Below are 57,671 nucleotides of genomic sequence, written 5' to 3'. Positions count from 1 at the left end.
TTCTTAATGGTCAAGTAATTACGACTGATCTATTAATTGCAAAAGCATTTGGTAGAACGCCTAGTTCAGTGAGAAGAGCAATTAAAACTTTAAATTGTTCTGATGAGTTTAGAGCCAACAATTTTGCACAGACCGCTTATATCGACAAGCAAGGTAAAACACAGCCTAGTTATCAAATTACAAAAGATGGTTTTGTCTTATTGGTTATGGGCTTTACTGGTAAGCAAGCAACTGAATTTAAAATTAAATATATAGAAGCATTTAATGCAATGGAAAAGCATATCAATAATGCTTACCAACAATTTAATGAAGTATGTAAGCAATTTAATCAGCGAAAAGATGATGTTAGTGATTCAGCAAGAGATATGGTGTTTTGGAAACATGAAAAACCAGTTCTAGAAAAAATACTTTATGAGCTTAAAAACGAGCTACAGCTCAGATTATTTAATGATGATACTGATATAAAAGAAGAGGGGGCTAAATGATTGCATATCAAGAAACCCCAAGCTTAGAACAGCCTAGAGATATATTAGCAAATTGTACAAGACTTAATCCACAGGACGGCGCATTTATGCATCACCCTGTCATTGAATCAAACGGTAGTCCTAAACAATCTATCTATATTGATAATACTGTCGTTGATATATAGCTAAATACTAAATAAACTATCACAATGTTTTTTGAATAATTCATCAATGTCTTTTATTCGGAACTTATTTCTAATCGACTTTACTCGTGACCACATTTTTTCTATTGGATTTAAGTCCGGGCTATATTTAGGAAGCCACACAATGTAATGGCCTGCACAGCGTACCAATTCTTGAAGTCTTTTCCCTTTATGAAAGGTCGCATTATCCATAATTAAAACACTGGTTTCTTTCAGCTTCGGTAATAAATCCTGTTCAATCCAGCATTCAAATACCTCAGTATTCACTGAACAATCAAATACTCCAACTGTCAGCAATCTATTCTCAGTTAATGCACCGATCGCATTGCTACAATTTTTTAACTGCCAGTTAAATTCACCTTCAGCCCTCGTTCCTTGAGGGCTATAACTATACAATCTCGTACTTTCGCTTTGAAAACCACTTTCATCGATATACACCAGTGGTAAGTGTTGTTCTAAATATTCAATCAGGTTCTGAAATTGCCGACGTTGATTTTGATCTGCTTTAGGGTGCTTTAACGTCTTTTTTTACGCGATATTCCTGCGGCATGTAGCGCATTGAATACTGCATGGGTACTGACACCAAAACGTTCTGCCCGTTCACTAATATAATCATCAGGATATTGTTCAACATCCTTCAATATTTGCTCTTTGCTGATTTTAGCTGGACGACCTGGAATTGGTTTAATCTCGGTTGATTTTTTCCATAGCTGTATCGTACGCGTGCATACCCCAAAATGTTGAGCAGCTTTACGTACTGACAGTTGATCTCTTGCCATAATTTCTATGACTTTGTCTTTAAAATCTTTTGAATATCCCATGTCTTATAGTGTATTAAATATTTGAGAACTTAGCTATATTTACCCTGGCTGTTACAGCACGGCCTGGAAGACCCATCCTATTTAAGCCCGCATGATTTTAGAATCACGCTGTATCACGATACTATTGAAGACTTGGTTTTATATCTGCAAACACTGGGCATACAAGTCAATCTGGCCAGTATTTTAGAATCGGTTGCTGAATATTATCAAATAGATGAACATCAGCTCTGGCAAGTTTTGGCCCAGCAGTTACAACTGGCCTTAAATGAGGTGCCTTTGGAGGAGCAGGCACGAGCCGAGTTACAGCATCTTCTATTTGAAAAAGAACAGTGGCCGTATAAGCAGTTGATTCGCCCCTTGCTGGAGCAGAAAAATCGGGTGGGGAGTATGCCCAGCAGTATAGGCAAAACCTGTAATATTTTAAAAAAAGTCCCGCACTTTTGACTACATTGAATAAAACAGGTCTCTAAAACGTGCGTTCCCATATCCCTGTCGTGAATGTTGAGCCAGAACTGCAATTGGAAGCTCTAGGATTGTCCCAAGCCAAACAGATTTTGGCTGAAAAACTTAATATTCAGATCAATCTACATGGGCAAAATGCATTGAGCTTTGCAGAGTTATTAGAGCCAAAGCAATGTGCAGCCGTGCTCAGCGAATTTCAGACGCGTATTCAGGCAGTCAATTTGACCTGTTCAGGATCAATGTTTATGAAATATTGGGCAGTTCCACTGTTATTTCCGTATTTATATGCGCTACTCACTGAGCAGCTGGATTTATCTTGGGAATTGTCTGCACTTTCAGTGAAAATGGCACCGACCTGGGATTGGGACCGACATTTAAATTTTAAACCGTCATTTTTAACTGCAACTGCTCTAAGCACTCAAGATTCTGATTATGAAATATTTATTTTAAGAATTTTGCATGATCTCAATCAGGTTTTTGAGGTGATCAGTCCAGTGGCAAAAGTACAACGATTTTTGCTGTGGGAAAATACCGCACTGCGTATTTTACAGTTCTATGACCTGATGCAGCGCAAAAATCCCACCGACACCCGCAAGATTCACAAGCAACGTCAATTTTTAGTCGATTTGGCGGCCGAACATTTTGGCTTAAAACACAATCCGTTTTTAATCTTGCAACACAGCCGCCAAGCCAGTTCTGAAACTTATCGGCGTAAAAAATGCTGTTTTTATTTTCAACTGCCTGAGGCTGAAAGTGAATATTGCGACAGCTGTCCTTTAGCAAAAAAGCATCAAGAAACAGAGCAAAGTTCATGTCAGACCCATTAAATCGTTTATTAAAATCCTATTCCACGATTGCCAGTTCAACCATTGGCCATGTTTTGGATATCGGTTATTTACCCGGAATTCATGCTGTAAATCCGGTTCAGCATGTCGTCGGTACCGTCAGAACAGTGACTTTAAATTCTGTTAACGCTAAACAGATTCGCGAGGCACTTTTAGCCAGCCAGGCGGGTGATGTCTTGGTGATCGATGCACGAAAAATCGGAGATCGCGCTTGTTAGGGAGAACAACGCCATCGTGCCGCCATTTACCATCAACTGGCCGCAATTGTGGTGCTGGGTGCAGTTACCGATATTGGTGCCTTACGCGCTATGAAGGTGCCGGTTTTTGCCCACACGGTCAGTTGTTTAACCACCCGGGCCGAAGGGGAAAGTCAGGTCGATTTTGATCAGGATATTCATTATTTTGATGCCGTTATTTCCACTGGAGACCTTATGGTCGGGGATGCAGATGGCGTCTTTATTTTAAAGCCAGACATGGCAGAAAAATATGTGGCGCAATTTCAACATATGGAATTGGTCGAACAACAAAAACGTGATCAATTTTTTAAACAGCATCCTCCTGAAGATTATTATCACTTGTTAAATTACGCAGATGATTCAGAAAGAGAAAGAATCAAATGAAAACCTTATCCTCCCGTTTACCGAATCACTTTAATTATCAGGAAAAAGGGATTAGCTATGCTCTGCGTGCCCTAAGCTTTCCGAATGACTTTCCACTGCTCTATAAATGGATGCACGAGCCGCATGTCATTCCACAATGGCAACTGAATAAGCCAGAACAGGAACTGGCTGTCTATTTCGAAAAAATGCGGGTAGATGACCATCAACGGCTGTATATCATTCAGATCGCAGGGCAGGATGTTGGCTATCTTGAGATTTATGAAGCCAAGCGGGATCGGCTGTCTTTGTATTATCCTGCATCAGAAAACGATTTAGGCTGGCATATTCTGCTGGGTGAAAAAAATGTGGTGGGGAAAGGGCATTTTAAAGCCGTAATGCGCCTGATGTGCTACTTCATTTTTGAACATTCACCAGCAGAAAAAATTGTCGGAGAGCCGGATGAAAATGTGAAATCTTATGAATATGTGGCCGAAGAAATTGCATTTGAAGTACAGCAAAAAATTCAGATGCCTGAAAAAACCGCCATTTTATATCATTGTTTTAGAGAGAAATTTTATAAAAAATGTGGAGAATGCTCTCCATTCAAATAAGTAAGTCTTCATTCACGTTTTTTAATGTCCTTTTCTTGAGGACATTTTAAACATGCTTTTCTAAATCCGAATGATAGAACTCAAGCTTATTTATCTAAACAATTCATCAATCACCATAAAAATCATTAAATATTTAAACAAAAGTTTTACAATGAAAATAATAATGATTATTATTTGCACCAACATTCATGTTCGTCTAAAGGCATAAAAAATGCGACTATCTCAATTCAGTCTGTGTTTTCTTAGTGTAGCTATTTCTTCATATTTGTATGCAGATGAGTCTGTTCCTGCATCAAAGCAGCTGGAAAGTTCGGAGAAAACAATGAAGCTTTCTCCTATTGTGGTAACAGCAACCCGTACACCTAAAACAATTGCTGAAGTTGCGGGAACCGTGCAAACCATTCAGGGTGAAGAAATTGCTCAACAGGCCGGAGCGGGTCGAAAAGTCGCAGATGTTTTGGCGCAGCTGGTACCTTCATTGGCACCAAGCAGTGGAACCACCAGTAATTATGGTCAGACCATGCGTGGACGTAATGTATTGGTGCTGATTGACGGTGTGTCGCAAACGGGTTCCCGTGATGTGGCGCGTCAGCTCAACAGTATCAGTCCGAATATGATTGATCATATTGAGGTGGTTTCGGGTGCGACCAGTATTTATGGTTCTGGGGCAACAGGCGGTATTATTAATATTATTACCAAGCGTGCCGATAAATCGAAACCGGTCAGCTTTCAAACCAAGTTAGGTCTAACATCGGCGGATAATTTCCGGGGTGACAGTTTGGCTTATCAAGTGGGGCAAACGGCTTCATTTAATAATGACAAAATGGACGGTTTTTTAGGGTTAGATTATACCAGCCGAGGTTCGCAGTTTGATGGTAAAGGCGACCGTATTTCGTTAAGCCCTTGGCAGGGCAGCACCATGGATACCGATACCATCGATGTAAATGGTCGTTTAAACTTTAATTTAACTGACAAGCAAAGCTTAAGTTTTGGCGCACAATATTATAAAGATGAACAAGATACCGAATATGGCCCGGACTATTCTTATCTGCAAACCGGGACTCAGCCTTCTTATAAAGCCATTAAAGGCTGGAGCTTGGATAAACAACCCTTTACAGAACGCTATGCGTTTAATACCCAATATCAAAACCAGGATTTCCTGGGACAAATTTTGAATGTTGAAGCGTATTACCGGAATGAAAAAGCGCGTTTTGTACCTTATGGGTATTCAAAAGATGGCGTGAATGTGAAGCAAAGCCAATCCAATGTGGACTATGCAGGGATTCGCTCTACCGTTCAGTCTGATCTGCAGGTGGCAGACCGAGATTTAAAACTGACTTATGGCCTGGACTATGACTGGGAAAAAGATCATCAGTGGGCTGATTTTTATACGCCAAGTAATAATGGTCTGGTCTATACCCCTACAGGTGAAAAACAAGGTTCTGGACCGGACACAGAAATCCAGAATATTGGAACATTTTTACAAGGGGATTATGCACTGACGGATCGTTTAAATATTCAGGCCGGTGTGCGTTATCAATATGTTCAGGCAGACACTGACAGTTATTTAACCGCACGTAATCCGATTACTTTAATGGCGGCTGACTCTACCGATTCGGATAAGTTCCTATTCAATTTAGGTGCAGTCTATGATTTAACAGACGCGCAGCAAGTTTATGCCAACTTCTCACAAGGTTATAGTTATCCCGATGTGCAACGGGTGCTGCGTGATGTCGCTGCCTATACCTTAACGACTTCAGGTATTGCACCGATCACGGTCAACAGCTATGAATTGGGTTGGCGCTTAAATCAGAACCAAGGCTTAAACTTGGGTCTAACCGGTTTCTATAACACTTCTGATAAAGTGGTACAGTTCAACTCTGACCGTTCAGTAAATGTGGTCGATACCGATCAACGGGTATATGGTGCCGAGGCCAATATCAGTTATCCATTTATGCAAAACTATAAGGTTGGCGGTACCTTGGGTTATACCCGCGGGCAATATAAAGATGCCGCTGATCAATGGCATGAACTGAATGCTTTTGCAGTCTCCCCGGTGAAAGGCACTCTATTTGCTGAATGGAATAATGAACAAGGTTATGGTGTGCGTGCACAAATGCAAGCCATTAAAGGCACAGACGAAGCCTACAAAGATGACCAGGCATTAAAAGCTGCAGGTTTAACTGATGGTAATAGTGCAGCAGAGATTAAAGGCTATACCACTATGGATGTCTTGGCTCATTTCCCTGTAGCAAAAGGCCGCGTAGATTTGGGTGTCTATAATGTCTGGGACAAGCAGTACAAAAACGTATTTGCACAACAAGCAGCAGTCACCAATGGCAACGCTTTATTAGCGATTCCTGCTGAAGGCCGTACTTTTGGCCTAAGCTACACCATTAATTATTAATACTCACCTAAGAAGTATCTATAGCAGTGTAGATACTCCTTCACTTCTTGATATGTGATGAAAGATAACGCCAATGGATAAACAGAAACCAGAATGGTTATCTATTCAAGAAATTTTTTATACCTGCTTGGCAGCTTATGGCTACAGCATATGGATATCTTGGGTTTTGCCTGATTATTTACCCTTTGCAACAGCTGAAAATATCTATTTATCTGTTCTCCTAAGTTTTATTTTTCTGATTTTTTATATTGTATTGGTTCCTTGTATTCCCTCTAAATTATGGCAAAAGAGGATCAATTATCTTAATTATATTTTATTGCTAAGTTGCTGGATAATAAAAAAAATGGGAGAGCATTAAATGCAATTTCGCCAAGTACAGGCAACTTTACACAGCTGGTTGGGTATCGTTGTATTGTGGTCAGTTTTCCTTATTTTTTTTACCGGGTCTATTGCCTATTTCAGAACGGAAATCAATCTCTGGTCTAAACCTGAAATTTTTTCATATTTAAAAGCGCCTCCCACTTCTTTTGAATCGGCTCAAGTTGCCTATGATTATTTAAATACGCATGCCCCAGAAGCGAAAAGATGGCGAGTTAATCTTGCCAATTCCCGAATGCCTTTTAACGTTTTAGAATGGCAAGACCAAACAAATAAACCCCATAAACTGCAAGACCCGTATACAGGATTAATTTTAACAGAGGGTCGGGAAAGTTTGGGTGGCGACTTCTTTTTTAAATTACATTACAGTCTTTATCCCTTACCCGATGTAGTGGGTAGAACGCTCGTGGTCATCACAGGAGTTCTATTTCTCATCGCATTAATAACGGGGATATTCACCCATAAAAAAATAATTAAAGATTTTTTTGTATTCCGGAGTTTTAAAGGGCAGCGTACCTTATTAGATTTACATCATATTACCGGTGTAGTAACACTTCCTTTTTATTTAATTATGGCCTTTACCGGGATCATGATTTTCTTCTATCTGCTCATGCCCTGGGGAATCAATCAACAATATGGCGAGAATGGAATAAAAAAGTTTTACAGTGAAATACAGTATAGCGATGCGCCAAAACCGGTACCGGATTCAAGTATTAAATTAAAACAATTCGCTGTATTCTCACATCAATTACCTCAACAGGGGAGTAATGGCGCTGCTTTGGAGAAATTTGAAGTTAGAAATCCAAATACTGCGCAAGCATTAATCACTTTTGATTATGGATATAAAAAATTAATTACGTTCAATAATCCACAATTTATTTTTTCAGCAAATACTGGAAAGAATCTGAATCCCGAAAGAAATCTTCATCCTATCGCTCAAATTAGCTCGGCAACTTATGGCATTCATTTGGGATATTACGCCAATCAATGGATGAGATGGATGCTGGCCAGCTTAGGTTTTGTCGGTTGTATCATGCTGGTAGCAGGCGCTTTATTATGGCAAAAGAAGCGCATTAAACAGCAACATACATTAAGTTATAAGCTGGTCAGTTACCTTAATTATTTCACCTTCCTGGGCTTGCCATTTGCAACAGCCATGTATTTTTTGGCTAACCGTATTTTACTGGCCAATCTTGAACATCGGATTCAGTATGAGTTATTCATATTTTTTATCAGCTGGATTGGAATTCTAATCATTCCGATGCTGGTTAAAATGCAAAAAGCCATTATTTTGACATTTATATTCACCGCTTTTATTTTATTGATGACGGTATTCAGTCCTATATTTCTATTTCCACAAGCTTCCATCTTCAATACATTGCTGCATCAGCAATGGTCTGTAGCAGGAGTTGATCTTGTATTTATGTTTATAGCCCTAGGATATATTTTTGCTTGTTATTATTTCAGGAAAATAAAGATGAGTGAGGTAGCTAAATGAGTCTAGCTGCAATATCGTGGGCAATGGTTGCAATGATGCAGCTTTGTATGACCAGTCAAAGTGGAATGAAAAAACTCAATTATAATTTCCTGACCTTTCATTATACTCAATCTTTGTTAAAAATATTCTCATGTATTTTTTTGGGTATTTCTTTATACCTGAACTGTCTGGATAATGGTCTTTCTGTAGGAATTATTACCTGGATTTTCCTGATTATAACTTCAGCATTTTTTTTACAATTTTTATTGTACTATCACTTTAAACGATGGTTTTTTTTAATTTGGATATTTTTATTTTTCTTATCTGTATTATATGCATTAACTAAATATAATGGATTTTAAAGACTTAAAATAATCTTCCAAATTATTTGTATTTCAATATTATTCAATGGTACGCACTCTTTTAACAGATAATATTTGGCAGCAAATTCAAGACACAATGCGATTGCACGGTTGCTACTGTTCAAAGAATAGTAGAAATATCATGGAAGCTATCTTATGGAAACTACGTACAGGCGCGACATGGCGGGATATTCCTCAAGAATTTTGTCCTTGGCAAACTGCTTATAATCGTTTTAAACGTTGGGCAAGTAAGGGATTGTGGGATAAATTTTTTTTAGATTACGAGGCGTCTTGGATCAAGAATGGGTATTCATTGACGGAAGCTAAATACGCGTGCATCAGCATGCAAGTGGAGCTCGGGATGGTTTCGAAAGAGCAATTGGACAATCTCGTGGTGGTCGAACAACAAAAATACACCTTGCAACCGACGCGAATGGATTACCGATTGATTTTAAAATCACTGGGGGGCAACTCCACGATAGTCAAGTTGCAGAGCAATTGATAGAGAGTGTGGGAGAAGCAGATTATTTAATTGCAGATAAGGGATATGATGCTGAGGGGATCAGAATATTGATTAAAAATAAGAATATGATCCCAATTATTCCAATGAGATCAAATAGTAAAAGATTAAATAAAGAATTTGATAAATATCTATATCGATTAAGGCATTTAGTTGAGAATGCATTTGCAAGGTTGAAACATTTTCGAGCGATTGCAACTCGATTTGATAAGCTTGCACGAAATTATCAGTCTATGATTTACATTGCTTGCATGTTTATTTGGTGTAAAGCCAAATGAGGACACGTCATAACCATTTTAACAAGATCATTGCGAAATTATATTGCTGGATAAACCCTTAAGAATAGGTTTGTGCAACAAAGTCGATTGGAAGTTTATCGTTGAAATTAGTGAATAGTGACTAAATTTTATACCTATATCCTTCACTTTTGATGGGCCTTTTCATGCTCTAAATGGATGCTGTTTTTATTAAGATTAGGTCTGTATTTAAATTATAAAAAAATAATATATTCATAGGTATAGGGTTTTATTTTAGCCTTTGATGGATAAATTTTCTGTTTCATTCTTTCTTGTTTTAACAGTTATAAAGTCGCTTTAATCAACAGTGGAAAAGTGTGATATTTCATTCTTTCTATAAAAAAATACCAACTAGTTCGCATTTTTTTGTGTCTTTTTTTATTATTTATGTAAATATATACATGATTAATGTAAAGAAGAAGATTTCCATGTCTAGTAACAGCAAATCAGTTTTACTTTTTTTATCGTCTCTATCGATCATGGGAGCTGCACATTCAGCTGCAGTAAATACCCAACCTTTAGTTGCTGAGATGAAGGTATTTCAAGTTGAAGCAAAACAAAAAGTACAAAAAGAGTTAAAAGCAACTGATCAGGTCAAACCAAATTCTGTTTTGGAATATCGAGTTGATTACTCAAATGTTTCTGCAAATAGCTTAAAAAATTTGAAATTGAACTTACCGCTTCCGGCATATGTCACTTACACCGGCGAAAGCGCTCCCCAGAATACGTATGCCTCTTTAGACGGGAAAAGCTTTGCTAAAGCACCGCTCACTCGAATTGAAAATGGCAAAAAAGTCAATGTTCCACTGCGTGAATATCGTGCATTGCAATGGAATGTCAGCGAGTTGAAACCAAAACAGAAAGTTACGGTTTCAGCCCAAGTCCGTGTCAATGCTTCTAAATAAATTTTTCTAGTCGTTTAAACGTCTTTATTGTTGAGTTTTCTTATGAAACAACGTTTTCAATTAAGTAAAATCGCGACTGCCTTGGCAGTTGTCGGTGGGGTGTCATTCTTTGGTAGTTCTGCAATCGCGGCAACGACACCAGCAAATGCTGTAATTAGTAATGCTGCAAGTGCAACTTATACAGATAGTGCGGGCGTAGAGCGCTCAGTAAATTCTAATTTAGTTGTGACTACAGTTGCTCAAGTGGGTAGTTTTACGTTAACTACTGATAAGCAGATTAAGTCTACAACTAAAAATAGTAAGGTCAGTTATTCACATATCTTGACGAACACGGGTAATGGATTAGATTCATTTACTGTATCTTTAGCAAACTTAACGGCAGCAGCGGGTAGCTTTGGTTCAACACCAACGGCTGGTACCGAGTTTGATTATAATTCATACAAAGTTTTCTTGGACACCAATAAAGATGGTATACCAGATAGTGATGTTGCGTTAAAAGTAACTGATAAAATTGAGTTAAAAGCTCAAGAGTCAGTTGGGTTAGTTGTGGTTGTTACCACTCCAAATACAGCAACAACAGGTGGTTGGGATCACTTTACATTAACTGCAACATCAAGTTCTTCAGACAGTATTTATAATAATAGTATTCCAGAGAAGTCAAAATCCAATACAGATAGAACCTTAATTACAGAAGGCGCTGTTATTGAACTGACAAAGGCTGCGAGTGTGTCTGCAATTCAGGCGACAGATAGCAGTAACAATGCCAGTAAATTTACTTATACATTAACCTTTAAGAATACCGGTAATGCAGCAGCAACAGATGCTGTAATTTTCGATAAATTACCTGACGGCTTAGTATATGTTGCAGCTTCTGCAAAGTTAAATAATGTTGGTTTAAGTGATGGTGCTGCAACAGAATCAATTGTAAATGCAGACTTCCAGCAAAATGGTCAAAATGTATATTTAAAAATGCCAACTTTATCGCCTGGCCAATTGTTTACATTGACGTTTGATGTCACTGTAAAAGCTGGTGCAAAAAGTGGTGATGTTATCAAAAACACTGCTTACGCAGATCCAGATGGTAAGGATCCAAGTAATACGCCAATTACACCAGGAACTCTGCCATCAACCCCAGAAAATGATCCAACAACATTTCCATCAAACCCGAATATCGTAACGGTTGTTGGTAAATATCAAGGGTCAATCAATGATGCAGTGGCGAATCCTTTTAAAGATGGTCAGACTGTAGTCGGGTACGATGATACGATTACGGTAGCAGCTAAAGATGGTTTACCAACCCTTTTTGGTACCGGTGCTGAAAAAGACAATGGCAGTGAAGTGATCTATGTGCATAACACTGGCGATAGTACTGATACATTTAATTTGACATTTGATCGCGCTGCACTAGCAGGTACTTATGATGCATTGCCAGCTGGCTCAGTAGTAACTCTTTATAAAGCAGACGGTTCGACATTAGTTACAAGCAGTAAAGCAGATGGCATTTTAGATACAGGTCCAATACCTGCGAATGCTAATTTGGCATTTGTGGTCAAAGTGACTTTACCCACTGGACAAGTATTGTTAAATCCGGCTGGTTTAAAATTAGTCAGCACATCTGTAAATGCGGGTACATCTGACAGCATTAAATTAATTATTAATGGTAATACCTTAAATAAGGTCGATTTAACCACTATTCCAACCAAAGGTGGTTCAGAGTTAGGTACTGGTGCTAACGATGGTACGGTAAAAGATTCTAAATCTACGAACCCTGCTGTTCCTGTAGAGTTTGACGTGACAATCCGTAATAAGGGTAACATCGCAGATAACTACAATATTACAGTATCTGGTATTCCTGATGGCTGGGTTGCTGCAGTCTATAAGAAAGACCCAGTTACTGGTTTATGCACCGGTGAGCCAATTACTAACTCAGGCAGCATTCAGGCAAATAATACTGATAATAGCCAATTCTGCTTGAAAGTAACGCCTCCAGCAGGTGCGCCAGCAACGAACATTGCTCAGCAAATCAAAGTGGGTGTTTATTCACCGGCAACAAAAACGAGCGATGAAATTCTTTACGGTGTAACCGTAAATGAGCAACGTAAGTTGAGTTTTGTTCAAGATCAAGAAGGCCAAGTTGCACCGGGTGGTACGATTGTTTATGTTCATACCTTAACCAATACAGGTAACGTGACGGAAGCTTTAACCACAAAGACCTTGAAGTTAACTGTGACAGATTCTGGCAATGGTGAGAAGGTTTCTGCATATTTTGATGTCAACCGTGATGGGAAGTTAGATACAGGTGATATTTTAATTAATGACTCTGTAACAGCAACGTCACTGCAAACATTATTGTCAACAAATAGCGGTACATCTACACATATAGCAGGCCTGCAACAAGGTGAATCTGTCAAAATCTTGGTAAAAGTCGAAGCTTCTGCAACGGCAACTGACGGTACAAGCTATATCTCGAATATCAAAATTACACCGGATACTTTAGCCAATGCCCCAACGGCTGTCTTTGTCAATGATTTGACTACAGTCAACACCGGTGCAGTTACTGTAAGTAAATTACAAGCTGTTGGTGTATGTGGTTCTACACCAAGCAGTTACTCAACTGATCCAAAAACTGCAAAACCTGGTGATTGTGTATTCTATAAAGTGACTGCGACAAATGTGGGAAGTGCTGAAGCGAAGAATGTCGTTATCTCCGATGTTGTACCAAGCTACACCACATTAACACAAGGCTCGGCATTAGGTGGAGTGGGAACAGCAGCTCCAAGTAATACAGGTATTACAGTTGGTCCAGATGTTGTAACAGGCCGTGACAAAATCAAATATGTAGCCGGTAATCTAACATCCGCACAAAATGCAACTTTGCAGTTCAATGTCAAAGTCGATGATGGCAAATAATTAATTTTTAAACTTATCATCTCCCTTTTTCGAAAGGGAGGTGATACTGATTTTTTATCATTTGTTTTAATTTTTATTTGTTTCGGGGCTTGTCAATGAAAAAGGCAATCAATAAAAAAGTCGATGCATTGTCGTTGTCTGCGCTCGCGTCAGCTTTATTTTTTGCTCAACATGGACATGCAGCGACTACAAGTATGCCAAATGCTGGCACCATTATTCCCAATATTGCCTATGCAAAGTATGAAATTATAGGCGCTGATGGATTACTCCATTTAAAAGAAACACAATCAAATAAAGTTGAAGTTCAGATTTCAGAATTATATGCACTGAAGCTGTCTCCAGATGTTCAAAAAGTGGTTGAAGCTGGCACGACGGTGTATTGGTTCAATGAACTGGTGAACTTAAGTAATACTCAAGCAACATTCAAACTGAGCACAGAAAATACAAGTCATTTATCTAATGTGCGTATTTATTTAGATAACGGCAATAATCAATTTGAGACAAATTTAGATAAGCTCATCACAGACGGTATCGTGCTTAAACCTGGTGAAAAAGTATATTTATGGGTGCTTGCAGAAACCTCAAAAGATACACCCAATAATACACAGCTTAAAATTCCTGTAACGGCAAAAATTCAGGAAGGTTCACAGCCCAGCAGTACAGTTGAAGATCCTGTTACAGTGGTTGTGCCGCAATTAAATATTCATAAAGCTGTAGATAAAACCAAGATCCAGTATAAAGGCGTTCAGGAAGCCCTGACTTATACCTTAACGGTTAAAAATAACGGTAACTTACCTATTGCACCGCTTTCCGTCAATGTGGATGGACTGCAAAGTGAATGGATTATTGTGGAAGATCCACTGCCAGGCAATACCGTATATGATGATGTTTCAGTGAATACGGCTGGGGCAAGCGTACTTTATAAATTGAATGAAGGCGTCTATACCACAACACCACCAACCAATAAGAATAATATTGGTCATGCAGTTGTCGGCTATAAAAATTTTCCAGCAGGACAAGAAAGCAAAATTACCCTGAAAGTAAAAACAACTGCTAATTTAAGCTATAGCGTTTTGAAAAATCAGGCCTATTTATTTTCATGGAATAGCGTTACCAATCAATCAAGAAAAACCCCATCAGATTTAGTGCAAACGGTGGTTGAAGCCGCAGATGCAACGCTGGATGGCACGACGCCCGATTATCATAATGTTATTAAAACAGCGAAGGTCAATGAGCCAGTTTATCTGAAAGCCAATGCTGCCATTTGTAATGCTTCACATCAGCAAGACCAAGTGAAAATTTTGGTTAAATCAAAGCTGACCGGAGACTTTTTATACGTCAACGGAAAAGAATCCGAAGCGAATAGCGGGATCTTCCATTTTAAAGTCGATACCGCCGTTTGGGATGGCACAACACCCAATACCGCAGATCAGATTTTGCAAACGGTACGCCGTGACCAAGTAACGGCAACAATTATTGATTGTCTGGATGAAAATGGAAACAGTACCAATACACCGAATCCGAATATTTCGACTGATCTTTTGATTGATCCTTATGGCATTGTATTTAATGCAAAAACTGGAAAACCTGTCGCCAATGCACGGGTCATTTTAGCCGATAAAAATGGCGTACCTGTAGGCGCAAACATTGCTTTTGGTCAAGATGCTTCTGGACAAATGACTGGAACAATTCCGGCAGAGCAGCTAACCAATGCCAATGGAGAATTCATTTATCCATTTGTGATGCCAGGGGAATACATTTTCTTGGTGGATACCTCATCTCCAATCAATGGGAAGAGCTATCAATTTAGCAGTGACCAAAATCTGTACCCAATCAGTTCTTTTAATGCATTTGGCATTACTGCGGTGGATGCAGACTATTCATATGGACGTAGTTTTAAACTCGATTTAACCAGTCCGGCACTGAATATTGATATTCCTATTGATCCATTGAGTTCAGGTCAGAGCCTGATGGTGAAAAAAGTGGCTTTGGACAGCAGTGTTGAATTGGGGGATTTCACCAATTACAGCATCACCGTAAATAATCAGGGTGATGCTATTGCTCAGGATGTTAAAGTTCAAGATACCTTACCGCGCGGATTCAGTTATGTTCCGAATACCATGCGGGTTAATGGTAAGCCTGTTTCAGATCCAGAAGGCGGTAAAGGGCCTTATTTGACTTTAGGTTTGGGTGATCTGGCAGTGAATGCCACGGCTAAAATTGAATATAGAGTGCTGGTGGGTCCGAATGCCCTCAATGGTGATGGCATTAACCGTGCACGTGCAGTCAGTAAAAGTGTGACTTCAAACGAAGCGCAAGCCAAAGTAAAAGTGCGTCCGGGCGTATTCAGTTCAGATGCTTTTGTGATTGGTAAAGTGTATACCGATTGCAATCGTAACGGCATGCAAGACAAAGGTGAATTAGGTGTTCCAGGTGTGCGTCTGTACATGGAAGATGGCAGTTATGTCATTACTGACAGCGAAGGGAAGTATGACTTTTATGGCGTTTCACCCAAGACACATGTACTAAAACTGGATCGTACCACCTTGCCGGCAGGTGTAGAATTGGTGACTCAATCCAATCGAAATGCAGGTGATCCTTCAAGTCGTTTTGTTGATGTAAAACGTGGCGAACTGCATCGCGCTGATTTTGCGATGGCAGATCAAGCAGGCGCATGTTCTGCACCATTGATCAATACGATCAAACAGCGTCAGGAAAAAATTAATAGCCATAATTTAAACTTGGAAAAAGCGATCAATAAGCAACTCTCTATTGATACGCCAAGCTATATAGAAAAAAGTACCCGTTCAGACAACACCAGCGGTTGCTTAGCCAATGATCATGATCAAACGTGTATTCTAGATAAGAACCAAAAGGATATTGCTAAAGATAAACAGTTGGCAATTGATCCGGTTAAGCCGCCGGTATTGGTCGATCTTGAGGAGCATTTGAAGCGTAGTGACAACAATGCTTTAAGTATCCTCAATTTAAAAGATGGCCAAATCCTGCCTTTTGCACAGACAACGATTCAAGTTCAGGGCATGGCAGGTGCCAATCAGCGTGTATTGATTAATGGTCAAGCTGTATCTGAAAAACGGCTGGGTAAATTGTCTGTTTTGGCCGATCAACAAAAGCAAGGCAAAGAGTTTGTTGGAGTAGAGCTGAATACGGGTAAAAACGAGATCCGAGTTGAACAACTCGATTTCATGGGCAATGTCCGTGAAAGCCAGCAAATTCAAGTGGTTGTTCCCGGAGAAATGCATCAGTTACAGCTTGAGCATGGCACCGCGACTGCTACAGCGAATGGCAAAGATGTTTTAGCACTGATTCTTCGCTTACATGATAAAGATGGCGTGAAGATTGCAACACGCACCAGTATTACTTTAGAAAGTGATATCGGACTCATCAATTTACCGGATTTAAATCCAAATGAACCAGGCATCCAAACCTTTATTGAAGGTGGGGAAATGGTCATTCCTGTACTTGCACCCAATGCGCCGGGGCGTGGCAAGTTGCGTGTGAGTAGTGGTGTATTGAAACAAGAAACTGACATACAGTTCTTGGCAGATTTGCGTCCATTGATTGCTGTGGGTTTAGTTGAAGGGTCAATTAACTTCAATAACTTTGATGGCAATAAATTGCATAGCGTGACCCGCAATGATGGCTTCGAAGAACAACTGAATGAAGTTGCAGATTGGGGCAATCAGACCAGCCTGAATGGACGGGCGGCACTCTTTCTGAAAGGTAAAGTGAAAGGGGATTATCTGCTCACCTTAGCCTATGACTCAGATAAAAGCTCAAATCAACGATTATTTCGTGATATTCAACCCGATGAATATTACCCGGTTTATGGTGACGCAGCAGCAAAAGGCTTCGAAGCACAATCCACCAGTAAACTCTACGTACGGGTAGATAAAGGCCGTTCCTATGCCATGTATGGGGACTATGTGACTCGGACTGAAAAAGATGAGGGACTCTCTTTAGGCCAATATAACCGTTCATTAACCGGTCTGAAACTGGGACATGAGGGAGATAGACTTCAAGTTGCTGCATTTGGTGCTGAAACCAAATCACGTCAGGTGGTGACTGAAAATCGTGCCATCGGTATTTCTGGTCCCTATAGCCTGGGTGCAATCAGCAATGACCAGATTCTTGAAAATAGTGAAAAAGTCGAGATCTTAACACGTGACCGTAATAATCCCGGGTTGATTATTTCACGTCAAACCCTGACTCGCTTTGTTGATTATGAGGTCGATACATACAGCAACAGCATCTATTTAAAAGAGGCTGTGGCAAGTGTAGATGCAGACCTGAACCCGAACTATGTACGCATTACTGTAGAAGCAGATGACATTGGTGAAGAATACCAAGTGGGTGGGGTGAGCTTCAGTTATGCAGTAAAGAGTCATTTAAAATTTGGTGGTTCTTTTGTTCAAAGCAATGATCCTTTAAAAGAAGAACAAATCGCCAGTGTGAATAGCGTCATTAAAATTGGTCAGCATGGCAAACTGATTGCTGAAGTTGCCCAATCGAAAAATACCCATGCTGAAGATGATCAAATAACCCAAATCAACAGCGAACCCACTGGTAGTAAAGACAGCGGGACAGCAGCACGTGTTGAATTTGAATATACGCCAAGTGCTGGAAATCTTCGTGTTTATCATCAACAAGCACAAGATGGCTTTCAAAACGATGCTGCAACCATTAGTGCCGGGCGCATGGAAAGCGGTATTAAAGCTTCGATGCCGATTGCCAACGTAGGCTTGGCACGTATAGAAGCGATCCGTACAGAAGATCAAAACAATCATGGTACACGTACCGGACTCGCAGCAAGTATTGAGCGGAATTTCTTTAAAATGCTTGCTGTAGAGTTCGGTTTACGTCATTACGATGAAACTCAGGATGCTGCAACCAAAGCAACAGAAAACATGGGAACCTATAACGGTACCACTGCCAGAGTAAAATTTACCGCTAAACTTCCATGGAAAGGTGCAAGTGTTTTTGCCGAATATGAGCAAGATATTGCCAATTCAGAAAAACAAGTTGTGGCTTTAGGCGGAACGGTGAAAGTTCTGCCAAATACAGATGTGTATGCACGCCATGAAGTAATTTCTTCCATTGATGGCCTGTATTCGTTAAATACCACCGAAGAAACCAATAGTACGGTTTTGGGTATTAGCAGTAACTATATGAAAGATGGTTCTGCTTTTAGTGAATATCGTGTGGCTGATGGTATGAGTAATCGTGAAGCCGAGGCTGCTTTAGGTTTGCGTAATCGTTGGCAAATTATGCCTCAGGTCTATTTGAGCACCAGTTTTGAGCAAGTTAAAACACTTTCTAAAAATCCGGAAAATGATGGCAATGATTCAACTGCTGCTACATTCGGGCTGGAATATTTAGCTCCAAAAGACTGGAAAGCGATGACACGTTTGGAAGGTCGTCGTTCGGATCAATCAAATACCTTGATCAGCACCCTAGGTTATGCGCACAAGTTGAATGAGCGCATGACGATTTTGACGAAAAACACCTTGAACTTTGTAAACAATAAGGCGGCTGAACAAGGCGATCATTTAAGAAACCGTTTCCAGTTAGGAATGGCATGGCGTGACTTTGATCAAAATAAACTGGATGTGCTCTCTAAAGTTGAACATTACTATGAAAATAACGCGACGGACTTAGAAGCAGAGTTCAAACGGACATCTTATGTCAGTTCAACCCATGTTAACTGGCATCCTTCGCGTCCAGTGACCTTGTCCGGTCAATATGCAGCAAAATGGTCTGTCTTGGATGAATACGATGTGCGCAGTACGGCATTGACCCAGTTAGTCAGTGGTCGTGTGCTGTATGACATCAATGAACGTTGGGATGCGAGCTTGCAAACCGGTGTGCTGTGGGCAAACCGAGGCACTGGATCACGTTATTTGCTTGGCGCTGAATTCGGATATTTAGTGACAACGAATTTATGGTTATCTGCAGGTTATAACTTCTTGGGTTATCAGGATGATGAACTAGCCAATACCAGTTCTACCGGACAAGGTGCGTATTTACGTTTTAGATTCAAGTTTGATGAAGACTTATTTGGTCGTCGCTCAGCCCATACAAACTTTTCTTTAGAACCAGGGCAGGGGCAGTAAATAATGAAAATGACATTGTTATGCCTTGCTGTTTGGGCAAGCTGTATGAGTACAGTATCAGCCAAGCATGTGCAGGACGTTGCCTCGCAGCAGAGACCGAGCGCTGTGCAAATAGATGAATTGGCAACTGTTTTGGAACAACAATACCAACAGAGTGCGGGGCAAGCACGCTATCAGGCTTATAAAGGGAAAATGTGGTTGAGCTATGCACAAAATGAGCGGTCTGAAGGCAGCCTGACTTCAGCAGGGCTAGAAGCTTGGCAACACGCTAAAGCGATTTCTGAGGGCTTGCAGCAACATCAAGCCTTGTCATTAATCACACCTATTTTAAGTGTGTCGCAGGTCATGCGCCGTGATTTATGGCAACAAATTGAATACTTAAAACAGTCTGGGGCAATTGATAAAGCACCAGAAAGTCTGGCACATGCGGAAGTGATACTGGTTTGGGCTGCTGCGGAATATTGTGAACTGGGCTGGCGTCATGCCAATGAACATTTCCATGCTGCGGAGCAAGCACTGTATAGGGCTATTGAAGTATCAGAGATTAAGCCAGTACCAATGAATGGAGTGATGAAGCAGCTGCCGTCGATGGCGGATATCAATGGTCAAGGTTGCCATGGGGTCAATGCCGAATTTTGGCCGATGAATAAGGCCGTTGAGTTGAATGCAACGCATAAGGTTCAGAATGTTGTACATTTTGCTTCAAATAGTGCAGAACTCAGTTTAGCCAGCCAAGCTGTGCTGGATCGTCTGCTCAGCGTTTTGCAAAAGTATCCACAAATAGACGTGACCTTGTTGGGTTATACCGACAGCCGTGCAAGCCAAACGTATAATTTAAAGCTGGCGCAACGTCGTATACAGTCAGTACAGCAATATTTAAGCATGCATGGTATTGATTTGAAACGTATTCAGTCTGAAGCAAGAGGCGCACAAGATTTACAATTCGATTCTAAGCCACAGATTGCACATGCCAAAAGCCGCCGTGTGGTATTGCAATTGAATGATGCTGGCCAAATTCAAATAGAACCTCAATGGCAAGATTTACAAGTCGAGTCAGAGCAGCAAAAAGTGAAGGTGAACTAAAATGATGAAGCAATATGTTAGCCGTGCTTTGGCATCTTTACTTTTACTGGGTGGTACTACTGAAATTTATGCGGCAGATACGGCAGCGGATACAACCAAAGTAAAAATTCAACGTAGTTTTGTCAATTTAAGTTTTAATAGCCCAACACTGAGCAGCAGTTATCAGCAGCTTTCTGAAACAGCTGTAGATAGCTGGCTCACTACTCATAAAAATCCTAAATTAATTGAGATATGGCGTGGGAAAGGTCCAGATAATAATGCAACCAATGCGTGGGGAACGGCTAATACCAATAATCAGTACGCTGAACTTAATGCGGAAGATGCATCTGCACTTTATCAGCCTGTATGTTTGATCAAAGGTGAAGATTTTGAATGGAATTTTAGGCATGCTGCACGTTCCAGTAATACTGAAGAAGCGACTTTTTATATAGGCAAGGTAAATACGGATCGTTTAGGCTTTAATCCATTACAGACAATTGGTGCACAGAGGTCTACTCAATTATGGACATGGGTTGATGCTAACCCAACCAAAGCTAAAGCTACTGTTACAGTAAATAGTGGTATCTATGATTTTATCTTTGCTGCAACGAGATACAGCAGTCCAACACTTGGTAATTTTATTGATGATATCTCATTAAAATTAAGACCTGCAGTCGAATTTAGTGCCGGTTCCGGAATTTTTTATGAAGGTGGCGATGCAGCGGGTAGGACATATTCAGTGCCTTTTAATATTGTCGGACAAATTTTAAGCCAGAGTGATATGCCTACCCTGCAATTTAAAATTGAATATCCATCTGGCTATGCACAGACCAAGGCTGTTTATGGTACCAATTATCGTTTATATCAACGTGTAGGGGGCAATCTAGTCGAATTAACGTCAGCTTCGGATAACTTAAATATATCTAATTCTGATAGGGTAACGTTCAATTATATGCCTGTATATAACTCGACTCTGGATTATGCAAAAGGTGTTCAAGTTAATGATTTAGTGATTAAAATATTTGGTAATACTCAAACCAATAGTGATATAACTCTACCTTTTGAATTTGCCCTTGATACTAATAGTAAGTTTATTACTACCTCATTGAGTAGCTGTGGCAATGTAAGCGCAGATGTAAAATTTGACCTTAAGATTCAAGAGGATGATATTGATTTGGCGGTAGTCAAAACTTTAACACCAGAATCTATAGTCGTGAAAGATAACCTAATTTCTTATAAGCTGGATGTAACCAATAATACTGCTGTACAGGCTGATGGAGTTGTACTGAGGGATAATTTCAAAAATTTACTCAGAGTAACTACGGGAGATGTGGCAAGTCAAACCAATTTAATTTGTGAAGATTTAACTGACGGTACAAGTAAGGCGTGTCCCTCTACATGGACCGATTCTAATGCATTAACTTCCTTATTTACGACTACTGTAGGTAGTGGCTTAAGCCTGGGTAATATTCCTGCAAATGCGAAATATAGATTTACAGTAAAAAACTTAAGGGTTACAGATACAGATACTGCAAATGCTGGTTATGTAGTTAATACAGCGACCATTGAAACAACTAAGATGAATGATCTTGCCCCGGGTAATGATACATCAACTGTTAAAACATTAATGGCTGCTAAAAATGATCTGTCAAATAATAAGGCCGGTGCTCCTGTAACAGAAACAGGCGTGGGTTTATTTTATATTGCCAAGGAAGGTAGAACAGGTGTGACACCTTTATTGACTCAAAATGCAGACAGCAGTCAAAAAGCCTATTTCCCATTGAATATTCAAAACTATAGTAATTTGGCACAGGATTATCAATTATATGCATCAAGCACAGCAATTGCTCCAACCTCAAGTACAGGTGACTATTCAACCTTAGTTAAAGCAGGGATTACACCTTTTACATCGGGTGTAAAGGTTGAGTTTTATAGTGCAAATGCCACGCAATGTAAAACAGGTATAAGCGCAAAACAAATTACACAATTGAATGTTGCTGCAAATACGACTGGTCAGGTCTGTGCAGTAGTTACCACGTATCCTTCTACAACGGCAACAACCAATATTTGGTTTGCAATTGAGTCACTTCAGTCTGGGCTAGGTGATGTAATTTTAGATGCTGTGATACCGCAGCCACAAAAGCGTTTACTTGACCTGAGTAATGATCAAACAGCACAGGTGGGTGTGGGAGGAAGCTATGTGTTTTTACACCGTTTAACTAATTATGGTGTAGAGAATGAAACGAAAGTAAAAGTAGGACTAAGTTCAACAAATAACAATGGTTTCTTATATACCTTGTTCTTAGATCAAAATGCTAATAACACGCTCGATGCGAGTGACACATTACTTTCTGCGACCGAAACTGAATTAAGCAATATTATCGAACCCAACAAGTCTGTGACTTTATTTATTAAGGTAGAAGCACCTGCAACAGCAACCAATGGAATGACGAGTCAAGTCCGGTTAATTGCGAAACCAGACAATACTGGAAAAGCAGTTACCCTAGCAGATTTGAGCAATACGGATCTGATCACTGTTAGCCCGAGTCAACTGCAAATTTTGAAATCACAATTCAAAGTCGTAAGTTGCAGCATGACCAATGCACAGGCTGTTATTAACTCAACCTATACGGTGCAGAATGAAAGCTTGAAACCAAGTGAGTGTTTAATCTACCGGATTATGGTAAAAAACTCAGGTAATGAAACTTTAAACAATGTCATTATTAATGACATGTATCCGGCTTATACTAAGCAATGGGCATCTATGGGTATATTGCCAGTTGTGGGTGGTAATGGTCAGAATATTACAGACAATAGTAATAATAAAATTGAAGATGATGGGGCTGCAAAAATTAGAGCAATTTTAAAAGAGTTGTTACCACAGCAAGAAAAGTCACTTTACTTTGGAATTAAAATGAATTGATAAAAATCAAAACAGTAAAGCTTTATTGCTGCTACATCTTGATAGGCTTGCTACAGAGCATCTAAATCAAAGTTCTAGGCATAGAATGTGGCCGATATCATTAGTAATAAAGCTGGACAATTAAGAGCTAAACTCAAGCCAGCTTCAAATACGCCTTGGTGGGCTTGATGAATCTACTTTAGGTTAATCTAACAAGGCGTAACGGGATTGCCTTATTTTTTTGATTGAAAAGTGAACCGCGTACAGGCATAAAAATACGCTAAAAATAGGTTCTAAAACATTTAATTTGCTTCATGCTGTTAGATGCTCGCTCGATTGAGCCAAACCTCAGTTTTCTATGTTCGTAACTTATTGTGTCCCATTGAGTTTGTTTGTTATGAAATCTGTGTATTGCGGTACATGACGTTGATGGAACAACTCAATTTGGTTGAAAATAATCAACAAAAAATAATTATGTTTCATTCCGTTTTAGTTATAGGGCAAAGTTGAGTTATATAACTTGAGTCAGGGGTCACAAACATAACCTCCTGTTCGGAGAACAGACTATGAATTTCCCTAAAATATTGATTCTTACCGGATGGGTTGTCCTATCCGCACCAAGTATCCTTGCAGCAGAGACCAAAGCTGCTACACACGGCAGCATCGCAGCAGCTGACCAAAAGGCTATTGCTAGCGCAATGAGCGCAGCACCGAAAAAAGTGGGTGCAGCAGCAACCATTGTAGTCGTAGGCAAAGATGGCAAGATGCGTACCTTGCGTAAAGGCAGTAATGGTTTTACCTGTATGCCGGACAATCCGACCACTCCGGGGCCAGACCCGATGTGCATGGACAAGGCAGCCCTGGAATGGGCGGAAGCCTGGATGGGTCACAAACCGCCAACTGTAGGTAAAATCGGCTTTATGTACATGTTAGAGGGTGGAACCGATGCCAGCAATACGGATCCCTATGCCCAAAAACCAACTGCTGGTAATCATTGGATCAAGACCGGTCCACATGTCATGATTGTCGGTGCTGAACCCAGTTTCTATGACATGTATCCTAAAAATGCCCAGCCGGATACTGCTGTACCTTACATAATGTGGCCCGGAACTCCCTATCAACACTTGATGATCCCGGTTAAGTGAGGGAATCAGTCTGTGCTCATCACAGACAAGATTCTCTAGGTGCAGCTATCATTCTTGTAGCGGTAAATAGCCAATCCTTTATTGTAGCGGTTTGCTTTTCAGGACCACTGCAATTCAGATCCCTTAAGCTCAGGCCAGTAGCCAATTTGATGAGTACAAGAAAATAACCACCGACAGACTACACAAATTAAAAAAAGCTGATCCAGCTTAAACTTGATCAGCTTTAAAGTCGTTGTATAGCTTAGCTAGAGATTGTTCAGCTTTTTTTCAGTTAATGATTTTGAATCATTGTTTTGTAATTTTATTTTTAATGTCCTGATCGGTATTCAGCCATTTAATTTTCTTCACCTGATCGTTCACAATGGTAATGGTATAAAGCATATTTTCCACTTCATAAGTATAGTCCATGGCCAGATAATGCTTTTTACCTTCTTGGAATTCATGAGTAATCATGGAACTCGGAGATAAATGCAGCCGATTTTGCATGTCAGAAAAAGAATCTCCCAAGCTGAGGGTCTGACCTTCATGAGTACGTATGGAAGATGTTTCGGAGGCTGCATGAGTAAATGTCATCGCTGACAAAAATATAAGTGGAATTAGGCGCTTAAATAACATGTTATCCCCAAAATAAAATCACAATCAAAATAATTTATCAATATAAAGAACAAAATAGCAGCATGTCTGTAGCAGAATTATTAACAAAATTATTAATAAAATAAGCACGATGTCGGGCAGATCATTTTGTCTTAAGGCTGTTTTATCGTGTGTATCCACATGCTTTTTATATATGAGCGGGCAAAACATCGTGTGGAGGTAAAAAAATCCAGTACTGAATATTGCAAGTTATAGATTTATTTGTATTTACAATTGCATTCATCAAGCCATATAGAACAGAACTATGCTTAACCTTCGCGGCATTTAAAGCTAAACTATGCTATTCAGCTGTATGTCCGTACTTGGAGTAAACTTATGTCGTGGCTTTCTTCGCTTAAATCTGTGTTTTCACCCGCGCAAGAGGTGAAGGAGGAAGAAATCCAGAATGTGCTACAAGGCTATATCTTGCCCAATTCCACGCATGCCCTGAAAGACCGAATTACTCAGATCAATGTAGAAGGTCAGGTGCTACAAATCACCATTAATACTTATCCTGAGGAAGCCGATCATCTACAAAAAATTCATGATGATTTGGCCGATGCACTGGAAAAATGCGGCATTCAGGAACTGAATATGCATGTCATTCAGCAAAAGCACAAACAGGGTGAAAGCTGTGCTAACCATGATCATGGAAAAGATCAACATTGTGGTGACAATAAAGCCCAAACTTCAACAGCATCTTCAGCCCAAAAACTTCCGCCTGTCGTAGATGCTGCTGGACAAACGGCTCAAGCTGAAAGTAAACCTACAGAAGATCCCAATAATCCACCAATCCAGAAACCGGCACCGCAGCAAAGAGATGTGCCCAAGCATCCACGTATTCAAAATGTTATTCTGGTTTCGTCGGGTAAAGGGGGCGTGGGTAAATCTACAACTACCGTTAACCTTGCATTGGCCTTACAAAAACTGGGTTTAAAAGTCGGTGTTCTTGATGCAGATATCTACGGACCGAGTATTCCTACTATGCTAGGCAATGCCGGACGTACTCCCATGATTGAAGCAGAAAATTTTGTTCCGCTTGATGCTTATGGGATGGCCGTGCTTTCCATTGGCCATTTAACTGGGGATCACAACACGCCGGTTGCCTGGCGTGGTCCCAAAGCGACGGGTGCTTTAATGCAACTCTTTAACCAGACCTTATGGCCAGACCTCGATGTGTTGATGATTGATATGCCACCAGGAACAGGCGATATTCAATTAACCCTGGCGCAGCGCATTCCAGTCACAGGCGCAGTGATTGTCACCACACCACAAAATGTTGCCTTACTGGATGCAACCAAAGGCATCGAACTGTTTAATAAGGTTCAGATTCCAGTGATGGGTGTAGTGGAGAACATGTCGACGCATATCTGTTCGAATTGTGGTTATGAGGAACAGATTTTTGGTACAGGTGGCGGCGATAAATTGGCTGAACAATACCATATCCCTTTGCTCGGGCGTTTACCGTTAAATGTGCAAATCCGTGAAAATGCCGATGCCGGGAAACCTTCTGTGCTGGTAGGAGATGATGCTGCGGAAAGTTATATGGCCATTGCTCAGAAAATTGCCGATCAATTGCCAAAAGTAGAAAAACCACAAAATAGAATTTTCTAAATTTGCTCACTGATTAAAGTTATATCTTTGAAAAGCCCAACCTTGTTTGGGCTTTTTACATTTTGGATTTGCAATAACAGACAATGCCTTAGGTAGCACTAATAGATTAAATAGTGAGTCATAGCTAAGAATGGCATGATTACTACAGATCTCGGCGCCGTTTATGATGCAGGATAATATTCCATCGCCACAATAGTCGGGTAATCACGAATAGCGAAACAGCAAAAATGAAAGCTTCCAGTAACAACCCGGATAATAAAATTTTCGCCAAACTTAAGTCGATATGTCCATGCCCAAAGTGGGTGATAACGTGGCTGATCTGATGCAGTACACCCAGAATCATATCCTGATCAATCATATTGACCTGGAATATTTTACTGCCTAACCAGAACCCTAAATACAGGATTGGAACCAAGGTAAAAGGATTGGTTAGCCAGGCCAGACATAGACTGAGCGGGAGATTGACTTCAAATAGCAATACCGTCAATACAATCAAAATACTATGAAACGGTAAGGGCAACATGCCCCAAAACGTGCCAATAAAAACAGCTTTTGAAATTGACTTTCTGTTCACGTACCAAAGTAAAGGATTTAAGGTGCGTTGACCAAAAATCTTCATTACTTTCATCCCTGCAACTTTTTGCGGTGAGGGAAGCCATGACTGAAAGAACTGTTTTGCCATAAAAATCGGCCGTTTAAATGATGAGATATTGTGCCTGAATAGATCCTTGAGGGACAGCTCAAGTTCGGTCAATGTAAATGATCAACCTTAAAATAGTATTTATTGAAACTTTTTCTAACAAATGACTCACGAGTTAAACTCTCATAATATATTTTAATTTATTGAAATTTAAATAATTTATAAAAAATATTCTGTATTTTTTAAAGATATAAAATTTCTGATTTGCTAAGTACAATAAACTGATTTACTCTTCGCGCACTCTATAGAGAGGTCGCATATGATTTCATGGTTATTTATTGGTTTGGTTATTACCATTTTATTAACACCTGGCCCAACAAATACTTTACTGGCATCTTCTGGTATTCAGGTCGGTGTACGTAAATCATTACGATTGATTCCTGCTGAATCTTGTGGTTACTTAATTGCAATTACTCTTTGGGGGGTAATCATTGGTACAGTTTCAGCTAAATTTCCAATATTACCAATCATTTTAAAACTTCTGAGTGCCTGCTATATCATTTTTCTGGCGATTAAACTCTGGAAAACGGCAGATATTGAAGCAAGTTATAATCTTCCGACCATTCGTGCGCGTGAATTGTTTTGTGCAACTTTACTCAATCCTAAGGCTTTACTCTTTGCTTCTGCTATATTTCCAAGCACAGCCTGGTTAACACTGAATAATTATTTAGTTCATATTGTGATGTTCCTGGTTTTAATTGTCCCGATCGCCTTATTCTGGATTTTTATCGGTTCCATCCTTGCGTCCAATAAAGTACGCTGGCTCAATCAGTCAAACTTGCAAAAAACTGCTTCTATAGTCTTAATCAGTTTTTCAATTCCATTAAGTTATTCTGCTATTTTAAGTCTTTAAAATAGGGCGATGAAAATGTTCATTTTGTAAAAAATCACATCATCGCCGCATCATCGTTTTCATTGTAGCCAATTTCAGTTAAAGTACAGCGCAATAATCGAATTAACTCTTTTTTGGATTGAAATAATGGCAATTAAGTCTGATCGTTGGATTCGCGAAATGAGCGAAAAACACGGCATGATTGAACCGTATGCAGAAAACCAGGTACGTTATGACGAAACTGGTGAAAAACTCATTTCTTATGGTGTTTCTAGCTATGGTTATGATGTTCGCTGCGCCCGTGAATTTAAAGTATTTACCAATGTACATTCAGCAATTGTCGATCCAAAAAACTTTGATGATAAAAGCTTTATTGATATTGAGTCAGATGTATGTATTATTCCGCCCAATTCATTTGCCTTGGCCCGTACGGTAGAATATTTCCGTATTCCACGTAATGTTTTGACGGTATGTTTAGGTAAATCGACTTATGCGCGCTGTGGTATTATTGTTAATGTGACTCCACTTGAACCTGAGTGGGAAGGTCATGTCACTTTGGAATTTTCAAATACCACTAACTTGCCAGCACGTATTTATGCCGGTGAGGGTGTGGCTCAAATGTTGTTCTTTGAGTCCGATGAAGTATGTGAAACATCTTATAAAGACCGTGGTGGTAAATACCAAGGTCAGACAGGTGTGACATTGCCGAAGGCATAAATATTATAAATAATTGAATAAGCGGATCATTTTGGTCCGCTTATTTTTTGCTTCCTTCATTCATCGGAAACTGTGTTTATTCGACCAGTTTTTTTTGCAATTGCAATAATATTCAGCATAATAAAAAGTTGTACAGACTTGGTAAGAACATTGTCGTAATGACAAATAAATAAAAATTCGGCATACCAAGCATAGGATGAATTAAAAAATAATGATGCGGAGCATCTGATAAAAAGGAAGGTCGTGATGACTCAAAGTTGGAATAATGCAGGATTTAAAAAATCTTGTTTGGCGAGTGTAATCGCAGTTTTACTTAGCCCATCAGTTTATGCGCTTGAATCTTTGTCAGATAATAACCTTTCTGAAACTACCGGTGAAGGGATCGCATTATTGCCTGAAAACTTTAAGATGGTCTTTCAGGGTCCCAATGATGTTTCTACGGCTTCTAGCTATAACAATACCGCTATTGCTGCGGCAGACAAACCTAAATACGATACTGGTTTTATCCGTATTATTCCAACCGGTGAAAATTACGAAGTACAGTATCAACGTGCGTACGATAAAATTTATCAGTCCAATTACAATTCAGGCTATACGTATGCAAAAACTAACTTGTATCAAGCAAGTTATGATTCAACTTATAGCACGGTATATAATGGAATCTATCAAAATGGTAGTACTACTACTAGCACCTATACAACCACTTATGCCCAGGTACAAACACAAAACCAAACTGCATATCGTGATCAGGAAATTTCAGTTTATGCAAAGCAGCAAACTTATGTAGATTATTACAAAAAGCGCTACGACCAATATTATTATAATTCTGAGTTGACAATTCCTAACGATGGTACAACAGAGTATTCCGGTGGTTGGTTGAATAAAGATAAATCATCAGAAAATGCTTGGAAAAATACCGTTGAAAAAATTGAAGCTGCGTATGGTTCCACAATTACCACAGCAGTCAATAATCATTTAAAAGAAACTACTCTTGCTCAGATTAGAGCATCAGCAAATAGCACCGCTACCCAGCAAGCAACATCTACTGCAAATACAACGGTCATAAATTATGCAAAAACTACTGCCAGCAATGTGGCGAATGCAAATGCAGCGGGGGCTGTAACCAATGCCCGTACTAAGGCAGATGTTTTTATTTATGGTTTGGCTTTATCTAAAAGTAATGGCAACTTAAATCAGCGTTATAGTAATGTGGGTTTAAATTGGGGAAATGCAGCCAATCCCTGGTTGTTCCGCGCGAGTACAGCCAAAGACATTCAGCAATTTTCAGCGGCAAACAAGAGTGATATCGGCTATTTGGCTTTAGAAGCGCCGTTGGCTATGGATGGCGTCGATACGACGAGTGACCGAATCAAATTGGGGTTCTGGACAGATATTTTCTCTCGGTCTTTTGATTCAGTCCGTACAATTAATGCTGCTACAGGTGCACCAGCGAGCGGGCTGGATAAAGACTATCGCTTAAGATCACAATTTGTGGCAAATGGCCTGAGTATTAATGGATCACAGGTTCGATTATTCCAGACTCAAAATGATGATGTAAATAAACTCTACGATGAAACATTGGGGATAGCCGCACTCTTGCGTATTAACACCAATGATAATCCATCCACATTGAAGTTTAGCGATACCAATCTGGATGAAAAAGGAATTCGTATCAGTACTGCAGCTAAATCCGATACAGATGATGGCACGGCAGTTACCCCAGCAATAGATGGTTCTTTGGCTCCACTGTTCAATGATAAAGACGGTCTTTATTTATATAGTGCCAATATCAACCTGGTATTGGGAAATATGTATCAACCTTTTATTCTGGCATCCGAAGGCAACAATATCATTTTGGAAGTGACCCGAATTCCTAAAGTACCTGCTATATATTCACAAATTTATACTTGGTATTCAGATACAGATCCAAACCCTCAATTTCAAGCAGGCACAGGGTTAACCACAGCATCCTTTAAAGGCTCAACCTGTAACGTAAGTTATTGTGGTTCAAATTACTCAGACATTACTACGGGAAGCAATACCGTTAGATATCAAGGGACAAATGCCACCCATAGTAGTATAGCGATCGGTAGTGTCACCCGAGAGGTATCCACTAATCTTCTAAAAGCTAATAGAGGTGCAGATGCGACAGGTATTGTATTTAAAAGTCCAACAGGAGCGGCTGTGAATTTAGGTTCTGCTGTAATTGATGGCGTTTTAATTCAGCATCTAAAGATTAAAACTACGGGCTTATAGGAGCATAAAAATGTTAAATAAAATATCTATTTCTGTAGTTTTATTTATGGCTTGTGCAGCACATGCTGAATTGGTGGGTTTGGACAACGGTGCAATGCTAGACGTCACAGGGCAAGGGGGCGCCGATTTAAGCTGGACCTTGTCATTAAACCATCGCTATGCGAATGATTTAAGTATTAAAAATATTTCCGATCAGCAAGGCGTGTATTATAGCTATGACTGTTTGTCCGATGTGCAATGTCGTTTTGCATTTTCACCCAATAATCATGCGGATGCAGCTGGTAATCAAAGATGGTTGGTGTTTAAGCAAATTCAAGGCACCATTCAGATAGATAAATTTTCTTTAGCGGGAAGTACCATCATCAATAAGGATATGATGCCTCAAACGGCAATGAAACTCTCCTTTTTTGATGATAAACCATTAAAAATAAGGAACCTAGGTTTTAGTAGTTTGTCGGTGGAAACAGATGATGCAACTACGAAAGGTTATTTAAAAGATATAAAATATAATCAATATTCTGCTTATACATTAGATGCCCAAGGTACGAAAGTTTATAGCAATGTAGATGTGCCTACTTTTGATAAAGGTGCTGAAAAGGGATTTATGGGCTTGAACGTACATGGGAATTTACATATGTCGGGAGATCTAAAAATTTTTAGCTATAACTGCTCAGGTGCAGCAACCAGCCGTTGTTAATTAAATAAAAATTTTTAAGAATAGGGATGTTGTAATGAAAAAAATAATAAAATTGAATCTGCTCACCGCTTGTGTATTGTTGGCACAACAATCTTTTGCGCTTCAGCAGTTAACAGATAAATCTTTAAGCAGCGTAACAGGGCAAGATGGTATCTCTATTACTCATGAAGTCTCAAAAATAAATGTAGACCAAGTCAACTGGGTTGATTATACCGATACAGGTAGCATGAAGTTAGGTATGCACAATGTTGAAGTCAAAGGTTTAAATAACAGTGCAATTAAGAGTACGCTTGATTTTGACGTAGGTACAACAAATAAAGGTACTGGCATAAAAATTCAAGCCAGCATTTCTCCATTTCAGGCAACTGTAGAAAAGCTTCAGCTATTATGTGGAGCTACAACTTGTACAACAGCTGAACAAAATTTGGGTTCTTTGAGTCTTGCAACGACTTCACCCTTAAAAATTTATCTGGAAACCACAAATGGTTTATTTAACCGTGATGACACTGCACATTTAGATTTTCAGCTACAAAATGCAAGTATTGGTTATGGTTTAAATGGCAAAAATTTAACTTTAAAAGATTTTAACTTTAATTTTTCTGCCGATGGTTATATGTATCTAGACCCGAATGAAGGGATAGTGATGGCCACTAAAAGCCGTGATGGAAATACAGATCATATTGTTAATTTAGCCCGGGTTGCCGATTCAAGCGATGTTGATTCCAGTCGAGTAAATGCCAAAAATCCTGGGGTAAATATTGACTTACGCTATGGTGCAGATCCCAATAACCAGAAAAATGTAATTCGTATGGGGGCATCAGGTGCTGTTACTAATGGTAAAATATTTTTAAATGCAAATCAGGCAGGCCTTAAAGATTTTAATACGGTTAATCGTTCTGGAACAGATTTAACAGAAACCATCAAGTCTGCTGCCGGTTATGAGTTTGCAGGTGCTGGTGGTTTGCATTTCGGTGTTTCTGCTGAGTTTACACGTGAAGGAAATCCGCTATTAGGTCAAAATATTGCTCCGACGACTTTGGAAATAGGTCATACCGGACATGGTAGTTATGCCATAGAGTTTTCAAATTTATCTCCTTTAGCGATTCGTAGTTCAAACAATGCTACGAATTTAAATACCAAAAATGCATATATTGATTTTGGTGATATTTACATCAATACCGCGCAAGTTAAAAGTTTAAATTTTATTATCAATGAAAATGTAAAAAAGATAATCGGTGCTGCAAGTACTGAATTGACATATAACATGGTGCCGGTTGATAAAGGGCAAAATGTAGCATTGATTGCAATCCGCGGTATGGATTTCCAGGCGATAGCACGTAAAGCACGCTTTATTTCAGATAACTCCATTGCTGAAATAACCAGTCCATCTGGAGAATGGGGTTTAGGCATACCTATCTTTAATTTAAATGCCAATCTGGCCTTATTTTCTAAAAATTATACGTATAAAGGTGTGACAAGCTCAGGTTTGGGCTATAACTTGGCAATGTCCACAGAAGGTTATGGTATTGATAAAAAAACTGGAACACCAAGTACAACTTCTATCATTGTTGTGGATGGTGCAAAAGGAGTATATAACGAAGAAGTCAATTATTATGCCGGTCTTCGAAATATCGATTCATATTTAAAAGCAGATGGTGTAATTGGTTTTGAAGATGAAGGAATTTATATCAAGGCAGATAATTTATTATTTGCAGCAAAAGCTGAAATTGCAATTGGGCAATTGCCAGGCTCTTTATATAATTGTACAGCCGCAATTGGTGGCGCAAATTGTGATAAAAAAGTTGTACCTATTGATAATTTTGCCAAAAAAGATGATGTGCTATCTTCTATTGCCTTTAAGCTGGATGGTCAAGGCGAATTACTGATTGTTCCGGGACTGAATGCATCAGATGCAACACCGGATACCAACTACTTGTCTTTAAAAGGGAACTTTAAGTTTAAAGATCTCACAGGACCTACAGATAGAGGTAGTTTTTTCAGTATCATTAACGAAGATGTTAAGACTACTGGACCAACTGAATCTAGTATCAATTTGAATAAGCTTCAAGGGCATATAGGCTTTGAATCAAGAATTCAGATGAAACAGGATACTGTTGTACTAGATAGTCAGGTCAAGTTTAACCATTTAGCTACTGCTACTTCTCAAGGTAAGGCCTTTACCGCAGAAATGGCAATGTCTCCGGCAGGTAATATGCAAAAAATTGCCGATCTTGCTATTACAGGAGGGACAATGCGTAGCACTTTAGGTATTACTCCGCGATAAAAAAATAAATTATAGGGACTTAAAATGAAAAAATTACTATTGCCTACATTAATCTATTGCATTTGTTCGGGAGTAAATGCCACAGGATTTAAAACTTTATCGGATTCCGAATTGGCTACAGTAGATGGTCAAGCTTTGCTGAATTTTTCCAAAGATGCTTATAGTTATACCACTGCAAGTAGCGAGAAGGTTAACTTTTTTAAACTTGGACTTGAAGCTGAAATGGAATTAAATACTAATATCAAATCCTTACAGTTAGGGTGTGGGGGTGTGAATGGTCCAAATGGTTGTGATATTGATATTTCGAATTTAGCTTTAAGTGGATTACCTACGAGTTATGATAGTGATGGAAATCCTGTATTTGCCAATGACCGTGCCTCGACAAGCGCAAAAATAACTAACCCTTTTGTTGAATTCGCAATAAAAAATAGTGATAAAGCATCAACCCGGGAAATAGTTGGATTCCGATTGGGTGCACAAGAAATTTTGGGTTTATTAACTACAGGTATTTCTAATACAGTAGCTCCTACGGATGGTATTCAGTCTTTCAGTGGTTATATGAAAATCGCGGATACCTCCGGTTCTACCAATACTGCAGCAGCAAAGTTTGGTAAGGGTAATAATGCAACGGATCTAAGTCAGCAAATTTCAGGGGTCTTGGATATTGCGATATTTGGTGAACATGGTTTCACCAGTAAGCCAAACGCTGCTGAAACGACTGGTATTACTGTACCTCAGTTAAATAATGTGAAATTTAATGTTCCAGGGTTTACCGTGTCTGGAAACCGTCAAACCAAGGCAAGTGCAACCAATATTATGGTGACTATTCCAGTAATTCCTTTGGCAAAAGGTACAGCTGCGGATAATGCAAATTATGAGGTTTATAATGGCTTGAATACTACGCAGTTTGATAATGACCAGCTATTGGTAGATATCATTCCCTGTGTGGGTATAGGATCACTTTGTTTGGTGGAAACCTCAAAATTCAAAATGGGGGAAGGCTCTAAACTGACTAACCTGAATATGAATGTGACTTTCGATCAATTGTTAAGCATGGTGCATAATGTGCCATTAACCGGTTCAGGTGGCTATTTGGCTTTGCAACAGCTTGCTCTACATTGGCCGGGAGCGGATGCAGCAGATGTTGCGCAAAGAGGTTGGTGGATGTCATTTGCTGATCCTGTGCAATTGGGGAAATTAAATGTAGCAGGGGCTGTGGATATTTCGGCGGTACTTCCTCAAGTTGCTACAAATATTACAACTAGCCTGATGCAGGAAGATATGAAAATTCCAATTGATTTGGGTGATTCTATCAAGGCGCTATCGAAAACTCCTATTGTTAAAACACTAGAGATTAATGTGGGACCGTGGACTCAAGCTAACCCATCTAGATTAACGCTAAGCAACCAGGTTTTAAAAAACCAGAATGTTCCCTCTAACTGTTATGGTGGCTTGAAATTCTGTTAAATGAATAATAAAAAAACCCGCTACTTAAGCGGGATTTTTTTATTTTAAAGGCAAATCACTTTGCAATTTTAGCAAGTAGTTCTTCTTTTGAAATATTCACCGATTCAGCATCACGGCGACTTTTATATTCAAAAGTTCCAGCATCCAAACCTTTTTCACCAATCACAATACGATGCGGAATACCGGTAATTTCAAGGTCAGAGAATTTAACCCCTGGGCGCTCGTCACGGTCATCTAAAATCACATCATAACCCGCAGCTTGCAGTTCTGCATAAAGTGCTTCGGCAGCTTCCAAAGTACGTGGTGATTTGTGTGCATTCATCGGTACAATCGCAACTTCAAACGGTGCGATTGCTGCTGGCCAGATAATCCCTTTATCATCAAAGTTTTGTTCAATGGCAGAAGCGACTACACGTGTTACCCCAATACCATAACAACCCATCGTTACAACCAGCGGCTTACCGTCTTTACCAAGCACTTTACAGCCCAAAGCTTCAGAGTATTTTTTACCCAACTGGAAAATATGACCGACTTCAATACCGCGTTTAATTTGCAGTGTACCTTTACCATCAGGAGATGGATCGCCTTCAACCACATTACGCAAGTCATAAACTTCAGTAAATGTTGCATCACGTTCCCAGTTTACGCCAGTCGCATGTTTGTCGGCTTCGTTTGCACCAGCGACAAAGTCAGAAAGTACAGATGCTGCACGATCAGCAATAACCGTAATGCCTTTTTCTACTAAACCTTGTGGCCCAATAAAGCCAGTGTTTAAACCTAGTGCCTGCATTTGCGCTTCAGTTGCAAAGGTTAAAGGTGCAGCGATTAAAGGATGCTTTTCAGCTTTAATTTCATTCAGTTCATGATCGCCACGAAGGAATAAAGCAACAACTGGTGCTTCTTTACCTTTTTCAGTAGCAACCCCTTGAACAAGCAATGCTTTTACAGATTGTGCAGCATCAGTACCCAAGAAGTTAGATACATCTGCAATGGTTTTTTGAGCTGGTGTATCCACTAGTTTCAATTCTTGGGTTGCAGCTGCACGTTCACCCACCAGAACAGCTTCAGCCATTTCTACGTTCGCTGCATAATCAGATTCGGTAGAGAAGGCGATATCATCTTCACCACTTGAAGCTAAAACGTGGAACTCATGTGAACCTGAACCACCAATTGAGCCAGTATCTGCCTGTACTGGGCGGAAGTCTAAGCCCAAGCGACTAAAGATACGGCAGTAAGTGTCGTACATCACGTCATAAGTTTCTTGTAGTGAAGCTTGATCGACATGGAAAGAATATGCATCTTTCATGATAAATTCACGTGAACGCATCACACCAAAACGTGGACGTACTTCATCACGGAATTTGGTTTGCACCTGATAGAAATTGATTGGCAGCTGTTTGTAGCTTTTCAATTCGTTACGTGCAAGATCGGTGATGACTTCTTCATGCGTTGGGCCAAGCACAAAATCATTGTTATGACGGTCTTTGAAACGTAAAAGTTCTGGACCATATTGCACAAAACGGCCTGACTCTTCCCAAAGGCTGGAAGGCTGGGTTACGGGCATGAATACTTCAAGCGATCCGGCACGGTTCATTTCTTCACGTACAATCGCTTCAACTTTATTTAGCACACGTACACCCATCGGCAACCAAGTGTATAAACCCGAAGCCAATTTACGAATCATCCCCGCACGTAGCATGAGCTGATGTGAGATCACCTCAGCATCATTTGGGGTTTCTCTTAACGTAGCAAATAAAAAGCGACTCGCGCGCATGGAAACTGTCCTGATAATTAAGCGTTAAAGCATAAGATTATACGATAAAAAAATGAGGTGAACATTTCAGAATGTCACCTCATGGTAATGGATTTATTATGACATGATTTTGCGGATTTGGCGCGTCATAAAATTCTTAAAGTCATCCAGGTAAGTAAAGATGACCGGTACAACGACCAGCGTTAATAATGTCGAGGTGATTACGCCACCAATCACGGCATGCGCCATCGGTGCACTTTGTTCGCCACCTTCACCAAGGCCTAATGCCAGAGGAATCATCCCCATCACCATGGCGCTGGTGGTCATTAAAATAGGGCGTAAACGGGTTTTACCCGCTTCAATAATCGCCTCATAACGATCCTCTCCGCGATCCATAGCCTTTTTGATGAAGTCAATCAACAGGATAGCATTCTTTGTCACCAATCCCATCAGCATGATAATCCCAATAATGGAAAACAGGTTCATGGTGGAATTAAACAGGAATAAAGCCAGGAATACCCCAATCAGCGAGAGGGGAAGGGAAGCCATAATCGCCGCAGGATGGATGAAGCTGTTAAATTGTGAACCCAATACAATATAGATAAACACAATGGAAAGGGTAATGGCGGTTAAGGCATAACCTGCCGATTCTGCCATGTCTTTATTTGCACCTTGCGTAGCAAAACTATAACCCGGTGGTAAATCAAAGTTATCTTCAATTTTTTTGATATCTACCCCAATATCACCAGCAGGTCGGCCTGCTGTATTGGCTTCTACCAGTACTTCACGAGCCAGATCACGGCGGGTAATTTGTGAGGCTCCCAGCGTTTCATTGAAAGACGCTACACTTGCCAGCGGTATTAAAATAGGCTGGCCTGAAGCATCAGTTTTTTGCGAATTCAAATAAAGATTCTGTATATCGCTCGGCAGGGTACGTCTGTTTTCGGTCAGACGAAGATTGACATCATAAATTTCGCCTTTTTCATCTTGCCAGGTGGTAACGTCATCACCTGCAATTAAGGGGCGGATGACATTGGCAATTTGATTGACAGACAGGCCTAAATCACTGGCCAGAACCCGATTGATATGAACCGCCAAGGTTGGTTTTGGTTCTTTAAGCGAGCTTTCAAGATCGACGATACCTTCTACTTTAGAAATTTCTGCAAGAAAGCGATCGGAGATTTTTTGCAGTTCGTTTAGATCGGGCCCTTTAATGGAAATAAGAACCGGCTTTTGTCCCCCAGAAACAGTTTCATCTGCAGAAGCCACTGAAGTAATAGTAATCCCCGCGACACTTTGTAAGCGCTGGCGAAACTCGTTATTGAGTTGGGTCAGTGTTTTAGCACGTTCCAGGCGAGGGGTAACACTGACGCGTATGCTGACATGGTTTTTGCCGCGATCTGTTACTCCATTAATAATACTGTAGGTATTACGCACATCTGGATGCTTGCGCAGAATATTTTCAACTTGCAATAGCTTGGCCTGTGAATATTCGAGTGATGCATCCACTGGTGTTTCAAATTTAATCCGAATTTCATTTTTATCTGGAACGGGAACAAATTCGGTACCAATCAATTTGGATAAACCCAAGGCGCCAAAAAGTGAAGCTACGGCAACCATTAGAGTTAAAATACGGAAGCGTAGCGCCAGTTTTAATAGCTTTTCATAATAATGGCTTAAATTATCGAGCTTGTTTGATATCCAGTTAAAGAAGCGTTTGATTCTGCCCGGTTTTTTGTTTGGATCGTGTTTTTCAGCCCAGTGCGCAGAAAGCATGGGATCGAGGGTAAAGCTGACAAACATCGAAATCAGCACTGCAGCACTGACGGTTACGCCAAATTGATAGAAGAATTTACCAATAATTCCGCCCATAAATGCAACCGGTAAAAATACCGCGACAATGGTGAGCGTGGTAGCTAAAACTGCCAGCCCAATTTCTTTGGTTCCATCCAGTGCCGCTGTAACCGCGTCTTTACTCATGTCGGCATGGCGGACAATATTTTCCCGTACTACAATGGCATCATCAATCAACAGACCAATACTGAGGGATAATGCCAGCAAGGTCATCATATTGATGGTAAAGCCAAAAGCCCAAATAAAAGTCAGGGTGCCCAGCAGGGAAATCGGTAAGGTCAGTCCGGTAATGGCTGTGGAACGAAACGAACCTAAAAACAGTAAAACAATCAGAACGGCGAGCACTGCGCCTTCAATAATGGTCCGTGCAACATCTTTAATACTGCCACGAATACCTCGGGAACTATCGACTGCAACTTTAGCCACTGTACCCTTGGGGAGCTGTTTCTCGATTTTCGCCAGGGCTTTATAGCTGGCATTGACAACATCAATCACATTGGAATCGGAACTTCGCAAAATATCAATTGCGACCGCAGCTTTACCATTTAAATAAGCGCTTGATTCAAAATCAGCTTGACCATCTTCAATGCTTGCTACCTGTTTTAAGTAAATAGGAGCACCATTTTTATTGGCAATAATCAAGTCGCCAAAAGCTTGCGGATGAATCACTTTAGACTTGATTTCCACCACCAGTTCGGAGGTCGGCTGTTTTAAAGTTCCTCCCGGAACTTCAATATTTTCACCTTTCAAGGTATTGATGACCTTGTCTACACCAATGCCAAAGCTTTGCAGTTTTTGCGGATCAACCTCAATACGAATCTGGCGTTGTGCATCACCCAGCAAATTTACTGTACCAACGCCCGGTACAGTTCTAAGTTGCGGGACAATTCGCTGACTTAAATAGGAGCTCAAGTCGCGTAAAGGCATGTTGTCTGATTCAAAGACAATCGACATCACCGCATTGGCAGTCGGATCGTAACGCTCAACAACAGGATCTTGAATTTCATCACGAAACTGGGCAGTAACCGGAGCAATTTTATCGCGAATATCCTGTGCTGCAACGGCAGAAGACACATCTAAATTAAATTCGACAATAATGGTCGAAAGCCCTTCACTAGATTGAGAAATAATCTGTTTTAAACCTGAAATGGTATTAATCTTATCTTCCATTTTCTTGGAAATTTCAGATTCAATGGTTTCAGGTGATGCACCTGGATATGAGGTATAGACCACCACAAATGGAAAATCGACATCAGGAAATTCTTCTACCCCCATACGTTGCCAAGATGCCAGCCCCAGTACCAGTAAACACAACATCATCATGATGGTGAAAACAGGATATTTAACACTAATTCGGGTAAACCACATAAGAACAATCCTGTACTTATTTTTTTATTATTTATTGATGATGACCGCTTGATGAATGTCTTGGTCATTAAATTTAATACGGCTAATTTGGTCAGCGTTTTGCAGTCCTTGAACGACAGCCAAATTGTCCCGATAACGTTGTTCTAAGATCACCAGATTTACTTTTTCAATTTTGTTCTGGCGAATCACCCATACATAGGGCTTATCTTTGAGATTCTGGATCACATCAAGTGGAATGAGCTGACCTGAAACTTGGGTTGAAGCAAGAATATTGCCTTCTACAAACGAACCGATACTGAGTGAATTGATCGTTTCGTTCGGTCTGGCAAAAAATTCAATTTGGCGACTGGCAGGATCAGCAATAGGGGAGACTCGAGTTAAAACCGCAGTTAGTTGCGCTGGATTACCTTGAATGGTGTATTCAATTCGTTGTCCAATTTTCAACGCAGCCTGCATGTCACTTGGCAATTTGGCCTGAATTTCCAATTGATTCGGATCTACGATTTCAAACAGGGTCTGGCCAGCAGCAACCGTTTGCCCTGCATCGACCTGGCGCTGGGTAATCACCCCGGAAATTGGACTATAAATGGTACCTTCACGCTCGGCTTTTTGTGCAATATTCACATTTGCCTGCTGTGCGTGTACATTTTCCAGTTGCGCCTGATAGTCTACATTGGCCTGTTCATATTCAACTTTGGAAATAAAGCCTTGATCCAATAAGCGCTTTTTGCGCTGCATCATATTCTTTGCCAGATTGGCCTGGGCTTGAGTCGCTGTAAGATTGGCCTGTGCTTGCGCTAAACGTGCCGCATTATCTTGATTATTCAGGCGAACCAGTATTTGACCCTTAACCACAGATTGCCCCACCTGTACATTAACCTGGGTTGCAGTGGCCGTAACCTGAGCCTGTATGCTACTTTGATTGACGGCACGAAGCGTACCGGTAAAAGCACTTTTTGCAACAGAGGTACCATCTTTTACTGAAACTAAATCTTTTTGAATTAATTCAATTTTTGTTGTTGTTTCTACGGGTTTTTCGATTTCATTTTTTTGGCAAGCCGTCAGGAATAGGCTCAAACAGAGGGCACCGCCTGTTAGATATAGCTTGTGGTCGCTTAATTTAATTTTTTTTGTATGCTGTCCAGATAGCATGTAACTTCATCCTTTTTATTTATTGTGGCTTAAACTAAGCTTTTGAGGGAACAAATGCAATTTATTCAATAGCTTTTAAGCGAGCGATAATATTGTCGTATTCTGCTTGTGTATTTCGATAGTGAATTTGTAACGATTGAATCATTTCTTTTTTTGCTTCAATATTCTTTTGATTGTTTTCTAAATTATTTTTTAAGCTACTTGGCAGGGCTTCAGCTTTACGTAAGTGTTCAATCTGCTGGCGTTTAAAGTAGATTCGGTCAGTCTGTAATTGTTTTAACTGGTCTTGCTGGAAGGCAATCTGCTTTTTGATACTGACTAATAAGTCATTACGTTTTGTAATTGCAACTTGACTGCTTCCATACGCTTTTTTAAGTTTCAAGTCAGCTGCTTGTTTTTGGGCATGCGCTGCACGTAAGGGAGCCTGTTTGATATCCAGTTCGCTGTTGAAGGCACGATTACGTTTGATTACCCGCATGTTCTGATCTAAAGCTTCATAGCCGTGGCGAATATGGTTGGGGGTAACGTTAGTGCTAATATTGGCCACACCTTTGCTGTCATAATAACGATACCAGGTGGCTTTAGGTGGCGGATTTTCAGCAAATGCCGATGCTGCGTGGAAAATAATAAAAGAAAGAAAAATGAATCTTATGGTCATTTTTTTTTGTGCAATGAAAGCAAGTTTGTATTTAAACTGACTTTGCATTGTAACCCCCGAATAAAAGTTGACTAAATTACTTATTTTAAAAGTAATAAATAGGCTATATTAGACTCAAAACGAGTAATAAAAAACCTTTCTCTGTCAAAAAAAAATCATTGATCGGTATAAAGTGTGAAGCTGTTATTAAAAATACAAGAAAGTGAGTCTTTGTGAGGAAAATGTTCATTGAAAACGCAAGTAAAGATATGTTAAAAATGTTTTTAACTTGTAATAAAATTTTCGACTAAAATTGTTTGTACATTCAAAAAATGGGAAGGGTCATTAAATGGACGATAAATTCCAAAATCTAAAAGTGATGGTGATTGATGATTCAAAAACCATTCGTCGTACAGCAGAAACATTACTACAACGTGAAGGTTGTGAAGTCGTGACCGCAGTAGATGGTTTTGAAGCCTTGGCAAAAATTGCTGAAGCCAATCCGGATATTGTTTTTGTAGATATCATGATGCCACGTTTGGACGGTTATCAAACTTGTGCACTCATCAAGAATTCACAAAATTATCAAAATATTCCAGTCATTATGTTGTCAAGTAAAGATGGTTTATTTGATCAGGCAAAAGGTCGTGTTGTTGGTTCGGACGAGTATTTAACTAAACCCTTTAGTAAAGATGAATTGTTAAACGCTATCCGCAATCACGTAACAGCATAAGTTTATTTTTATTGGGGAAAAGCATGTCACGTATCCTTATCGTTGATGATTCACCTACAGAAACATTTCGTTTTAAAGAAATTTTAACCAAGCATGGCTTTGAGGTGATTGAAGCGGCAAATGGTGCTGATGGTGTCACAATGGCACAAGCAGAACTACCAGATCTGGTGCTAATGGATGTGGTAATGCCAGGGGTAAATGGTTTCCAAGCGACACGTCAAATTGCACGTGGTTCTAGCACCAAACACATTCCGATTGTGATTGTGAGTACCAAGGATCAGGCAACTGACCGCGTTTGGGGTAAACGTCAAGGGGCAAGTGATTATTTGACCAAGCCTGTAGACGAAAAACAATTAATTGATGTGATTAAACACCACCTCAATGCAGGATAAGCTCTATGGCAGCTAATGGATTTATCGAATTACTTCGGATTGCTAAGCGTGGCAATAAAAACTACGTTACAACTGAAAATGAAGTAAACCGATGGTCAGGCATTGCTTTTGAGATGATGGGGCAATATTTTGTTGCCCCTTTGGGTGAAGTGGCTGAAGTGATTTATCCGCCTAAATATACGCCGGTTCCAAATACCCGATCCTGGGTGATGGGACTGGCCAATATTCGGGGACGTTTACTTTCAGTGGCTGATTTGGCGCATTATATTTCGGGGCATCGAAGTCAGTTTTCACCGACTCAAAAAGTATTGTGTATTAGTCATAATGACCATTATGTCGGTTTGGTGGTAGATCAGGTTTTGGGGATTCAACACTTTAACAAGAAAAGTTTCTTTTCTAAACACGGTGAATTAGACAGCAATTTACAAGAATATTGTCAGGGATATTTTTATCAACATAATCAACACTGGCATGTTTTCTTATTTAGTCGTTTATTGCAAAATCCAAAATATATGAATGCCTCTATAAAATTTATAAATTAATAGTCGCACGCTAAAGAATGATAGCGCAACTCGGGGAGAAGCTGGATGGGCTTTAAACTTAAAAAGAAGAATACAAGTGAAGGCACCAGCCGTAAGGGTGGGAATGCTTTATTAGCAAAGATTCAATCACAAACAGAGCAATTATCACGTGTATTTGGTGACAGTGAAAAGTCCAAACCCTTAATTTTGGGCGCAGCATTTTCTCTGGTCGTAGCACTATTCCTACTATTGTACTTATTCTATAGTGTGCCGCGTAATAACGAATTGACACGTAGTGTCGGTGACTTGCGTTTGTTATCTCAGACCATTTCACGTCAGGCTACTGATGCAACAGCTTCGGGAACCAAAGAGTCGATTGATAAATTAGTTCAATCGCAAAAAGACTTTGCTGAAAACCTTGAAATCGTTAATGATATTCATCCACATACGGCTGCATTGGTTGAAGTGGAAAAGCAGTGGAAAACGGTATCGGAAGGGATTGATTTAATTTCATCTCAACAAAAAATGATTAACCAGCTTTATGATACCAACATTGCGATTGGTGAATCGATTCCGGGGATTCAGGCAGAATATAACTTGATGGTTGACCAAATGGCACGTCAAAACATGCCAAGTAACCAGGTGGTGATTGCGAAAAACCAGGTATTCATTGCAGAACGTATTCTTCGTTCGATCAGTTCTGTATTGGCGGGTAGTGATAACTCGCGTGAATCTGCAGATGACTTCAGTGCCGATACCGAAACTTTTGGTTCTTACCTGAATGCACAGCTTAATGGTAGTGCAGAACTTGGTGTAGAGCGTATTTCTGATCCGGCATTACGTGAATCGCTGAGTGGTATTAAAAGTGAATATGATGATGTACTGAAATCAGCATCTGCAACGATTCTTAAAAACTCGACTCAAATTGTAAAAGTACGTCAAGCTTCTTCTTCAATTTTTGCCCAGTCAGATGAATTGTTAACCAACCTGAATAAGTTGTCGGGTGGTTCAAGCTTGGCGATTGCACTTCCTGCATTGCTATTAATCATGTGTTTGGTTGCTTTCTTGTTTGCTGTATTCAAATTACTTGCATTACGTGGCCAGTCAGATAAACAGCGTGTAGCAAGCCTGCAAGAAGAATATGACCGTAACCAAAACGCGATTTTACGTTTACTGGATGAAATTGCCGATTTGGCAGATGGTGACTTGCGTTCATACGCAACGGTATCTGAAGATTTTACCGGTGCAATTGCCGACTCCATTAACTTCGCGATTGACCAGTTACGTGACTTGGTATCGCGTATTACCGATACATCGCAAGAAGTTGCGCAATATACCGCCAATACGCAGGGTATTACCAACCAGTTAGCCGAAGCATCTGAACACCAGGCACAAGAAATTGCCGGTGCATCTGCCGCAATTAATGAAATGGCAATGTCTATTGACCAGGTATCTGCCAATGCTGAAGAATCGGCAGTCGTTGCGGAACGTTCGGTAAAAATTGCTGCCAATGGTGCGGATGTTGTAAACCGTTCTATTGAAGGTATGGATACCATTCGTGAGCAGATCCAGGAAACTTCAAAGCGTATTAAACGTTTGGGTGAGTCTTCTCAGGAGATTGGTAACATCGTTGCCTTGATTAACGATATTGCCGACCAAACCAACATCTTGGCATTGAACGCTGCAATTCAGGCATCGATGGCAGGGGAAGCCGGTCGTGGTTTCGCCGTGGTAGCCGATGAGGTACAGCGTCTTGCGGAACGTTCAGCATCTGCAACCAAACAGATCGAAGGCTTGGTAAAAACCATTCAAACGGATACCAACGAAGCGGTAATTTCGATGGAACAAACCACTTCAGAGGTTGTACGTGGTGCGAACTTGTCTAAAGATGCTGGTGTGGCACTGGATGAAATTCAAAACGTATCCAGCAACCTGGCGAAATTGATTGCCAACATTTCTGATGCTGCAAAACTTCAGTCTGCTTCTGCAGGTCATATTGCAACCACGATGAATGTTGTACAAGAAATTACTTCGCAAACCACCACAGCAACATTCGATACAGCACGTTCGGTGTCTGAATTGGCAAATATGGCCGAATCATTACGTGAATCTGTAACTGACTTTAAATTACCTGACTAAGGTAAGACCGAGGCCTTGTGATGATATACCTTGCTTGCGGGCAAGGTATATTCGACAAACACAGATAATGCATCGACAAGATGAACTTAACTTCAAAGTTAGGTCTCGCGTGATGGTGACAATTAAGTTTGAGTGCCCTTCTTGGTGGCAAATCAACGTAAGAAGCCTAAGCTATGAAAGAAATATTAAAAAATTTAGTTGAAACGACAACGCTTCCTGAAGATAGTTATCTTGATCAAGATGCAGAAATTTTAGAAATTTTTGTTGAAGAAATAGAAGAGATCTTCGTTGAATTAAGTACTTTATTAGTTCAATGGTTTGAAAATCCACAAGATCAGGAAACCTTGACTACGATTCGTCGCCATTTCCATACCCTTAAAGGATCTGGACGCATGGTGGGGGCAAAGTCGGCTGGCGAATTGGCGTGGTCGGTTGAAGATACCTTGAATCGTGTCATTTCCGGCACAGTGGTTTTGGATACCACAGTTCAACGATTTGCTCAAACTGTGTTTAATATTTATCAATATAAGTTATACCCAATTTTTAAAACGGTTCAAAATGCTGATATTGACTTAAGACCTCTCGTATTATTGGGGCAGCAAATACAGCAGCAGGTCAGTTTAGAACCCGCATTAGAAGAACTGCTTGAACTGTCTCATACGCTGACAAGTGTAGATTGCCTCACTGGTTTAGAATTACAAGATCAGCAAGTGAGTGATGCAGAAGCTGAAACAACGGTTACAGAAGAGCCAGTTGCAGCAGCAGACAATAATGATATTGAAGAAACAGTTGCAATCTTTATTGAGGAAGCGGAAGAACATCTATTTACGATTGATCAGTTCCTGAAAAATGAACAGGAAAAACATCAGGATTATAATGGTCTGATCCGTGCCTTGCATACCTTGCGTGGCAGCTCTTCCATGGCTCAAATTGAGCAAATTTTTGAAGCCAGTACCAAGGTTGAAAACTTATTTAAAACGTTATTACAAGAAGAAATTGTTTCAACATCTAGCCAGACTGCCTTACTTGTTCAATATGCTGAATTTGTCCGTGATTATCTACATACTTTAAAACAGGGCCATATCCAGAAGCTGGATGCGATTTATGCTACCTTTAACACGGCATGGGACAGTTATGGTTTCACTTCTATAGAAGTAGACGAAGATGTGAATCCGCAAGGTCTGGTATCGAAGCTGGTCGAACTGAATATCGACTTGTTGTTGGATGCAGAGTTCGAATTTGATAAACGCGCCAAAGTTGAATATCCGGAATATATTCAGGCTTTAAGTGAACAGGCACAACAATTATTGGATCATACCGATAACCGTGCTGCGATGGGTATCCATCAATTTACCAATGAATTGAAGTCTAGCTATGAGGCACTGGTATTAAAACCAGAACTGCTTAATATTGATTATGCCTATGAATTGTTTGGACAGGCACATCAAGAATTCATTCATCTGTTCGATACCTTGGCTGCAGGTCAGCGCGTTATTTTAACGGAAGATGTCCAAAAAATATTGAGTGACCTAGCGGCCTTTGTTCAGCAAGACCTTGAACATTTTGAGGCTGAAGAACCGAGCACTGAAATTCAAGCCGAGGCAGTCTCAGCTGTTGCTTCAGGCAGTGTAGATCTGGCGCAAATTTCACAAAAAATACGCTCAGATCGTGCGCAAATGCATGCTGCTGATGCCAATCGTGATTTTGATGAAGATTTGCTGGAGATCTTCCTGGAAGAAGCAGAAGAATTGTTGGGCGGGATTGATCAGGATTTGAATACCTGGTCGAAAGATCCATCCAATACCGCAGCACTGAACAATTTAATGCGTTATTTGCATACCCTCAAAGGTGGTGCAAATATGATTCAGGCGACTCATATTGGTTTAATCTCGCATGAATTAGAAAGCATCTATGAGCGGGTGATTCGTCAGCAAATTGCAGTCAATCCGCAGCTCATTAGTATTATTCGTTTAGTACAAGATGATGTATCGGATCGTATTCAAGTCATTCGTGATGATCAGATTGACTATGCCGGTACTGAATCGATTGAAATTTTACGAAATATTCAAGCGATCGCTCAAGGTAGTGTGGCTGTAAGTGCCGCAGTTGTCGAAGTCGAAGCGATAGCTGAACCTGAAGTCGCAACAGAAACTGAAGAACTCAAAACTGCAAATGAAGCCGAAACTGAGACTCAAATTGAAGCAGAAGCTGAAGTCAAAGCTGAAATATCTGCTGATGAATTAGCTGAACCTGTGGCAATTTCAGCTGAAGAAGTCGAAACAGCTACTGAAGTAAGCTTGGTAAGTCCGGTTCATGTTGAAGATCCAGATGAGAGTATCCGTTTAATTGCAGAAGAAACGTTCCTAGAGGAAGCAGAAGAGATTCTGGAGTCTACGGATGGCTTGTTGAAGCAATGGTTTGATCAGCGTAGTGACCGTAGCTTGCTGCTTCAATTACAACGTGCAGCCCACAGTTTGAAAGGTGGTGCGCGCATGGTTGAAAATGAACCGGTAGGGGCGATTGCCTACCAGTTGGAAACTACATTCGAACGCTTTGCGGTGCATCAGTTCAACTCGAATGCGTATGACCCGTTATTGCTAACCACTTTGGCATGGTTAAAACAGGCCATCTTCGAGCATGATTTCAGTAATTACGATAGTGTTAAACTAAGTTTAGAGTCAATCCAGTTTGTTGATGTCACTGCCCAGTTACCAAATCGTGTTACTCAGTCCGATACGCTTACTACGGCTAAAGCCTTTGAATTTGTTCAGGGGGATGGTACTGAACCGCCGGCAATGCTGGGTGAGTGGGATACAAGTGCTCAACAGGACAACAGCAATGAAATGATCCGTATTTCTGCCGATCTGGTGGAAAAAATGATCGATTTGTCTGGTGAAAATGCGATTAACCGTTCGCGTATTGAAATGGACTTGGGCCAGTTCGGTAATACCCTGAACGAGATGGAATTGGCGATCAAGCGTCTGGCTGACCAGTTACGTCGAATGGAAGGTGAGCTAGAATCGCAAATTATTGCCAAACATGGTGACACTTCACGTTATGCTGACTTTGACCCATTGGAGATGGACCAATATTCATCATTGAACCAGTTGTCAAAATCACTGGCGGAATCTGCATCTGACTTGGTGGACTTTAAAACCACCTTGTCTGAAAAAATTCGTGATACGGAAGGTTTGTTGCTACAACAATCACGTATTCAAGCCGAGATTCAGGAAAGCTTGATGCGTACCCGTCTGGTACCATTTGACCGTTTATTGCCACGTTTGCAACGTATCGTGCGTCAAACATCATCCACCCTAAACCGCCCGGCAGAGTTAGTGGTTCAAAACACTGAAGGTGAATTAGACCGTAACATTCTTGAGCGTTTGGTCACTCCATTCGAGCACATGCTGCGTAATGCGATCGATCATGGTCTGGAAGACACTCCAGTAAGACATGAACTACAAAAGCCTGAAGTCGGGAAAATTGTCTTAAATATTAGCCGTCAAGGTACAGATGTATTGGTATCGTTCAGTGATGATGGTAAAGGGATTGATGAAGCAAGAATTAAAGAAAAAGCGCTCAGCTTGGGTTTAATTAAAGCCGATCAACCTATTGATAAACAGGAAATCCTGCAATTTATTTTCCATCCCGGTTTTAGTACAGCCAAAGAAGTGACCCAGATTTCCGGACGCGGTGTAGGTCTGGATGTGGTGCAAAGCGAAATTAAGGCACTGGGTGGCCATATTTCCATCGATTCTGAATTGGGTAAAGGCACGACATTTACGATTCGCGTGCCGACGACTGTAGCGGTAAGTGATGCCTTGATGGTGAAATCAGGTGATCAGCAGTTCGCAATTTCACTGGCACAAATTGACCGTATTGTACGAATTGCGCCATCTACGCTGGAGCAATATTTCAACAGTAAAGATGACTTCTTTAAAATTGATAACACCAGTTATAAACTGCGTTATTTATCTGAATTCGTTTCCAACCAACCTTTACCACGCTTAAGTAATATTGCGCATTCTTTACCCGTACTACTTATTAAGGGTAATAATGGGCAAACCATTGCCTTATTGGTAGATCAGCTGATTGGTTCACGTGCACAAATTGTGGTGAAACCGATCGGTCAGCAATTCTCAAATGTGGGTGTAATTGCCGGTGCAACCATTTTAGGTGATGGTCAAGTCTGCCTGATTTTGGATGGCCAGAATATTGCCCGCCAAATTCAGAGTACCCAACGTCTTAAACAGCTGTCAGATCAGCGTGAGCATTCTCGTTATAGCAATGCGCGCCGCCTGATTATGATTGTGGATGACTCGGTGACTGTACGTAAGGTGACCTCACGTTTACTTGAGCGTCAAGGCTTTGATGTGGTAACGGCCAAAGATGGTGTGGATGCCATGGAGCAGCTGGAAAATGTCAAACCAGACTTGATGTTGCTGGATATTGAAATGCCGCGTATGGACGGTTTTGAAGTAACCAACCTGGTTCGTCACCATGAAGTGCATCAAAACCTGCCTATTATCATGATTACTTCAAGAACAGGCGAGAAGCACCGTGAACGTGCATTCAGCCTTGGTGTAACGCATTATATGGGTAAACCGTTCCAGGAAGCGGAATTGTTGGAAAATATAGAAAGTTTGTTAGAAGAGACCAGTCAGGGGTAATTAAATGAGCCAAAATAGTGTTTCAAACTCTGCTGTTGATCAAATTTCACAACAAGAGCTATACCACCTTATTACGGTATCTACCGGATTTATCGATACCTATATTATTGGTTGTCATGGCAAGGAAGCGATGATCCTTCCGCAAAATATTGTCTTATCGGCACTGGATAGTGCTACCCAAGTACCCTTTGTAGAATGGCATGAACTGAAATTACCGGTATATGCAGTCAATGATCCAGAGCGGAAAACCGGTGTAGCGTTGGTGATTGAAGGTGATGATGTCAGTCAGCGTTTTGCCCTGATGTGTAATGAGATGCCAAAAACGATTCGTCTGCGTATTTCCGAAGTGGTAGATGAAGAACGTACTGCTACAGACCCGGATGTATTTCAGTATGTACGTATGGGAGATCAGGTGTTTCATGTGCCTAATCTGGCCCAAATTCAGTCTTCTTTGGGGTTATAAAACCTAGCGCTTAATCCAATAATGGACAATAAAAAAGGAACCTAAAGTTCCTTTTTTATTTGTGGCTTTATTCGTTTTTAGTTAGCCAATAAGCCTTCCAAAATTTGTTCATAAATTTCAGCAAGCGGTTCTAAATCGGCGACATTTACATGTTCATCAATTTGATGAATGCTGGCATTAAGTACACCGAGTTCAAGCACTTGTGCACCAGTAGGGGCAATAAATCGACCATCTGAAGTACCGCCACTGGTAGACAGCTCAGTTTCAACACCTGTTACATTACGAATGGCATTTTTTGCTGCATTGACCAGTTCACCCACTGGCGTCAGGAATGGCAGGCCAGACAATGTCCATTCAATGTCATAGTCGACATGATGACGGTCAAGGATCTCTAAAGTACGAGCTTTTAATTGTTCAGCAGTCACTTCAGTTGAATAACGGAAATTAAATAATAGATTCATGGTGCCAGGAACCACGTTGGTTGCACCGGTACCTGCAGAAATATTGGAAATCTGGAAAGATGTAGCGGGGAAATATTCATTGCCATTGTCCCACACCGTATCACACAGTTCAGCCAAGGCCTTAGATGCAGTATGAATTGGGTTAATGGCAAGGTGAGGATATGCGACATGGCCTTGTTTACCTTTTACGGTCAATTTGGCATTCAATGAACCACGACGACCATTTTTAACGATATCACCCAATTGATGCGTACTAGAAGGTTCACCGACCAGACACCAGGTCATTTTTTCATTGCGGGCTTCTAAGGCTTCTACTACTTTCACGGTACCATTAATCGACGGACCTTCTTCATCGGAAGTAATGAGGAAGGCAATAGAACCTTTATGATTTGGGTATTTTGCAACAAATCGTTCAGAAGCCACTACCATGGCTGCCAGTGCTGTTTTCATGTCGGCACTACCGCGGCCATAAAGTTTGCCATCGCGGATTTCCGGTACAAAAGGATCTGAATTCCAGTCATCTAAACTACCGGTGGGTACTACATCGGTATGACCTGCAAAACAAAGTACCGGTGCTTCAATTCCTTTACGTGCCCATAAATTATCGACATCTTCAAAACGCATCGGTTCAATATTGAAGCCTATTTTTGCTAAACGTTCCGCCATTATAGTTTGGCAGCTATGATCGATCGGTGTTACAGAAGGCTGACGTAACAGTTGCAAGCTTAAATCAAGGGTAGCGGAAGATGTCATGCGATTTTCATAAGTCGATAAATTTGTCGGTACTATAATAGGCGAATATGCCCTTGAAAGTGAATGACTGCCATAAAATTGGCATAAAAAAACCCTATCTGAGATAGGGTTCTGTGTGCGCTAAAAACAAATTAGTTTTTGCGAATTTCCTCAGAAGTTTTTTCTGCGGTATTGGTTACGGCATCTCCAGCTTTGGATACATCTTTACCCACACCTTTAAAGGTATTACAGCCAGTTAAAGCAAAAGCAATAATGAGGGAAGCAGCAAGAATTTTTTTCATCATCATCTCCAAGTAATTCATTATTTTGATGTGAATTCAGGTTAATTAATGCCCGGCGTAAAAAATATGAGTTTTTGATGGTAGAAAAGTAAGCATTTGTTATAAAAATAGACAATTCTCATAAAGTTAGCCCTTTACCGTTTGAGAAAGGAGGGGCAAATTTCGGTACATATAGAAATTATTTTTATCTTTTTGCAGATATAAACCATTGCTCCACCAGTGTGCCGTATCGCTACTGATATGCTGTTGCGGACAGATCCACTCTTGTCGTTGTAATCGATAAAAATCAGCACTTTGTGGTGGAATATGGCTTCCCCAGTAGCCTAAACGGCGTTGCAGATTGACCCAGTTGGGGATAGCGCTTACCTTGCTTTCAATAGGGAGGTAGAGCTGTCCTTTTAGTACCGCAAAACGCTGTTCAATTTTATGCTCCAGTGCATCCTCAAATTGAAACTGCTTCTGGCTAAAGTGATTCAATTTACGCAACAGAGTATCGCTCCGGTTTAAGCCATACCAATAAGGCAAGGAAAAATCACGTTCCGCTAAATAGTATTTTAAAGCCACTTCCCAGTGTTCAATGGCCTTGCTTTCAGTATTGAATAACAGGAAGTCGAGTTCACCCAAGGTGCGTGGCCCAGCTATTTTTTGAATGCTATGACCGAGCAATTGATAAGGGTGATAGTCTGGCTCGAGCAACCAAAACCAGATAAACATTTCAAAACGTAATCCCAGACGGGTACTTTTTAGTTGCTGTAAAAAGATTTCTAATTCTTGCGGATGCTGATCTAAATAAAGCAGTCTGGCGCGATAATTCTCAAAATGGCCGTGCCATATAGCATTGTCGTGAAACTGAAAAGTGTGTTTTAACACCAGTTCGGGCGGAGTATCCGATAAAATATTTGGACTGCATACGCAAAAGGCCAATTGCCGAACCAGTAAATTTTTAAATTGCAGCCAAGGTTCCTCAAGATGAGACGCTTGATTTAAAACAAACATAGCCAACCCCTGGCGCTAGATTAAAAAGTGCAGAATGACAACGGATAATATGCAAAAACACTTTATACTACCGCAATTAGATGTATAGGGCAGTGCTATGAAAATGTTGTTTTGGCGAAGTTTGGTGATGATTTTTATCATCCTGGGCTTTATCGGGGCACTTTTACCGGGTATGCCAACAACAGTATTTCTGATTTTAGCCGCCTGGTCAGCCTCTAAAGGCTGGCCACAAATGGATGCCTGGCTGCTGAATCATCCTAAGTATGGTGCAACATTAAGGTCATGGCGTGAAAATGGTACCGTACCACGCAAGGCAAAATGGTTTGCCAGTATCATGATGTTAATCAGTGGAATCATCATGTTATTTACCACTGCTCCAGTATTGGTGAAAATATTTACCGATTTGACCATGCTAAGCGTTGCCATCTGGCTATGGCTACGACCTGAACCTGCAGCTGAACCGATTAAAGACGTTGAGTAACTTTCTTATGACATATTCTTTAGAGCAGGCAGATATCTGGATTGATTTGGCCGAGCAAAGTTTGACCTTGCCTAAGCATCACAAGTCTTATGTCATCTCTACCGGCAAGAACGGGATCGGCGAGCAGGAAAATTCTGGCAAGACGCCTAGGGGCTGGCATAAAGTGGCGCTCAAGTTCGGACATACGGCACCTAAAAATGCGGTGTTTAAAGCAAGGCAGCAAACAGGGGAAGTGTACGATGCAGCATTGGCTGCGCAATTTCCTGAACGTGACTGGATTTTATCGCGCATTCTCTGGTTAAGTGGGCTAGAAGAAAATTTTAATCAGGGCGAGGGCTGTGACACTTTTAAGCGTTATATCTATATTCATGGCACGCCGGATACAGAACCCATGGGGATTCCGATGTCTCATGGCTGTATCCGGATGCGCAATGAAGATGTGATTGAATTATTTGAACTGATTTCTGAGGATGCTGTGGTGTTTATTTCAGAACAGCGTTTGAATTCGACGGACTGTAAAACAGGCACTCGCTGATAAATAAAAACGCAGAGCAGTTAAAAGCTGAAAATCCGGGTTTATCGAATAGATTAAAAAATAGCAGTCTTTGCCAATAGTTCAAAAATCAGGGAAAATTTTACTGAAAAATAACCCCATGATTTCACGGTTTTTTACAGAAAATAGTAAATAAGTTATCGAAATTGTTTGTTTTTATAGCGAATAACCTATTTTTTAATCACTCAAACGTAAAAAACCAAAAACAGGCAGAAAAGCGTTTGACAGTCTGTCAGGATTCTCTATAATGCACCTCATCAAACGATGAAGACGTTTAAAGGGCGCTTAGCTCAGTTGGTAGAGCGTCTGCCTTACAAGCAGAATGTCGGCGGTTCGATCCCGTCAGCGCCCACCAAGCTCTTTAACGTTAAGACACTTTAGTGCAGCGGTAGTTCAGTTGGTTAGAATACCGGCCTGTCACGCCGGGGGTCGCGGGTTCGAGTCCCGTCCGCTGCGCCACTTAAGTTCTTAATATTCGTTTGCCACAATAGCGACATTGTGTAAGTGCAGCGGTAGTTCAGTTGGTTAGAATACCGGCCTGTCACGCCGGGGGTCGCGGGTTCGAGTCCCGTCCGCTGCGCCATTTACATAATAGACCTTTTGAGGGCGCTTAGCTCAGTTGGTAGAGCGTCTGCCTTACAAGCAGAATGTCGGCGGTTCGATCCCGTCAGCGCCCACCAGATTTTTTGCGATGCAGCGGTAGTTCAGTTGGTTAGAATACCGGCCTGTCACGCCGGGGGTCGCGGGTTCGAGTCCCGTCCGCTGCGCCATCCTTAAAATCGAAATTGTAAGACCCTTTGAGGGCGCTTAGCTCAGTTGGTAGAGCGTCTGCCTTACAAGCAGAATGTCGGCGGTTCGATCCCGTCAGCGCCCACCATATCTTTTAATAGATATAAGTACTTAGCAATAAGTATCGTGATGCAGCGGTAGTTCAGTTGGTTAGAATACCGGCCTGTCACGCCGGGGGTCGCGGGTTCGAGTCCCGTCCGCTGCGCCATTTTTTAAAATTTCTTAAATCCCTGAGTTTAAGATATCAATACCAAGACTACGCGCTTCGCTTGTCTTGCGTCATAAAAAATAACATCGTTATTTTTTATTCCTCAGGGCGCTTAGCTCAGTTGGTAGAGCGTCTGCCTTACAAGCAGAATGTCGGCGGTTCGATCCCGTCAGCGCCCACCATATATTCTCCTTGATAAAATTCTATTTTTTCCATAAAATCTCTAGTTAATAATAATTTTAACTATTGAAAAAATATGAGAAATCCATATCAACGCAAAGCTGCCAAAGCTCCAAATAATACCTATAACGCACAAGAGATTTATAAACAATTTGTTGAAACGATTGTAGGTCAAGGTTATGTCCATGCCTTATATGATGACGGCTGGGCATTATGTGCGACCCCTACCGGTCAGCGTGCATTTGCCATTTGGCAAACCAAAGGCCTGGCAAAATTGTTGGTAAAAGACAATTGGGCAAATTATCAGATTCAGGAAATTTCACTCAAAGATTTTGTCGAAAAAGTAATTCCTTTTTTACGCCAGGAAAACACCAGCGTGTCGATGGATTTAACCCCGGAAGGGCAAAATGTGCTGGTTGCACCGGAAAAATTATTAGTGGATATCAAAAATTATCTGTATCAAATTTACGTACAAAAACCTGAATTATTTAAAGATGCAAAACTGCCTTTACCACGTAACATTCGTTTGAACTGATTTTAGTATTCCTGTAACAGCCAGCCACTAATGAAGGCAAAGTATTCGCGCAACCAGGAGTTGTAGCGAATGTAAAGCGGTGTTGGAGCGCTGAGCGTGAGTATCTGCTGATAGCCTTGATGATTGGCAATAGCTTTGGCACGTAAAATATGAAAGTCACTGGTGGCAATCACAATCGGCTGGTTCAGATGAATATGCCGCTGCGTCAGTAAAGGCTGTACATTGCGCAGATTTTCTTCAGTACTGGTACTTTTGGCTTCTAATAGAATACGTGACTGATCAATATGATGCTGTTGTTGCAGATATTCAGACATTACTGCTGCTTCAGAGATCTGCTCCTGAAAACCTAAACCTCCAGTCATGACCAGTAGTGTTTCAGGATACTGTTTGGCATAGGCGGCACCGATATCTAAACGCTGTTTTAAAGTGGGAGAGGGTCGGCCCTTTTCGATTCCACTGCCCAATATAATGACTGCAGCAGCGGGCTGCATGTTATTGAACTGCTGACTGCTATATTGCAGATAACTGAAAAACATCACTAATGTGATTATCCAGAGAAAAAATCCTGTCCATAAACAGCGCCATAACATCTGTCTTAATGGGCTAAGCTGAATAAGGCTTTGAATCCAGTTAAAACATATCGCATACAGCATCAGTGCCATACCAATAATCAGGGGAAGAATAATGCCTAAGTGAATCTTATCCATAGCAAGTAACCATAAGCTATCCAGTACCAGGCAGCTGCCTATTATTAAGCTGAAACTGCGTTTAAAACTGCTGGACATAAGATTACTCTGGGTAAATATTATTGTTAGTTTAAACAAATTGGATGTTTTAAGTACTTAGATTCTTAAATGAAGTGCAACAGAGATTAAATTCTTGGAAGGAAGTAAGATGAGTTAGCATTTTGCTTCCGACCGACCAAAGTCAAAGTTGCATCATGAACTATACTCATCTTACTCAAGACGAAAGATATCAGATATTTGCCTTATTACGTGAAGATTTTTCTATTCGTTATATTGCTTGGCGGTTGAATCGATCTCCTTCAA

The 57,671-nt window shown here is 40.5% G+C and carries 43 protein-coding genes, 8 tRNA genes and 3 pseudogenes (1 of these 54 running past the window's edge); 42 read left to right on the top strand and 12 right to left on the bottom strand.

Going from position 1 to position 57,671, the window contains the following annotated elements; genetic code table 11:
* Positions 1-485: the 3' portion of a Rha family transcriptional regulator gene (locus B9T26_RS07665; protein ID WP_086199126.1), read on the top strand. The gene continues 19 nt to the left of window position 1, outside the view; only the last 485 of its 504 coding nucleotides appear in the window; its start codon lies off the left edge, out of view; the stop codon is at positions 483-485.
* Positions 482-649, top strand: a complete 168-nt coding sequence (locus B9T26_RS15655; protein ID WP_171262955.1) for a hypothetical protein — start codon at positions 482-484, stop codon at positions 647-649. Before B9T26_RS07665 ends, B9T26_RS15655 begins: the two co-directional genes overlap by 4 nt.
* Here B9T26_RS15655 and B9T26_RS07660 read toward each other — a convergent pair whose 3' ends face one another.
* Positions 650-1,135: an IS630 family transposase gene (locus B9T26_RS07660; RefSeq protein ID WP_227518789.1), complete on the bottom strand. Its 486-nt coding sequence runs from the start codon at positions 1,133-1,135 to the stop codon at positions 650-652.
* Between the two features lie 47 nt (positions 1,136-1,182).
* Complete coding sequence (locus B9T26_RS07655) at positions 1,183-1,488, bottom strand: IS630 transposase-related protein (protein WP_086199124.1); 306 nt, start codon at positions 1,486-1,488, stop codon at positions 1,183-1,185.
* A 33-nt stretch (positions 1,489-1,521) separates the two neighbouring features.
* Here B9T26_RS07655 and B9T26_RS07650 point away from each other — a divergent pair.
* From B9T26_RS07650 to B9T26_RS07580, 15 genes and pseudogenes are all read left to right on the top strand, one after another.
* A pseudogene (locus B9T26_RS07650) lies at positions 1,522-1,932 on the top strand (ferric iron reductase); the annotation flags it as partial.
* Positions 1,933-1,961: 29 nt separating this feature from the next.
* On the top strand, positions 1,962-2,777 hold the full coding sequence (locus B9T26_RS07645) for a (2Fe-2S)-binding protein (RefSeq protein ID WP_227518787.1): 816 nt from the start codon (positions 1,962-1,964) through the stop codon (positions 2,775-2,777).
* A pseudogene (locus B9T26_RS07640) lies at positions 2,762-3,415 on the top strand (RraA family protein). Before B9T26_RS07645 ends, B9T26_RS07640 begins: the two are co-directional and overlap by 16 nt.
* Positions 3,412-4,005, top strand: coding sequence for a GNAT family N-acetyltransferase (locus B9T26_RS07635; RefSeq protein WP_086199123.1), 594 nt, complete (start codon positions 3,412-3,414; stop codon positions 4,003-4,005). The pseudogene B9T26_RS07640 and the gene B9T26_RS07635 overlap by 4 nt, the downstream one beginning before the upstream one ends.
* A gap of 211 nt (positions 4,006-4,216) precedes the next feature.
* Entirely contained in the window at positions 4,217-6,412 is a 2,196-nt protein-coding gene (locus B9T26_RS07630) for a TonB-dependent receptor (protein WP_086199122.1), read from the top strand.
* A gap of 73 nt (positions 6,413-6,485) precedes the next feature.
* Positions 6,486-6,770, top strand: coding sequence for a hypothetical protein (locus B9T26_RS07625; RefSeq protein ID WP_086199121.1), 285 nt, complete (start codon positions 6,486-6,488; stop codon positions 6,768-6,770).
* Positions 6,771-8,288 carry a PepSY-associated TM helix domain-containing protein gene (locus B9T26_RS07620; RefSeq protein ID WP_086199120.1) on the top strand — a complete coding sequence of 506 codons (1,518 nt, stop codon included), beginning with the start codon at positions 6,771-6,773 and terminating at the stop codon, positions 8,286-8,288.
* A complete protein-coding gene (locus B9T26_RS15990; RefSeq protein WP_086199119.1) occupies positions 8,285-8,629 on the top strand; it encodes a DUF3325 family protein in 345 nt (114 codons plus the stop codon). The genes B9T26_RS07620 and B9T26_RS15990 overlap by 4 nt, the downstream gene beginning before the upstream one ends.
* A gap of 46 nt (positions 8,630-8,675) precedes the next feature.
* A pseudogene (locus B9T26_RS07610) lies at positions 8,676-9,427 on the top strand (IS5 family transposase).
* A 419-nt stretch (positions 9,428-9,846) separates the two neighbouring features.
* Positions 9,847-10,350 carry a hypothetical protein gene (locus tag B9T26_RS07605; RefSeq protein ID WP_227518786.1) on the top strand — a complete coding sequence of 168 codons (504 nt, stop codon included), beginning with the start codon at positions 9,847-9,849 and terminating at the stop codon, positions 10,348-10,350.
* A gap of 42 nt (positions 10,351-10,392) precedes the next feature.
* Positions 10,393-13,260 carry an isopeptide-forming domain-containing fimbrial protein gene (locus B9T26_RS07600; RefSeq protein WP_086199117.1) on the top strand — a complete coding sequence of 956 codons (2,868 nt, stop codon included), beginning with the start codon at positions 10,393-10,395 and terminating at the stop codon, positions 13,258-13,260.
* 95 nt (positions 13,261-13,355) lie between these two features.
* On the top strand, positions 13,356-19,394 hold the full coding sequence (locus tag B9T26_RS07595; RefSeq protein WP_086199116.1) for an SdrD B-like domain-containing protein: 6,039 nt from the start codon (positions 13,356-13,358) through the stop codon (positions 19,392-19,394).
* A gap of 45 nt (positions 19,395-19,439) precedes the next feature.
* A complete protein-coding gene (locus tag B9T26_RS07590; protein ID WP_227518785.1) occupies positions 19,440-20,477 on the top strand; it encodes an OmpA family protein in 1,038 nt (345 codons plus the stop codon).
* 1 nt (position 20,478) lies between these two features.
* Positions 20,479-23,379: a DUF11 domain-containing protein gene (locus B9T26_RS07585; protein WP_086199114.1), complete on the top strand. Its 2,901-nt coding sequence runs from the start codon at positions 20,479-20,481 to the stop codon at positions 23,377-23,379.
* A gap of 545 nt (positions 23,380-23,924) precedes the next feature.
* The gene (locus B9T26_RS07580) at positions 23,925-24,503 is read left to right on the top strand and encodes a hypothetical protein (protein ID WP_086199113.1); all 579 of its coding nucleotides are present in this window, start codon (positions 23,925-23,927) and stop codon (positions 24,501-24,503) included.
* A 285-nt stretch (positions 24,504-24,788) separates the two neighbouring features.
* On the opposite strand, the gene B9T26_RS07575 is transcribed toward B9T26_RS07580, so the two are convergent.
* Positions 24,789-25,076, bottom strand: coding sequence for a hypothetical protein (locus B9T26_RS07575; RefSeq protein ID WP_143223001.1), 288 nt, complete (start codon positions 25,074-25,076; stop codon positions 24,789-24,791).
* A 396-nt stretch (positions 25,077-25,472) separates the two neighbouring features.
* Between B9T26_RS07575 and apbC the strand changes: the two genes are divergently transcribed.
* Positions 25,473-26,750 (top strand): iron-sulfur cluster carrier protein ApbC, encoded by a 1,278-nt coding sequence (apbC, locus tag B9T26_RS07570; RefSeq protein ID WP_086199111.1) that lies wholly within the window; start codon positions 25,473-25,475, stop codon positions 26,748-26,750.
* A 142-nt stretch (positions 26,751-26,892) separates the two neighbouring features.
* Here apbC and B9T26_RS07565 read toward each other — a convergent pair whose 3' ends face one another.
* Entirely contained in the window at positions 26,893-27,438 is a 546-nt protein-coding gene (locus B9T26_RS07565) for a DUF2062 domain-containing protein (protein WP_205666411.1), read from the bottom strand.
* A gap of 271 nt (positions 27,439-27,709) precedes the next feature.
* On the opposite strand from B9T26_RS07565, the gene B9T26_RS07560 reads away from it, so the two are divergent.
* The 6 genes from B9T26_RS07560 (at position 27,710) to B9T26_RS07535 (ending at position 35,703) form a co-directional block, all read left to right on the top strand.
* A complete protein-coding gene (locus B9T26_RS07560) occupies positions 27,710-28,303 on the top strand; it encodes a LysE family translocator (protein WP_086199109.1) in 594 nt (197 codons plus the stop codon).
* A gap of 126 nt (positions 28,304-28,429) precedes the next feature.
* Positions 28,430-28,999, top strand: coding sequence for a dCTP deaminase (dcd, locus tag B9T26_RS07555; protein WP_086174816.1), 570 nt, complete (start codon positions 28,430-28,432; stop codon positions 28,997-28,999).
* A 246-nt stretch (positions 29,000-29,245) separates the two neighbouring features.
* Entirely contained in the window at positions 29,246-31,255 is a 2,010-nt protein-coding gene (locus tag B9T26_RS07550) for a hypothetical protein (protein ID WP_086199108.1), read from the top strand.
* Positions 31,256-31,265: 10 nt separating this feature from the next.
* Positions 31,266-31,952 carry a hypothetical protein gene (locus B9T26_RS07545; protein WP_086199107.1) on the top strand — a complete coding sequence of 229 codons (687 nt, stop codon included), beginning with the start codon at positions 31,266-31,268 and terminating at the stop codon, positions 31,950-31,952.
* A 34-nt stretch (positions 31,953-31,986) separates the two neighbouring features.
* Positions 31,987-34,236, top strand: coding sequence for a DUF6160 family protein (locus tag B9T26_RS07540; RefSeq protein ID WP_086199106.1), 2,250 nt, complete (start codon positions 31,987-31,989; stop codon positions 34,234-34,236).
* Between the two features lie 24 nt (positions 34,237-34,260).
* A complete protein-coding gene (locus tag B9T26_RS07535; RefSeq protein WP_086199105.1) occupies positions 34,261-35,703 on the top strand; it encodes a hypothetical protein in 1,443 nt (480 codons plus the stop codon).
* Positions 35,704-35,758: 55 nt separating this feature from the next.
* Here B9T26_RS07535 and B9T26_RS07530 read toward each other — a convergent pair whose 3' ends face one another.
* From B9T26_RS07530 to B9T26_RS07515, 4 genes are all read right to left on the bottom strand, one after another.
* Complete coding sequence (locus B9T26_RS07530) at positions 35,759-37,477, bottom strand: proline--tRNA ligase (RefSeq protein ID WP_086199104.1); 1,719 nt, start codon at positions 37,475-37,477, stop codon at positions 35,759-35,761.
* A 96-nt stretch (positions 37,478-37,573) separates the two neighbouring features.
* Entirely contained in the window at positions 37,574-40,678 is a 3,105-nt protein-coding gene (locus B9T26_RS07525) for an efflux RND transporter permease subunit (RefSeq protein WP_086199103.1), read from the bottom strand.
* Positions 40,679-40,705: 27 nt separating this feature from the next.
* On the bottom strand, positions 40,706-41,830 hold the full coding sequence (locus B9T26_RS07520; protein WP_086199102.1) for an efflux RND transporter periplasmic adaptor subunit: 1,125 nt from the start codon (positions 41,828-41,830) through the stop codon (positions 40,706-40,708).
* A gap of 61 nt (positions 41,831-41,891) precedes the next feature.
* The gene (locus tag B9T26_RS07515) at positions 41,892-42,536 is read right to left on the bottom strand and encodes a hypothetical protein (RefSeq protein ID WP_086199101.1); all 645 of its coding nucleotides are present in this window, start codon (positions 42,534-42,536) and stop codon (positions 41,892-41,894) included.
* Positions 42,537-42,816: 280 nt separating this feature from the next.
* Here B9T26_RS07515 and pilG point away from each other — a divergent pair, with 280 nt between their 5' ends.
* The 6 genes from pilG to B9T26_RS07485 all read left to right on the top strand — a co-directional run bounded on the left by pilG (position 42,817) and on the right by B9T26_RS07485 (position 51,385).
* Positions 42,817-43,200, top strand: coding sequence for a twitching motility response regulator PilG (pilG, locus tag B9T26_RS07510; RefSeq protein WP_067723812.1), 384 nt, complete (start codon positions 42,817-42,819; stop codon positions 43,198-43,200).
* Between the two features lie 23 nt (positions 43,201-43,223).
* Entirely contained in the window at positions 43,224-43,592 is a 369-nt protein-coding gene (locus B9T26_RS07505; RefSeq protein WP_086199100.1) for a response regulator, read from the top strand.
* Between the two features lie 5 nt (positions 43,593-43,597).
* Positions 43,598-44,134: a chemotaxis protein CheW gene (locus B9T26_RS07500; protein WP_086199099.1), complete on the top strand. Its 537-nt coding sequence runs from the start codon at positions 43,598-43,600 to the stop codon at positions 44,132-44,134.
* A 45-nt stretch (positions 44,135-44,179) separates the two neighbouring features.
* Complete coding sequence (locus tag B9T26_RS07495; protein WP_086199098.1) at positions 44,180-46,252, top strand: methyl-accepting chemotaxis protein; 2,073 nt, start codon at positions 44,180-44,182, stop codon at positions 46,250-46,252.
* Positions 46,253-46,425: 173 nt separating this feature from the next.
* On the top strand, positions 46,426-50,922 hold the full coding sequence (locus tag B9T26_RS07490) for an Hpt domain-containing protein (protein WP_086199097.1): 4,497 nt from the start codon (positions 46,426-46,428) through the stop codon (positions 50,920-50,922).
* A 4-nt stretch (positions 50,923-50,926) separates the two neighbouring features.
* On the top strand, positions 50,927-51,385 hold the full coding sequence (locus B9T26_RS07485; protein WP_086199096.1) for a hypothetical protein: 459 nt from the start codon (positions 50,927-50,929) through the stop codon (positions 51,383-51,385).
* Positions 51,386-51,462: 77 nt separating this feature from the next.
* Here B9T26_RS07485 and dapE read toward each other — a convergent pair whose 3' ends face one another.
* From dapE to B9T26_RS07470, 3 genes are all read right to left on the bottom strand, one after another.
* Positions 51,463-52,599, bottom strand: coding sequence for a succinyl-diaminopimelate desuccinylase (gene dapE, locus B9T26_RS07480; protein WP_086199095.1), 1,137 nt, complete (start codon positions 52,597-52,599; stop codon positions 51,463-51,465).
* 131 nt (positions 52,600-52,730) lie between these two features.
* Positions 52,731-52,880 carry an entericidin A/B family lipoprotein gene (locus tag B9T26_RS07475; protein ID WP_086199094.1) on the bottom strand — a complete coding sequence of 50 codons (150 nt, stop codon included), beginning with the start codon at positions 52,878-52,880 and terminating at the stop codon, positions 52,731-52,733.
* A gap of 126 nt (positions 52,881-53,006) precedes the next feature.
* Positions 53,007-53,876: a DUF1853 family protein gene (locus B9T26_RS07470; RefSeq protein ID WP_086199093.1), complete on the bottom strand. Its 870-nt coding sequence runs from the start codon at positions 53,874-53,876 to the stop codon at positions 53,007-53,009.
* Positions 53,877-53,973: 97 nt separating this feature from the next.
* On the opposite strand from B9T26_RS07470, the gene B9T26_RS07465 reads away from it, so the two are divergent.
* The 11 genes from B9T26_RS07465 (at position 53,974) to B9T26_RS07415 (ending at position 56,622) form a co-directional block, all read left to right on the top strand.
* Complete coding sequence (locus B9T26_RS07465) at positions 53,974-54,357, top strand: YbaN family protein (RefSeq protein WP_086199092.1); 384 nt, start codon at positions 53,974-53,976, stop codon at positions 54,355-54,357.
* 7 nt (positions 54,358-54,364) lie between these two features.
* On the top strand, positions 54,365-54,892 hold the full coding sequence (gene elsL, locus B9T26_RS07460; RefSeq protein ID WP_086199091.1) for a cell wall-recycling L,D-carboxypeptidase ElsL: 528 nt from the start codon (positions 54,365-54,367) through the stop codon (positions 54,890-54,892).
* A 297-nt stretch (positions 54,893-55,189) separates the two neighbouring features.
* Positions 55,190-55,265: transfer RNA gene (locus tag B9T26_RS07455), tRNA-Val, on the top strand.
* Between the two features lie 27 nt (positions 55,266-55,292).
* A tRNA-Asp gene (locus B9T26_RS07450) sits at positions 55,293-55,369 on the top strand.
* A gap of 47 nt (positions 55,370-55,416) precedes the next feature.
* Positions 55,417-55,493: transfer RNA gene (locus B9T26_RS07445), tRNA-Asp, on the top strand.
* 21 nt (positions 55,494-55,514) lie between these two features.
* A tRNA-Val gene (locus B9T26_RS07440) sits at positions 55,515-55,590 on the top strand.
* A gap of 13 nt (positions 55,591-55,603) precedes the next feature.
* Positions 55,604-55,680 (top strand) — tRNA-Asp (locus B9T26_RS07435).
* A gap of 31 nt (positions 55,681-55,711) precedes the next feature.
* Positions 55,712-55,787 (top strand) — tRNA-Val (locus tag B9T26_RS07430).
* 43 nt (positions 55,788-55,830) lie between these two features.
* A tRNA-Asp gene (locus tag B9T26_RS07425) sits at positions 55,831-55,907 on the top strand.
* A gap of 106 nt (positions 55,908-56,013) precedes the next feature.
* Positions 56,014-56,089: transfer RNA gene (locus tag B9T26_RS07420), tRNA-Val, on the top strand.
* A gap of 74 nt (positions 56,090-56,163) precedes the next feature.
* A complete protein-coding gene (locus tag B9T26_RS07415) occupies positions 56,164-56,622 on the top strand; it encodes a DUF2750 domain-containing protein (protein ID WP_086199090.1) in 459 nt (152 codons plus the stop codon).
* A gap of 2 nt (positions 56,623-56,624) precedes the next feature.
* Here the strand turns inward: B9T26_RS07415 and B9T26_RS07410 are convergent, their stop codons facing one another.
* Positions 56,625-57,407, bottom strand: a complete 783-nt coding sequence (locus B9T26_RS07410) for a YdcF family protein (protein WP_086199089.1) — start codon at positions 57,405-57,407, stop codon at positions 56,625-56,627.
* 155 nt (positions 57,408-57,562) lie between these two features.
* On the opposite strand from B9T26_RS07410, the gene B9T26_RS15985 reads away from it, so the two are divergent.
* Positions 57,563-57,671, top strand: a 109-nt coding sequence (locus tag B9T26_RS15985; RefSeq protein ID WP_143223000.1) for a helix-turn-helix domain-containing protein, incomplete at its 3' end; no start/stop codon positions are given.

The sequence above is a fragment of the Acinetobacter sp. ANC 4169 genome (assembly GCF_002135355.1).
Classification (GTDB): domain Bacteria; phylum Pseudomonadota; class Gammaproteobacteria; order Pseudomonadales; family Moraxellaceae; genus Acinetobacter.
Note: the sequence above shows the minus strand (reverse complement) of the source record. Positions and strands in the feature narration are given on the sequence as shown.

Coding starts and splice junctions, on each gene's coding strand:
- B9T26_RS15655 (WP_171262955.1), top strand. CDS start 482: ATGATTGCATATCAAGAAACCCCAAGCTTAGAACAGCCTAGAGATATA.
- B9T26_RS07655 (WP_086199124.1), bottom strand. CDS start 1,488: ATGGGATATTCAAAAGATTTTAAAGACAAAGTCATAGAAATTATGGCA.
- B9T26_RS07635 (WP_086199123.1), top strand. CDS start 3,412: ATGAAAACCTTATCCTCCCGTTTACCGAATCACTTTAATTATCAGGAA.
- B9T26_RS07630 (WP_086199122.1), top strand. CDS start 4,217: ATGCGACTATCTCAATTCAGTCTGTGTTTTCTTAGTGTAGCTATTTCT.
- B9T26_RS07625 (WP_086199121.1), top strand. CDS start 6,486: ATGGATAAACAGAAACCAGAATGGTTATCTATTCAAGAAATTTTTTAT.
- B9T26_RS07620 (WP_086199120.1), top strand. CDS start 6,771: ATGCAATTTCGCCAAGTACAGGCAACTTTACACAGCTGGTTGGGTATC.
- B9T26_RS15990 (WP_086199119.1), top strand. CDS start 8,285: ATGAGTCTAGCTGCAATATCGTGGGCAATGGTTGCAATGATGCAGCTT.
- B9T26_RS07605 (WP_227518786.1), top strand. CDS start 9,847: ATGATTAATGTAAAGAAGAAGATTTCCATGTCTAGTAACAGCAAATCA.
- B9T26_RS07600 (WP_086199117.1), top strand. CDS start 10,393: ATGAAACAACGTTTTCAATTAAGTAAAATCGCGACTGCCTTGGCAGTT.
- B9T26_RS07595 (WP_086199116.1), top strand. CDS start 13,356: ATGAAAAAGGCAATCAATAAAAAAGTCGATGCATTGTCGTTGTCTGCG.
- B9T26_RS07590 (WP_227518785.1), top strand. CDS start 19,440: ATGAGTACAGTATCAGCCAAGCATGTGCAGGACGTTGCCTCGCAGCAG.
- B9T26_RS07585 (WP_086199114.1), top strand. CDS start 20,479: ATGATGAAGCAATATGTTAGCCGTGCTTTGGCATCTTTACTTTTACTG.
- B9T26_RS07580 (WP_086199113.1), top strand. CDS start 23,925: ATGAATTTCCCTAAAATATTGATTCTTACCGGATGGGTTGTCCTATCC.
- B9T26_RS07575 (WP_143223001.1), bottom strand. CDS start 25,076: ATGACATTTACTCATGCAGCCTCCGAAACATCTTCCATACGTACTCAT.
- apbC (WP_086199111.1), top strand. CDS start 25,473: ATGTCGTGGCTTTCTTCGCTTAAATCTGTGTTTTCACCCGCGCAAGAG.
- B9T26_RS07560 (WP_086199109.1), top strand. CDS start 27,710: ATGATTTCATGGTTATTTATTGGTTTGGTTATTACCATTTTATTAACA.
- dcd (WP_086174816.1), top strand. CDS start 28,430: ATGGCAATTAAGTCTGATCGTTGGATTCGCGAAATGAGCGAAAAACAC.
- B9T26_RS07550 (WP_086199108.1), top strand. CDS start 29,246: ATGACTCAAAGTTGGAATAATGCAGGATTTAAAAAATCTTGTTTGGCG.
- B9T26_RS07545 (WP_086199107.1), top strand. CDS start 31,266: ATGTTAAATAAAATATCTATTTCTGTAGTTTTATTTATGGCTTGTGCA.
- B9T26_RS07540 (WP_086199106.1), top strand. CDS start 31,987: ATGAAAAAAATAATAAAATTGAATCTGCTCACCGCTTGTGTATTGTTG.
- B9T26_RS07535 (WP_086199105.1), top strand. CDS start 34,261: ATGAAAAAATTACTATTGCCTACATTAATCTATTGCATTTGTTCGGGA.
- B9T26_RS07530 (WP_086199104.1), bottom strand. CDS start 37,477: ATGCGCGCGAGTCGCTTTTTATTTGCTACGTTAAGAGAAACCCCAAAT.
- B9T26_RS07525 (WP_086199103.1), bottom strand. CDS start 40,678: ATGTGGTTTACCCGAATTAGTGTTAAATATCCTGTTTTCACCATCATG.
- B9T26_RS07520 (WP_086199102.1), bottom strand. CDS start 41,830: ATGCTATCTGGACAGCATACAAAAAAAATTAAATTAAGCGACCACAAG.
- B9T26_RS07515 (WP_086199101.1), bottom strand. CDS start 42,536: ATGCAAAGTCAGTTTAAATACAAACTTGCTTTCATTGCACAAAAAAAA.
- pilG (WP_067723812.1), top strand. CDS start 42,817: ATGGACGATAAATTCCAAAATCTAAAAGTGATGGTGATTGATGATTCA.
- B9T26_RS07505 (WP_086199100.1), top strand. CDS start 43,224: ATGTCACGTATCCTTATCGTTGATGATTCACCTACAGAAACATTTCGT.
- B9T26_RS07500 (WP_086199099.1), top strand. CDS start 43,598: ATGGCAGCTAATGGATTTATCGAATTACTTCGGATTGCTAAGCGTGGC.
- B9T26_RS07495 (WP_086199098.1), top strand. CDS start 44,180: ATGGGCTTTAAACTTAAAAAGAAGAATACAAGTGAAGGCACCAGCCGT.
- B9T26_RS07490 (WP_086199097.1), top strand. CDS start 46,426: ATGAAAGAAATATTAAAAAATTTAGTTGAAACGACAACGCTTCCTGAA.
- B9T26_RS07485 (WP_086199096.1), top strand. CDS start 50,927: ATGAGCCAAAATAGTGTTTCAAACTCTGCTGTTGATCAAATTTCACAA.
- dapE (WP_086199095.1), bottom strand. CDS start 52,599: ATGACATCTTCCGCTACCCTTGATTTAAGCTTGCAACTGTTACGTCAG.
- B9T26_RS07475 (WP_086199094.1), bottom strand. CDS start 52,880: ATGAAAAAAATTCTTGCTGCTTCCCTCATTATTGCTTTTGCTTTAACT.
- B9T26_RS07470 (WP_086199093.1), bottom strand. CDS start 53,876: ATGTTTGTTTTAAATCAAGCGTCTCATCTTGAGGAACCTTGGCTGCAA.
- B9T26_RS07465 (WP_086199092.1), top strand. CDS start 53,974: ATGAAAATGTTGTTTTGGCGAAGTTTGGTGATGATTTTTATCATCCTG.
- elsL (WP_086199091.1), top strand. CDS start 54,365: ATGACATATTCTTTAGAGCAGGCAGATATCTGGATTGATTTGGCCGAG.
- B9T26_RS07415 (WP_086199090.1), top strand. CDS start 56,164: ATGAGAAATCCATATCAACGCAAAGCTGCCAAAGCTCCAAATAATACC.
- B9T26_RS07410 (WP_086199089.1), bottom strand. CDS start 57,407: ATGTCCAGCAGTTTTAAACGCAGTTTCAGCTTAATAATAGGCAGCTGC.